This is a genomic window from Legionella sp. PATHC039, from assembly GCF_026191275.1.
GTDB lineage: Bacteria > Pseudomonadota > Gammaproteobacteria > Legionellales > Legionellaceae > Legionella > Legionella pneumophila.
Window position 1 is genome coordinate 3,293,529 of record NZ_JAPHOP010000001.1, and the last position, 48,422, is coordinate 3,341,950.

Sequence of the window (48,422 nt, forward strand, 5' to 3'; positions counted from 1 at the left end):
CATTGACAGGGATGAAAAAAGAAGCTTCGGACAACCTCCAGTTAGGGACAGGCTTTCTTATTTACAACATTCCCTAACCTCCATTGCGAATTATTATCACTATCATTGTGATGAGAAGAATTCAACGAATGAGTCAGTTAAAAATTTGCTGTTAGAACGTGTCAAAGAGTCAAGGTCAAAACCGGATAGCGAAGCAATCAAGCATTTAGAACAGACCATGGACGAGGTAAGACAGACACTTGAGTCCAAAAATGAAAAAGGTTTCCTCTGGCAACAGATTAATCATATTTCCCCCAATGCTCGACAATATTGTGACCAAGTGAAAGCAGCACTCCGGGAACACCTTGAGCATAATCAGGTACTATCAGATACTCAAAAAGAGGAAATTCGTAAGGCTATGGATAGAATGGATAGCATAGTCAATGATAGTAGCAAAGACAGTCAACAGAAATATAGGGAAATAAGAAGAGAGGTGATTGAGTTAAATGCCAAAGCCACCACACCGGAAGATGATAGTCAATTAACAAGAAGTCATTTCCAAAAAGCTTATTTTGAATTATCAGGGGATACACAAAAAACTCTGAATTTAGAATCTCTATCTCAAACATTGAATCAACTATCGAAAGCCCATTATGGTGAAACCAATTTGACGGACAAAATTACTCAGCGATTGGATGGGTATAAAAATCGAAATTGGTTTTGGAATTCAGTCAAGGAAGTTTTGAATTTTTTCAATATTCCTCTTCCCAAACTGCATTCGGAGGTTAAAGAGCAAATTGCTGACAAGCTCAAAGAAAGACTTGTTGATCTTAAGGAAAAGGGCATGGGTAATGATGTGAATGCAATCACCAGAGAGCTTGGTAAAGCTCGTGAAGATTTAATCGAACATTATAAGAAAACTTCAAAACTGGAAATGGGAGAATTGGATAAGATTATCAATAAATCAATGGAAGAACTCCTTGTGGCACGTAAAGTCACCAAAGGCTTGATCCACGAGGAAGTTAGTCAGGTTAAATTAAATTGAATTAAGCACTGTTCTGTTTTGCAAAGTTATCATAAGCAAGGTTTTGGGTTTAACAATAAATTGTGTGATTCATAGAGATCCTTTCAATTTTTTCATAATCAAATCAGTATGATAATTAGCTATTTGAATACGCTCATTGTCTATTTTATAGTTATTACTCACCTCTTCTTCAGCTACGACAGCCGAGGGAGGCTTTCCTTTAAGTGAACCATGAGGACGCTGCCAGTTATAAAAGAATTGCCATTGAACTAGCTCTTCTCGAAGAGTTCCAAAGTCAGATAAATCTGTAATAGCATAAAATTCTTCGAGGTCTGTTTTTTGCGATCGCTCTACCTTGCCATTTAAATGAGGGGAAGCTGGCTTATTGGGTCTAAATTTAATACCTAATTTCATCATTTTTAGCTGAAATTTTTCGGCAAAAAATTCTAATCCTCTATCCGTTTGAATACGCTGTATAGGAAAAGGAAATTGTTCCAGAACCAAGTCTAAAAAATGTAGTGTGTTAGTAGCTGTACGGCGTTTGTAAATCTCTAGTACACGCCAGCGAGAACAATCATCAACAGCAGTATATTGATAAATTCCTGGTGCTATTTTGCAGGTATCCATTTGGATACGCTCACCAGGAATAGGACGACTATAGCGCTTAAATTTCTTTTTCCGCTTAAGTTTTTTTATTGGTTGTGTTTGGTTGCTAGTTAACGCTTTATGGATACTCGCTAAAGAAAGCGGACAGTTGTGCAATCTAATCAATTCAGTTTGGATACGTCTGGCGCCCAGATTACGACTTATACGCAAATCAAGAATTAGTTTAATCAGCTCTGAATTTAACTTCTTACTTGGTGACAAATGAGGCTTTTTGATTTGATCATTTAATCCATCCATACCCGCTTCTAAATAACGCCTGTACCACTTTCTCAGGGTAGGACGAGAAATACCACATTTACGGCAAACATATCCTGCATCTTTAGTTTCAAGATATAGATTTACCCAAGTTAACCTGGCTTTAATTTGCTGCTTCATAAGGCGGGTAAATCTATCAACTTACAGGACTTACGAAAAACCCCAAGGCCAAGGCAAAAAAATTTTAATGAGGGAGTTTAGATAAACTAAATGACCAAATTAAAAACATTTTTTAACGATAAGACTGGGTTTTTCATAAGTCCTGGTAGTTTTAGGTTTTTAGCTGCCTTTCTACTCTGACAGAATTCATTATTTCCTCAATTGCAGGGTTGGTGCTTAAAGCAGCTCGGATTTTTTGGAAATCGCAACAGCTTGGTTTGGCAAATCCATTGATGACGTCATGAGCATTTTTGTTGTAATTATTGTCTTTGTTTTCAGCTATTTTTCTTTTGATTTCAATAATGGCATTGGCTATATTTTCTTCTTTTGAAGGGTCAATCTTGCCTACCATATCTCGTATTTCCTTGATAATGGTTGGAACTGAACCATCTTGATTTCTAAGTAATTCATCATTCTTTAATACCGTGTAGACCGCCAAAATATTTTCTTCTCTTTCATTGACAGGTATCTTCATGATACTAATATGTATTTTTGTTTTATCCGGTAGAGTAGGGATTTCTTGCCTGGTATCTGTGTCATGTTTAATTAAAATATTTTCAAACTTAGGTAGGACTATTCTTTCTGGTTTCTCTTGTTCTGTTTTAGCAATTTGTTTTGCAGCATTCTCCCAAGTAGCAATCATTTTTTCGTCAATATTCTCTGCATTTTCAAGTGCAGTAGTCTTGATGAAGTCTAACGCGTTATTAATAATTTGTTTTCTATCCATAATATTAGTGCAACTAATGAAATTATCCCGACAAATTTGTTTTGCTATATCTAATTGTAAATTTTTATTTTTAGAAAACTGTAATATAGTCAAAACAAGAAGAATTTTTTGTTCGGGGTTGTCCGCTTTATTAAAGAGAGAAAAATAATAGTTTGATGTTTTTGCTAAGAGCGTTTTCTCTGGATTCAAAAGACTAAATTCGAGTGGTTTATTTGTTGTTGCATGGTTTTTTAGTATGTTAGCAATTGAGAGCTCATCGAGTTCAAAGCCAGGATTATTTGGTTTTTGTCGCTGGAATTGAGTGAATAAATGCTGTATTTGTTGCGAGATAGGGAGATTTTCCATCTCAGGGGTATTAGTAAATGACCTTAAGTGTTTGGGAACAGTTGATGGTTCAAAAAAATAGGGGAAAATATTCTTATAGGTCTCTAGAGGAAATGTAATATTTAGTACATCCAGTTGTGGAAAATCATTTTTGAGAATAGGAGGATTTAAACCATGATGAACATGCATCAAGGCTACTACAGTTTCAGCAAAGCTTCCAGTGCCACGCTCTAGGGGCTGAGTATTGCCAATTAACCACGATAACTCGGCTAGTTTCTCATAAAAGACCGTAAGCTTGTCTCGATAGTCAGAATATTTTCCCGCAAAGGATAAATCCATAGACCAGATTTCTGCAAATAAATTTTCAATATTAGGCCAGGTGGCATTTAATGTTGCCAGGCCATGTGTCCATACTAAGTTAGGTGCAGCATGAGTCTCGTCGCTAGGCCCACCCCAAATCTGTTTAGTTTCCTTAATACTATTGACTTGAAGGTCATTATAAAACAGACCATAACTGACAGAATAGCCATGTTTGTTTACTTTTACGTCATCGGAAAAATAAAACACATTTCTAATAAGAGGTAATGCAAATGAATACTGAGCTTTAACAGGCGTGCCAAAATCTTCAGCCTCTCGTAATCGACCAACTTCCTCACTTCATCCGGTCTGTAGCAGAAATTCAGATACTTTTTCAAGAACAAAAGCAGCTAATTGCGTCTTACTGCTTGAGGGTAAAAGGGAATTAAAAGGTGGTTTGCTTGGGGTGACATGATGTGTTGAATTAGATAATAACTTATTGAGCTCGTAAACTAATTCCATTCGTTTAGCGCCAAATTGGATATCATCATTGATTTTTCCAGCTTTGTTTCCATAAAACCCTTTAAGTTTATCTATATGTTGCGGTTTTACATATCGTGAAAAACAAGGTGCTGCTTCACAATATTCAGTTTTAACTTTCAAATAAACTTCATTAATAATTTGTAGATGAGCATGATCTTTAGGAAGAGCAGTAACTAGTTTATTAATTTTATCGAAAGGAGTGGATGCAAATAAATTTAAAAATAAATCCCTAACTTTTTCTTTTACCTCTTTTTCATCAGCCGAGTTGAATCTAGCTGGATCAAACACCTCAATTGCTGCAAGACGATAATTGTTTTTAAACAGAGCAAGTATCAGTTTGCCATTATCTCTATTTTTGAGTTTTCTGAAATCCCCACTCATATAAGCAGTTAACGTATCTTTTGAAGTAACTGTTCTTAAATTCCTAGTACGCTTTATTACCTCGTCATTGAGATCTAAGTTTTCCACAATGACAGCAATACATTTGTGGGCTTGTTTATTATAAAGTGAACCAATTTTAGAGAAAATTTCATCCAAACTCATATTTTTCACATTTGCTAACCAAATTTTACTAAATATTGCAGGACTGTCCTCATCTGCAGCTTTTGATTCCAACAATTCTATTGATTGAGAGACAAAAGGCCATTCTCGGAGTGATTGAAAAGACATAACGCAATCATTTTGCACTAGAGTTTGCATTAAATGCCAAAAAGAAGAGCTATCATACCCTTCCATAAATTCAAATCCAGGTGTTTTTGTATAATCGACTTGATTTTGTCCTAAAAACTTAAAAATAAGATCGAAACTTTTTTTAAAAGCAGGGCCATTTTCATCACGGAAACCTAATACAGAATAGCTGTATAGCATCGCATGAAGATTTTTTTTCAAAAACTCAACATAGTTAGGGAATGAATCTTTATTGATTTTTTTTTGAAAATCATCAATAACCTTATAGGTTGTCTCAGGATATTCCATCAACAAACGATGAAAAATATTCTCAGGTAATTTGTAAACATCAAGAGATAAACCTTGGTCCAAAAAAACATCTAAAATCTGAACTGCCTTGTCGAAGGAACTACGATGTTCATTAATTTTAGGAGCAATCAGAATATCCCTAATTAATTCTGCAAATTCGTTTATATCGCTAATTTTGTTGTTTTTTAAAAGATCTTTACAGTTTTCAACATCAAGATTCAGAATAGCAGAGTTAAGCAAGGGATTGGATGTGCTCAACATTATTTTTTCCAAGATTGTTTTTTAAAATAGTATAGTATAAAAATTTGAACAAAATGGTTTTGGACTTGTATTAAGTTTAGCCCGCTTTAAGTAGTTTTACAATTATATCTGATGAGTAATGCCTAGGTAAACGTTTATAAACATAGCCATAACGGTTGAGTGATATGACAATTTTATTGTCGCAAGCATCAACTCCTTTGATTGTTCTTAATTGACTTAAGCTACGGCACGCAAGTAAAGTCTACCACCAGCCTCATCGATATAATAATAGTTTGCTCTAGTCAATGCCAGTACGTCTGGAATAGATAAGAGTAACTCACAAGCGCCTTGATTACCTAGCCTCAGAGCCAGGCGAAGTAACTCATTCTCCTCTCCTGGATTAACTCCAATAGATGCTAGGACTTTTAAGCTTGGAATACTTAACAAAAAACGCATATCTTCAAGTAATGTTTCATCATTGCGACGGATTAAGTTACGTAACATATAAAAGCCTTGCAGGCACTCCGACTTTGTGACTAAATCAAAGAGATCTTCTGGGTTACTTTGTTTAAAGGCATCATGCATTTCTTTTAACCTGTTCACATGCCTCGCAATAAACGGATTGACGTACTTCTCTCCATATTCAAATTCATGCATTTCCGCATACCCGAGCATAGCTGGGCAATTGAGCAAAAAATTAATGACATTATGATGGCCTCTTCCAACTGCTGCCCAGCGAAAAGCATAGTAATTTTCTGACTGAATCATTGCTGTGGCTTCAGTTGGCGCCAATTCACATAAACAATTCAGCACATGCAGGTGTCCATTTTCTGCAGCCAGACGAAAGGCATGGTAATTTTCTGCCTGAATCATCGCCATGACTTCAGTTGGCGCCAACTCAAATAAACGATTTAGCACATGCAGATGGCCGTTTTCTGCGGCCAGACGAAAAGCATAGTAATTTTCTGCCTGAATCATTTTCACAATCTCATCAGGCATTAAAGAAAGAGATATTGTATCTAAGGCACTTGAGCAACCGGTTATTGCAGCAGCACAACAAATAACCTCGCTTTTTATTCCTTTCTTGTGAACATCACACCAGAATTGTTTGTCATTCCTGTCAAAATGGGCATAGTATAGACACAACAATTGCCGCATCTGTTCCATATTTTTTGTTCCCGGCAAAAAAACATGGATTGCTTCTCTATAAGATAAAGTCATCAGAGATAATTCGTACACACTGATATAATGCTGAAATAAATTTTCCCATAGGGTCCATGGTATTAATCGTAACAGCGGATCTTTTTCATAGTTTTCTACATTATGAATTATTAGATTAGACATAGAGCTAAACAGATAAAAAACAAACTAAATAATTATAAATTAATCACAATTCGGCTTTATGGTCGAAAGCGGACAATCTATGGTTAAAAGAGGACAATATGAAATATTTTAAACCTGAATCAATTAAACAGTTTATTTCCTTCGTGTTGTAATGTGTTGTTGTTTGTGTTTCTTTGTTTTGGATAAATAGTCTACAATTTTAATATGATGATTATAAATAAGTATTTCAGGTTGTTTCGTTTTTATAAGTGAGATGATCACAAAAAGGGGAGCTTGATTTTACTCCGGTAAAAACAATTCAGGAAGAACGGATTATTCTGAAAACAGGGGTTTATTATGTTATTTGGGCCTTAATTTTTCTTATTGTTGCAATTGTCGCAGGTTTATTTGGATATAGGGGCGTCGCATCAACCGAAACAGGGATAGCCAAAGTTCTGTTTTTCCTCTTTATAGTAATGTTTATTGTGCTTTTGGTCTTTAGTCTTTTAGACGGCACACCAGAGCCTGTTGTTATTGTAAAACCATAACTACATCATAAATGGTGTATTTTGTTGTTTTAATTGATAATCATGCTGGTTTTATGGAAAGAATTGAAACTGTCGTTGAAGTAGCTTGAGATAGACTCTATAATCCGGCTTGATCACACACTGACAGGATAAAAAATGAATGTGAATAGTGAAAACGCTCAACCAGGCGAAGCTGTAACCGCTGAAGATTATTCCAGGGCAATGAATTTTATAGGTCAGAATTTATTGTCATCATTAACTCAATCTGTGGAAAAGTTACCGCCACCGTTTCGTAATCGCAGGTTGGTTTGTCAGGCTTTGTCTGCATTTTTGACTAATGTTATTTATAAACAGTTTCCAGAGCAACCTGAGTCATGCCAACAAATGCTCGATGATATTACCAAGCATGTCAGTATGCAACTGGATAAAATTCCTCAACCATCAAAGTAAAACGTTAGTAATCTGTATCAGCTAATTTGGCCTTAGTTGAAATCAAATAAATCATGTGTTTCAGCTTGAATACCCTAATTACCAGGTAGCTTGGTTTAGCTTTGGCTTTGATTGCAGGATTTCTGTCGATCTCCCTAGCAAATCAATTCCAGAAAGAGTTGCTAGGAGACGAAGAAGACAGTCAGGCATTTTAATCCAGTTAACTTTGGTTAACTTTTTAGACCAACTGGAAAAATGATATTGATTGAATTCCCTGACTGCCATTGGACAGAACCGCCCCTGCCATTGGTTAAGGTATATGCCACAGCAAAGCGAGGTTCTGTTGGGTTATTGCCTATGTAACTGCAAGTGACTTGGCCTGTTGTGCTGTTGTAGCTGGTCGTTTCATTGTAATAATTTCCAAGTTGGGCTGGAACATCGTGGGCTAGTGAAATGGATTTAAAATAAATGGGATTGTTTTGTGATAAAATATTTTCCATCCCATAACCAGCAATGTAATCTCCAAAATTAGTGATGACATTTGGTCCTCCCTGGGTAGTAGGGCAATAGATATCTACAAACAGACCTACAGGGCTTGCCTTGATAACAGGTGAAAAAGTAATAGCGGTAAGCAATAACAATGAGTGTACATGATTGGATTTTTTCATCGAAACTCCCTTTTTCGGTTATTTTAAGTTGCTGTTTTGACCTGTTGTTCTGTTAGCCATTGCTTCAGATTAAAATCATCATATCCATGCTGTAAGCAAAGCCATACAGAGAAAAGGTACAAAGGTAATCATGTTGCACGACATTTTGATTGTCAATGCTCGTGAATCTATTCTTAACAAACAAATAGCCTTTAAGTGTTGTGTGACTTGCTTATGAAAGACAGTATTAACTTTTGCGCCAATGTAGGAATTATAAATCAAGAAGGCTATTAAGCATTTGGTTGCCTAATGCAGTTGCCTTGCCCCTTGCTTGGTTGATTAATATGACTACTCCCAGTTTTTTTGCAGGAGAAAAACCAATAAAGGTGCTAAATCCCTGATTTGCTCCATTTTTAGTGATCACAATGTGCCTCCCTCTTTTCACTCTTTGCCAACCTAATCCCATAACAAAATTTGGGATGACTTCAAAAAATGGTTGTTGGGCATACTGCATCGCAGAAAGTAATTCTGGTGGTGCGGTGCCAGGTTGAATTCCTAAATTTGCTTTTAAAAATACTAACATGTCAGCTGCAGAAGAGCGTAAAGCTCCTCCGCCTAGAAAATTGGCAGGTGTATAATAAGGTGCTGGCTTGTTTTTAGGCCGATAACCTTGAGCTTCATAGTTAGCCAGACTTTCTGGTACATTGAAAAAAGTATGGGACATTCCCAATGGCTTGGTAATATTCGATTTTAACAGATTAGGTAAAGTCTCGTTTGAGGCGTTTTCCAATACGTATCCCAAATACCCAAAACCAATATTGGAATATTTATAATGAGTTCCTATTTTTACTGGAGGACGCCATGTTTTAAGGCGGGCAAAGAAAGCCTGTATATTACCTTTATTAACACCAAATTGCTCCATTTGTTTGGGAAAGCTTGGTGTGTGCGTCGCCAGATGCACAATTTGAACCCTGTCAATTGGTAGTCCATTGGTTTTTGAAAATTCAGGCGTATATTGAACGGCATAATCTGTTACATTCAATTTTCCTTTCTGAACTTCCAAGGCTACAAGAGTGCTAATGAATACTTTGGTAATCGATGCCAATTCAAAAATAGTGTTTTTAGTGACTGGCTTCTTACTTTTCCGGTCAGCAAACCCAAAATTATAATAATAATCCTTTCCATTATAATAAATGGCAATAGCTAACCCGGGAGTCTGATGTGCATAAATAAATGGTTGAACCAGTTGATTAATTAGATTATCCGGCCTGGATGGTTGTGCCAAAAGAATTGGACTGCCAAACCATAAAATGGATGAAAAAAAGCATAAGCTAATGTATTTTGATTTCATGATTAATGTCTTTTTGGGAAAATATAATAATTATCTTTTCTTTATTTTGCATCATTAGGTCATGTTGCAGCGATTCTATCCTGGCTATGTAAGAGCTCCAGAGCAAAAACCGTATTTTAGTGCTGCAAATTGGTAACCACACTACTCTTGATTAATTATCGTTCTTTTTTAGAAAAGAGCCAAATAATTGCTTTGTAAATCAATACTGTTTTTTAAGCCTTGTAAGTATGTTTCTCTCTAGTGTTTTTTGTCTTTAACTATTTCCAAAAAACCGAATACAGATACTTTTCCTATAACTTACAATGAGTTACTATTAGACACCATGGCTATTCCTACTGTTTTTTGAACATTTATTTATAATTCTTGGCAGTTATCAATGGATTACCAATACATCAGACAAGGAAATCATGTGTTTGCTGTCATTACAATATTGACTATCGCCCGTAATAGAAAAGGAAGACGTTATTGTTCTTGATAATCAGCGACAATTTTTGCAAATACTTTCTGGATCACTAATTAAAGAGGTAGATAATGTGGATTTTTAAAGATATTACCGACCGCTATTATAAAAAAATTTTGGATAGCTACCAATTGCAGGCAGATGAAAAAACATATAAAGGCAAAGAAGCGGAATTATTAATTCAACGAAATGAGCTTGCCAGATGTTTGATTAAAACTATTTCATTAATGGAAGTTAAAACACAAGAGGATTATGCTAATTATTTTAAACGAGTCTCTGATGAGATTAACTCGGCATTACAAGCAGCCAAAAATGCTGTCAAAGAATATAATGAAGAACATAATACTGATTTCACAACAGATTTGTATGAAAGTTTTTTTACATACAGTTTAAGCAATTTTATTGAAGTCGTATCTGACCTGTTTCAAAAAAGTCCTTCTATTATTACTAATATCATGGATGAGTCATTGTTTTGCAATAGTAGAAGTGTACCCTGGGTGTATCAGTTTTCCTTTGTATTCTATGACTATATCCTTGATAAGGAATTTGAGTTTATAACCAATAAAAGCAGCAGAGATATTTTTGATGCAAAGAAACAGTTGGTTCTTAAATACATCCAAAAGGCAGCTGATCTTTATCCTCGCTATGAAAAAGAAGATTTCTCTGATTGCCATGAGATGGTGAATATCCTGTTACTCAGCATGCGTTCTGAAGAAAATAATTTACAAAAGCGTAGAAATCAGGATAGTAGTACAAGTTATATGTACTCTTATTTTACACAAACACTTTATAATGCTTCCGGGAAATTAATAGGGAAGGGGCAATTAGGGCAAAAAATAGATTTATTGATAGAAGAATTTAATGAAAGAGCAATCGATAAAACACCCTTGTATACTTAATTCTTTATTTTCCAAAGCAAGACAGAAAGTCACTGGATTAATAGTAAAAACACCAATTCAAGTTGATTTGTTAACTCAGTGACGCATTGGATTTAAACCTGTTAATTCGGTTTACTATTGGGAAGCGCCTTTTTATCTTCTAAAATAGTCATTAATCCTGAAATATCATCGCTTTTAATGAATTCGAGGATTCTTTTGGGATCATGCCCTTCAAAACTCCACTGCCCATAAAATCGGTCGTCAGAATGAAACGGCTTATTTCTGATTAGCTCTATAGAATGATGAAGATGCTTCAGGTTTTTCAATAGTAATATGAAGTCATGTTTATCGTAATTTTTTAAAGCTGCTTTAAAAACAAATATCAAAAAATGTCCGATTTCAATTTCGTTCAGTTTATCAATTAATGTTTTTATACAGGTATCTGTTGAACTGATTTCAACGAATGACATGCGGATAGAATTTAATATACCACTAATGCCGGAAACAGGGCATAAATTTTGCCAGTTTTGAATTAGTATAGGATATAAACCTGTAAATAGTTTAATTTTTAATTCGGGGCTATCCTGATTTAATGTTTTGACTAAAGGGGATGGAACCCCAAAAAATGCCATTGAAAATGTCAGCCCACTATTATTATTCTTTTCGCAAATGATGGTATCTTTTTCTAACTTGATTTCAGGTTGTTCTGTTCCTGAACCTTCGTTGGGGCATTTCAGTTGAGGTGGGAGCAAGTTGTCACACAACTCACATAAATAATGTTTATACCCTTTTTCTAAATATTGTGAGCAGGAAATGGCTTGCTTTATTTTTTTTAAAAGTTCAAAGTGGCTGTGTAGGACACAATAATCCAATAACTCTTCGGGTTTTTGAAATTTTTCATGCAAGCATTCATTATGTCTGATATTTCCATAATCATCCATACAAAACTCATGGAGATCCAGATAGGTCTTGGCAGCTGTTCGTCCTGATTCGACCAGGGCTTTTTTTGTATCTTGACTAATTGCGAGATTGGTCAAAGCAATAGTTGGCGTTTTAATTAAAATACTTTGATGGGCATGTCGCCTCAGTATTTGAAGATCCTCATGCCAGTTTTCAGTAACCTTTGGATGTCCTGTAATTAATGAGTAGAATGTGTTGCTTAGCCATGACCATTTAGGTATTGGGTTCTGGCTATATAGAGCGTTCTCTTCAAGCCCATTATCAAACTGCAGAGCAAGTACACTGAAGTCAACATCATCCTTGTGTTTCAAAAAGGTTGTTTTATGCCCTTTTTCTGAAAAACAATGGGCAGGTAAATTATTGCTGATTCCTCCATCGCTGTATACGTTTCCTTGATAGCAGATACGCTCAAAGGCAATAGGTAAATTTGCGGAAATAATAATGGCATCGGCGAGTGCCATAGATGGTGTTGTATCAATGGAAAACACTTCATGTTTTTGGGTACTCAAATTTGTTCCAGTAATAAATAGTTTTTCTCCTAATTCACATTCAGGGCATATTTCTTTTATTCTGGCTAAGGTTTGAAATGTTATATTCTCGGGGCAGCTGTATATATTTTCTTCTAAAAAATTTTGAAATTGTGCAAATCGTGTTTTGAATTTTTCATCGGATATAATATCCATTACTTTTTTTAAAATAACATAATTTGCTGCTTGACGCATTAATTTTGCCGAGCTAAGCCCCCCCTTATTAAATATTTGTTTTATGTTATTGAAATTAAAAATGAGTGGGCTATCAAGGAGTTTATCTTCATTAAACCAGGAAATAATTTGTTTTATTTCGGAGCAATTATAACCAAGATAAGCAAAGGCAGCGACCATTGCACCGGCTGAGCTTCCGGAAAATTCAGTGAACTGTAATCCATGCCCGGTTAACTCATCCAGGGCACTTATATGTGCCAATATTCTTGAGCCGCCGCCACTGAAAACAATACGATATGGGATGGGAGCTTGTTCAGTGACAGAGATACTAAAATCATAGGAGTCAAAAGTAATATTAAAGGTGTCAGAGATGAACCATGTTTCTTTTGTCTGTAGTGGTGTAGACGATTTGGAATCTTTTAATTTCTCCTGCTGAGAAACTTCTTGCTTTGTTTTCATACCGATAATCCCTTATATAAAACAAATTCTAAGTTATTTTTTACGATTCTTTTGCTACAGCCATCACAATCTATCGAGTATTTAAAACGATTTTGTCACAAGGTTTTTGTATTGAGAGTTCTCTCCTTTTTTAAATTATTGATGTTTCAGTTATTGGGTATTTTAAATCAAATTGAGTAGGTTAAGATCTTATGGATCAATAATTAACATAAATGGTCTTTGAGCAGACGTCAACTTGTTTCAACAATTATTCGAAATGAAAATTTGAGTTACTGGACAACTTATATATAGGAGTGATCTAAAGGGCTTTTTTTTAAAAAACACTCATTTAGTATTGTAATTACAAAGAGACAAGGATGATAGCAAAGAGCAAAACGGACATGAATAGAATACATATGGGAACAAATAAAGAGTTCCCAGGCAAATTACACCTCAAACCGTCAAAATCATGTGAAACTGATGATTCCAATTTTCAGGTTGAGTTTTTATTGGATGTCATACAAAAACTTTCTCTTGCAAAAGATCTGGAAACAATCATGATCATTGTACGTAAGGCCGTCCGTACATTGATTGAAGCTGACGGTTCGACCTTTGTATTGCGTGATGGCAATCAAAACATATTAGCTTCGTATCTTATTCAATCTATTCAGGCTATGCGGTTATTTATCTAATGAATTTGCAATAGTAACTCTTATCAAAATTTATTCGCCTCATTTTCAATATTTGTTGTGTAGAGATTCTTCCTTTTCCTCATATTGGATTTGTGTGTCTCTAAACAGGCCTAAATGAACAAGAGAGTTGATACCTTCGGGTGTTATAGACGCAGTTGATCTTTGAAGCTGGCGGTTATTTACTTGTTCACCACTTTTTTTCTATTATGTTTTTTGATATGCAAATGTGACTTCCAGATGACTATAATGCTTTCTTTTTATTAAGAGAATATTAATAGTTAACAATAGATGAATTAATTTTTCTTACTGGATGATTTTGGGATTATTTTGTAAAAGAGGGCATCAGAGATCCTGGCTTTTCCTTGCTCGCACAATGTGTGTTTTTTCTATTGGCCAGATTTTAAGCAATAGCGCCAGGACAATTTAATGATTCGTTATAACAAAAGGTAGAAATTGGTACGCATGGTAGTCATTGCACTTTGGCACTGGACTGCTTTAAGCAATAAGCATGGGTGTAGCACTATTTAATTGTGAATGTTCGTAATTTTCTTTTTTGAAGAAAGATAGGGATGATGCTTTCGAGGCAGGCTCTATTCTGTGGTGACTGATTAATTCGCCTGCTAAATAAGGCTTTGGATTTTTACCATTAGCATAACATATCTCGGGATAGCGAATATCATTCTCAGGACTTTGCATTGCTCTAAATTCAGAAAGAGGATAGGCTTTCTCAGCCCAGGGATCGCAAATTACAGCATCCTCTCCCCAGGTCGAAATATCATTGGGATCAGAACCACTAACGCGCCCAATCACTATCAGGCAGTGCTCTCCTATTGATGTTTGACAATAATCAATCGGTGCAACTCCTCGAGATTGCAGGTAACAAAATGCTGTTTGTGCTTGCTCACCGCAGTTGCCGAATCCGTATTTTAAGAGTGCCGCATGGGTTAATTTGGAGATGATGTCAAATCCTGCTTTGCCATTATGTGAATGAGCATAGACGACTGCTAGTGCATGAACTTCCTTCCTTAAGAGAATAATTCTTCCTGGCTCCCAATTTAGCTTCTTTGAATCTTCCTCGGTATTGGAACCATAAACTAGTTTGGATTTTACATATTTTATTGCGCTTAAGGCTTCATTCAGATTTTTGGTGAGCATTAAAAAATCTCATAGGGTAAAACAAGATAATTATATTATCAAATAATTATCAATTTGTTAATATTTCGATTAAATAGGTTTCTTTTTTCATTGGTGAGATTTTATTTTTTGGAAATTCAAGCGATTGCGAAGGTCATGTAACGGAAAGCGTTTTGCTGGTTAAAAAACAGTGAGATTTATTATTAGCAAATTTTTTGTTTAACAGATGAATATAACTCCACATATTATATTGGAGTTTAATCTATCTATTATTTTTCACACTCGATCATTGTTGATCTGGTTATTTTATTAAAGTCATAGTTGTAAAAAATTTGTAACAAATTGTTTTTGAAGAGTTAATTTTGTCTTAATATTATTCATTTATAATGTCGTCAGTTTTAACAATAAAGGTGTTGAGCGCATGAAACCAACAAGTGAAAAAAGCAAAGAAATTCGTAAAAAATATAAAGCTCCTGGTGCTTCTGATGAGCAACTGGCTAATTCTATCAAGGTAGCTTCTGAGTTCGAGTATAAAAACAGCAGCACTTTCGGTTGGGGTGGTGTATATATGGTTGATCGCTTTCAATCAATCATCACAGGTCGTGCAATCACTAACAACACACAAAGGTTATTGGATGCTCAAGCACTTGAAGAAGAAGCTTCTAAAGCAAACTTAAAACAATAACGCTTTTATCTTGGGGCAAGTCTTTCATTTTTCTTGTGTCTTATAGTCAAAAGCACATTTATCAGGGGTCAGGTCTTTCATTTTTCTTCAATCTATGAATATGAATAGCCCAAAAACAAGATCTGAGCCCATATCTTCCCTACTCATCCCATAGTTTAGTAGTTATACTCCAAGAGGAGTACTCTCTTTAATCTATTCAATATAGTTCTATAATTCTTTTCTATAGTATATAGTTCATTTTAAGTGGTAACATAGGCTATGCTTTAGTAGGCTGCTTATGTGATTTTTTTAAAAAACTAAAGGAATAGTGATTAAATGTATCGGGCCAAATTGAGTGCAAGATTTTTTATTGGGTTACTGGTATTGTTGATGTTCAATACAGGGAATGCCCAATCTTTATGGTTAACTTTGCCACCAACTCCCACTTTACCCAATTCAGAAAGGAGTGGTTATGCGTCTGTTAATGGGATAAAAATTTGGTATGCTGTATTTGGTCAGGGGCAACCCCTAATTCTCCTTCATGGCGGGCTTGCTAATTCTGACTACTGGGGAAAACAAGTTCCAGTTCTGGCCAAAAAATTTCAAGTTATTGTGATGGATAGTCGCGGCCATGGTCGTAGTACACATGATTCTAAACCATACAGTTATGATTTAATGGCCTCGGATGTTATTTCGTTAATGGATTTTCTGAAAATTAAAAAAGCTGCAATTGTCGGCTGGAGTGATGGGGCAATAGTAGGACTGAATATAGCAATAAATCACCCGGAACGATTAATAAAGCTGTTTGCTTTTGGTTCAAATTCAAATCCTCAGGGAGTCAAATCTTCTGCAGGCGCTGTTTTCAATGAGTTTGCATTAGTTCGCAGCAAGAAGGAATATCAAAAGCTCTCGCCTACACCAACAAAATATGAGGAATTTTTATCTCAAATTAAAAAAATGTGGGAAACACAGCCGAATTTTACGAAAACCCAGCTTAATTCAATCAAAATCCCTACATGGATAGTAGATGGTGACCATGATGAAGTAATAAAGCGTGAAAATACGGAATTCATAGCAGCTCAAATACCGAATGCTGGTTTACTCATTCTGCCAACAGTTAGTCATTTTGCATTTCTTCAAGATCCTACTCTTTTTAATAGTGTTGTTATGCATTTTCTTAAGCAGAAATCGGAATGAATTTGCTCAAGTTGCATAGATACCTGTAATAAAGAGGAGAAAAGGTTCTGCCCTTTTGCTGCACAGGGTAGTTTGCTCAATTTAGTTTAATGTTCCAAAGAAGAAACATTTTTTAATTGGCTATATGCAAAGGCTTTCTCGGAAAACCAATAAGCATAATCCTGAATTTCAGGCGTCAGAAACGCTTTAAAATCCCACCCAATTTTTTCATCAGGGTTGAATGGTCCTAATTCGATGTTTTTGATTTGGGCAAGGCCTCTAATCATCCATTCAACAATCGCAGAATTACCACGTCCAACAGGTTGCATACGAGCCAGTATATAAGCAATTCTTCCTGCATTTTCTAAAAACTGATCGATCCCATTAGAAGTTTCCCAGGCCTGGCATGCTTGAAAGTAAGGCTCAATCAATTCAAATTGCACTTTGAAATAGCTGGATTCGCTCGTATAGTTTTCAGCAAAAGGAGTGGGGCAGTGATCAATGACAATTGAGGTTCTGTTGTCATTTTTCCCATAATCATTGAAGGTTATCGTCAATACCATGTCATTTTCAATAAATGGTTTGTTTGAATCCAAATTTTTTTTGTGCACTTGTTCTATTTCATCAGGCTTCATCTTGAATGTTATGGTGTAAATAGAAAAACCTTCTGCTTCTCTATGGTTTTTCTTAACCTCAATAAAAGGATTAGGTTGACTAATTAACAAGGAGAGGTGCTCATAAATTTTATCCTTTTGAGAAGGGATATCTTTACTGAGATTGAAATCATCGATTGAGGCAAACCCTGGCTTATTAAATAAACCAAATTGATGTCTTAGAGGTCCATGTTTTAAAAGCTTGGCTACCTCGCGTCTTTTACTGGCTAAAAAGGCATAGGCACAACCTACTTGGGTTAATAATGCCTCTTCCGGGCAGCGAATGTCTTCGCGTACTTTGGGTTTTTTCTTGGGAAACTCAGGTAATAAAGCACAGAATTCGTTGATGATTTCTTCACTGTATTTTAACCAAAGGCATTGTTTTGAGCTGTCAAAATCTTTTAAGCGGTCAATAGATGAAGCCATGTGATTTGCAGTATCGGCATTAATACCAGGTGGTTTTGAAAATAACAAATGGGTATTGGTACTGACAGTATTTTGTTCATTCGCCTTGCCTTTGGTAAGGTTATTTTGCTCATCTTTTCTTTTCATAATACCCGTAGAAGTTGTTGTGTACTATTAAGTATAGCAAGCATAATTTCGGAATGTGATATGCTAGATAAGTATTAATAAGCAACAGTATTTTTAAATTTTACCAACCTTAATTTGGTATTTAGTTCCTATTATTTGATCACGCAATGAAATATATGCAGTCTCCCAACTCTATTTTTAATATCATATTAGAACAAGATTATTGATTATATCAAAAATGAATGCATTGGCTTTACCTGCATCATTTTTAGCCAAATATGGTGCCGAGCTGATTCCCCTAGATCAGTCATTTACCCTGGATACTGTTGATAAGTCGTCAAAGGTTGGGTTTTTTTAAAGAGTCATCTCCAAAGGTAACTACTGAAGTTCGGCGTTGTTCAGATGCTGAGCAGGATGTTCATGAATTCGGATTAGTGCCTTATTTAACTAAATAGCATCATTTTATCCTCATCTCATAAAGGTTCGGACTGTAATCCCTGGTCTGAACCAAAAGTTGCTGTGAATGTTTGGGAATGGTTTATTTAAAGAAATCAGGAATAATCTGTTTGCCTAATATGGATCCAAAACGATAGCCACTTTGATGATAATCATGCCCAAGCCATACCAGTTGATCAATCTCATTAGTAGGTTTAGGGGCATTGCCGAGAGTGACAATGTAAGTACGCATCACCAGCCATTTTTCCTCATAGATGGCCTTGTCTTCAAATTGCTTATAAAACTGAAATGATATGATATCGGAGTCAAGTTCTTCTTTGATTTCTCGACGCAGAGTCTCTTCATCGCTTTCATTTTCCTCCATAACACCACCTGGAACAATGAGTTCCATAGGTGGTTTTCCTTTTTTATGTACAGCAAGTAACTGATTTTTTTCATTAAAAATAAGTGCGCCAATTTTAAATATAGTCTTTAATGTGCTCATTGAGAGATCACTCCAGAAACATGGGTTAGTACGTCAAAAGCAGGGTTACTGATCACGTCTTGGGATATAAAAGTTTGTTTACATAGTAAGCAAACCCTGTGATTATGCGCAGAAACAGCCAAAATCCCCCGATCAAACTGTTCCGCACCACAATGAGGACAATACACGGTTGTCAGTACTAATGCCAAATTTGGCAATGCCAATTGGATTTGCAGAACTCTAATCATTTCAATATCCAGTTTGTGACCATCTAAAGAAACACTTCCATAAGTATTATCTATAATCCTTTTGCCATTTTCATTGTAAGCATGAATATGGATAGCGCTTTCTTCCAGTCTTTTAGCAGTCCAAATAATTGATGGATTAGAGCCCCAAATTTGAATGCCACCACTGTATTTATCAGGATCAATTGCAATGCTACGATTGGGGATAACTGCAGGTCTTTTAACTTGGTCATCTCCTATCAATTCTTTAAGTAACATAATTGGATTGCTGATGCAGTCTAAAGTTGTAGTCGTGATTTCGCCACAATGATTACATTGATGCTGGCGTGATGGCCTGACCGCAGCGTAGCCAACGGAAGTAATCAACTGAGAGCAGTGCTGACATGTTAATGATGTAATTTTGATATCAAAAATGGCGGACATGCTGAAATGAACAGCAGCTTCCTCTGTAATTGTAAAAATACGATATCCGGAAATAACTGTGACATGGTCATAGGTTGCGTCTATCACTTTTTTAGATGAATCAGCAAGACGCGCGTGAACATGGATGCCTCGATCAAACCCCTGGTTTGAAGTATCAAAAAGAGCGGGTAAAGCACCCCAAATTGCAACCCCTCCCGGGTAGTCATCAAGGTTGAGAGTTAGATTTTCAGTATAAGAGGGTGTTTGAATTAATGTCGTCGCCATAGGATACCTCGTATTAAAAACGAAAGTATCCCTCGACCAAAATTATGTCTTTATACCCAGCACCGGAGGAATCGAGACTTGCTGAAGACCATAACTTTTTAGGCAAAGTCATTGTATCGCTCCTGCTAATTCATGACAAGTATCGGTGTCGGAATCATTTCTTGGTATTTGAAAGGGGTGAATAATAAGCATCATATAATCAACCTACATGAAATAAAAAAACTCCTGGGTGTGTTCAATATTTTCTAAATGTATTACTATATTCCAATTTCTTTTGCCTATTGTTTGGGATGATTTATGTTTGGTGAATTATTTGCAAGTTCAATCGTGTTGGGTGTTCGTTATTATTCCAATCAGGCTTATCAGGCGGTGGCAGGTCTTTTGGGGCAAATAGAACGATTTGGTATTGGCTATACCAGAGAATTTATTCGTGATCCTAAATCGATGATCCAGTCATTAACCTCTAAAGCACGAAGCAGTGAAACAGGATATAGCGTTGTCAGTTTGGGATATTTGGGGGGAAACTACGCCGTCATTACACCAAAGTCTCAATCTCAACTGACTGAATTATTGAATCAATTTGACCAGGAGAAATCTGGTCGAAGAGGGCATGCTTCGTTTAAATTTTTTTCTGGTAATGATTTTTTTATTATTTCAGATACTGGACATGCTGCTCTTTCATCGCGGAAGAACCTGTCCCGTTTTCTTGTGCCCTCAAGGCTGGTTAATCCCACTATTACAGAAGTAGAAAAACGTGTCGATTGTGATGCAGATATCCAACTTCGACATACAATCTGTGGAATTGTTCGCGCAGTGATGGTGGAAAATATGCTGGGCATCAAGCAATTACCAGACAATACTTACGATGTGATGGCATCTTATAGAAATGATGTCAAGCGATGGGGGGCATTTCCTTTTCCAGAGTTACTCAATTTTATGCCGAGTTTGAGACAAAAACGGGATGTTTATCGAGCTTTTTCAAAAAGTATTCTAGAGCAAGAGTTTGAAAAACTGGTTGAAGTTCTTCACGCTGATCCTAATCCAGGAAACACTAATTTAATTGCAGCTTCTGTGGTTAGTTTATTTAAAGATGAAAACCCGACTCTTTCCAATGAAGAATTGCTCTCTGCCTTAAGGTCTTTATCCATTGAAGACATTAGAAAATATTTTGAAAATCCTATAGTGCAATCACTTCCGATGATACTAAAAGCAGCAGACAATCTCACTGACGCAATTGTTCTTTGTCTGGAGCAAATCGCATCAGATCCTGATAAATTTGCGATGCTTCGCGATGAAATGGACAGATCGCATTTGGTCATAGAAGAAGGGATAGATGTAAGGGCTCTTAAAACTTTACCTGTATTAGATGCCTTTTATAAGGAATCAGTGCGATTTGATGCGCCCGTTGCAGTGCCAAGATATACTCAAAATGGCTATTCATCGAATTCAATGACCATACCACCCAATACCATGATGATATTTGATTTGCATGCTTTAGCTAAAGGTGAACAATACTGGACTAATCCTGAAGATTTTGACCCTACCCGTTTCTTACAGCAGGAGAAAGAACAAATTACTGAAGAAGGGGGGATGAACAGTAACCATAAAAATCATACCGTAGGTCAGTTCCCCTTTATTCCCTTTTCAGTAGGACTGCGCAATTGCCCGGCATTTGCAGTGACCGAATCCTTATTTAAAGTAACGATTGCCAAGTTTGTTTCAGATTACCAACTTCAATTGGTTAAAAAAGATGAGGAGGATTCAACATTACACATTACTTCCAGAGATAAATCTTTTGGACTAATGCAATAACACTGGAAAGAACAGTAGGTTGATACCAGGTAATGAGGTCTATTTGACAGCGTTACCTGGTTCGGTAAGTGGCATTGTAACCCCTCTCAAAATACACCCTGTCTTGATAATTAATTATCCATATTGTATATTTTTAAATTTCTTATACTAATATAAGAAGAGAACAATTGCCGAGAGGATCGAATGGCGATTCCCTTTAAACGTATTAATTTAAATCTCATACTACATCTGGATGCTTTACTAAGCGAGAAAAGTGTCAGTGCCGCTGCAGAGAAAGTGTTTGTCAGTCAACCGGCAATGAGTTCTTCTTTAAAACAACTGAGAGAACTGTTTAAAGACCCACTATTAATTCCTGGTAAAGGGGAATATTTTCTCTCTCCAAAAGCCAAAGAGTTACAGCCACAATTAGAACAAGTAATGTTTTTCATAAGAAATATTCTGCAACCGAATGAGCGATTTGATCCCTTTCAAACCAAAAGAGCATTTAAAATCGCTTTACCTGATTACGTTGAATTAATTTTGTTGCCATCCCTGATGGCGGCGCTTGAAAAACTGCCTCATATTGTTATTGAAACAACGATTCAGTCAATGGCTGATGATCCACATCTGTTTATCGATGAGAATGTAGACCTGGCCATAGGAGCTATTAATGAAAATTCTCTATCCGCGCAACTCAAAGTTGAAAAACTGTATGAGGAGGAAATTATTTGTTTTGCAAGCAAAAACAATCCACTCATAAACAGGCCATTGTCTTTGGAAGATTACATAAGCAATAAACATATCGCATTTAGTTTTAATCAGGAGCGATATAGCCACTCGGCTGAATATTTATATAAAAGAAAGCTAGTACGTAATGACATGCTTTTTGTAAAAAATATCTTGCCCGCAATTTTTGCTGTAGCCAATTCCGATGCGGTGATTTCCACAGCTCCAAGTTTTTTGATAAATATGTTTGCCAGTCAGTTTAATCTGGGAATGCAACCTTTACCTTTCAATCTGGAACCAACTCCTATTTATCTGGTGACCCATAGCAAGAGTCAGTACGATGAGGGAGTTTCCTGGTTAGCCAAACTGGTCAGTTCAAGCATTAAAAGTCCATCCTGAAGTATAGGTCTCGATTGAGGAAATATCTGATTTTTCTGTCTCCTTCTTTATCTCAACCGGCTCATCCTGAATAGAAGTATCAGGAGAGCTATCCGAGCTACCTGAGGATGATTTAATACCCAGTCGAGTAGTTTTTCCGCCTAATTCAGCGAGGTTTCTGGCAAAACCCCATTTTGAAAAAAAGTAATTGGCAGCCTGTTCCATTTGCATGGTCTTCGGAATAATTTGTTCAGCGAGAATATGTCCATTATGGGAGTTAGCGAAAAATACCACGGCATTTTTCTTATCCTTATCCTGTAAATCGATCACTACCCACGCTCTGTAATCATTCATATCGCCTGAATGATAGGCTGTGATAACTCTTCCTTCATCATTGGTTTGTAGTCCCCAGCCTAAGCCCCATGCAACATGTTGCAGAATAGTATCAGGTATATTGCCCTTGGTTATTCCGATTGCTCCTGCCTGTCCCTTGTCTTTTGTCATGTAAGCGTGTGGAACAAAGGGATTCTCAATCGTGCTGTCATGGATTAAATGCTTGACGAAATTGGCATAATCACATGCTGTAGTGCGTAGAGAATTGGCTGCGCAGGCCTTGAGCCCATAAGTGCTATGAATCATACCGCATGGTTCAAACACATGTTTTTGGGCCAGCGTTTCAAGATCTGAGCCAGTCAGTTTTTCAATTACTTGTTGTAAATAAATAATTCCAACGTTCGAATACCCATGTTCCTTTTCTTCAGAATTGGGCAGGAATTGAAATTTCATTTCCCCATGAGCCAGTCCAGTCGTATGCGATAACACCATCCTGGTAGTTAGTATTTTGGAATGAGCAACGATAGATTCATCAGACAGGTCAAATTTTATTCCGTCAATATTGAATTCTTCCAGGGGGATAATATGGAAAAGTGGGGTATCCAAATCAAAATGCTTTAATTTTTCAGGTAAAATGGATTGATCAAAACCTGCTTCAGATTGATTTTTTGCATTGGGTTGTATCAATTTTTGTACTAAATAAGCAAATACCGGTTTGCTTAGGGACGCTGCGCCAAAAACGGTTTCAGGCTTCACTTCGGTTGGTGGCATGCGACCTGTTAGAGTTGCAATGAATTCATGTTCATTGCTATCGGCTAATTGATAAGTTTCGGTGCATTTTGCATGCAACATTTCATAGGCTATTTTATTTGCCTCTGTTAACGCAATTTTCTGAACCATTTTTGCTGCCTGGTCAACATAATAAAGTTCCTTGTTAAATGCAATGACTGTGTTTTTAGTTCCGATACCTAATTCATTTTTAGATCCAAGAATCAACTCTTGAAATGGGCACTGGGCGGGATCTGTTGACATTTTGACAAGGCCACATCCATCTGTAAACCCTATCTCCTGGGTGGAAATGATTCCTTGATTATTGATATAAGCAATGGATACACCCGGGATCTGGGCTTTTTTCATGGTATCTTTTAAAAGAAGTTCTTCTATTTTCATATAAGACATAAGTTCGCTCAAAAAAATAATTTAACCAAAATTATACTTTGGGTATTAACTTGTTCGATTTACTCAAAAATTTTTTTCGCAAAAATATCGTAAAAACTCGTTAATACCCCAGTTTTTTCTGCATTCCTACAACATAATGCAGACGATTAATTAACTCTTACTTCATCGCTTTTTTAACTTATTCACAAAAGCAATAGAAGGAAGCTTCAATATCATCAATCAGAGGGGTTTGCAGGTTTGAATGCTTTCCTTTAACTCTTGAGGGATATTCAAATCTTCAATGTTTGTTTGATGTTTTTGGGTGAAAAGAATACATTGGTTTAATAAGGATGGAGCATCTGCTTTTCCAGACAGTTCTCTGATGAGGTTAGCGATTGTGATGGACTGTGATGGGTGAATTTCTTTGCCATTCTTATCAATCAAGATAATTTTTTGTACATTGGGGAATACAGAACCTAGTGCCTGACGTTTTTCTTTGGACATGCTCTTGACAGTATCATAGCATAAATAAACAGTTTGCAGATACTTTAATGAGTTCTTAAGGAGTACCAAATTTTCAAGGGATAGTCTTTGCAAGTAATTAAGGTACAAATTAAGTGAAACCACATGATTAGGGATAGAAGAAAAGACATGTGTTAATTCGGTACAGCTTTTTAGGCCTAAGAGATTCGCTTTTAAATCCAGTGAGGTCACCCTGACAGGAATGGCAGCGAAGGCTTGTGCTAATCCCGAACTACTTATACTGTTTAAACCATTCCAACTTAAATCCAACGAAGTGACGCTGGCAGGGATGGCAGCAAAAGCTTGCGCTAACTCTGCATCGCTTTTACTATTTAAACCATTCCAACTTAAACTCAATGAAGTCACACTGGCAGGAATGGCAGCAAGGAGTTGTGCCAACTCCGCACCGCTTTTGCTGCCTAAGTAATTTGCACGCAAATTCAATAAAGTGATGTTGATAGGGATAGTTGCCAGGATTTGTACTAATTCATCATTGCTTTTATGGCCTAAATAATTTCCTCTCAAATTCAGCGAAGTGACGCTGGCAGGTATATTAGCAAAGGCTTGCATTAATTCAGCCGTGCTTATACTTTTTAGGTTATTCCAACTCAAATCAAGGGAAGTGATGCCAGGAGGGATGGAGGTGAATTCTTGTACCAGGTTGCTGCCTTTGGGTAATATTAGCTTGTAATGCATTATGAAAATCTCCAAAATGATAGATTTTGTATTAATCATAATGTTCATAGTACAAACTGAATGGTTGCTATTAAAATCGATTGTTTGTATATTGTGTATACAAATTTCTTATAGGCTTGGGATTAAATTGCATTTGTATTATTGAAACAACAGGTTAGAAATGGATGGTTTATAAATCGATATTTCCTGTTTGACACAATGCGCCAAACAGGCTTCAATGCCTTTCATTCATTTACAAGACGAATAGAATATGATGCCCCCAAGGCTATCAATCAGAGAGGATTGAAAGATAGAATGCTTTCCTTTAACTCTTGAGGGATATTCAAATCTTCAATGTTTGTTTGATGTTTTTCGGTGAAAAGAATACATTGGTTTAACAAGGATGGAGCATCTGCCTTTCCAGACGGTCCTCTAATTAGGCTAGCGATTGTGATGGACTGTGATGGGTGAATTTCTTTGCCACAGGACTTACAAAAAACTCATCAAAACCGATGTATTTTGTAGCTCATTGATTAGATAATTTTTAAGTAGATTCTTTTTAATTTGGTAGACAGTTTCATCTCTAGATGTTCAGGCATCCCTTTAAGTCTAATGAATTTACCTTGGCTTAACTCCACCTCGCGCGATTCCAAGTTGCGTAGTGGTTAGTAAGCATCGTCAAAGCCCTTAAGCTTGGCTAATCAATTTTTTCTCATAGGGCAATAAAATATTTTTTTATGGTCGTTGATAAGTTACATCAGCATGCTGGTGGCATACCAGGTATCCATTAAAGACTTGCATTAATTCAACACTGTTTATCCTGTTGAAAATCCAGTTAGAGATTGAAAGAGCACGAAGGAAGACTTGAGCAGCCGACCCGCTCAAGTATTAAAGGTTATTTCAGATAGATAGTTCTATTTTACAAGCAGCCTTTTCTAGTCTAAATATTAATTACCAAGGATTAATATTGAACAGCCATGAGAAAATGGATTATCAGTTTGCTGCTGTTAATAATCATCGTCTTATGCTCATACCCTATCATTGGCATGATGGCCTTAAGCACGGTGAAAAAAAACGTCGATAACATACCGAAGAGTCTCTTCCTGACTTGGCAATTAAAAGATAATCAAAGTGGATGGTTCTGCTCGACTGCAGTTTTGAATTTACTTGTTGATTTGCCAGCCCAGGAAAATAAAGACGTTCAGGGTAATATTAAAATTCAGCCAGCACTTCATTTGAGCATGGATTTTCCTATGATTGTGCGCCATGGTCCTTTCATCATGACCAATAATGGCTTGCGTTTTGGACTAGCATGGGTCACCACGAAACCGGAAACTCATTATGGAGCTTTGATTAATTACTTAAATCAAACTGCTGTCAATTATAGTTTGCCCTCGATTAATATGAAGGGTACGAATAACGGTGATCAAGGCAAATTCGTTTTTGTCTGGCAAGGCTTAAGTGCAAGCCTCAAAGTCAATCCCAGGATTGATAAGGCCTCTGGCCATGTGACTATGTACGGCATGAGTACTCAGGTTCAAGAAACCGATGTAAGGATTGGGAAAGTCAAGGTCAATTTTGCATTGAATCGCTACATGGACGATTTATGGCTTGGTGATTCATCTATCATGCTGTCTTCTATTTCAACTGTCACTAATTCACAGCCAGTGTTTGACTTGCAAAATCTGGGTATGGATGCATGGGCTGGAGTCAACAACAATTTACTGGATTTTAATTTGCAATTATCCCTGAATAAATTTGTTATGAACAATAACAGCTATGGTCCTGGCCAGTTAAAAATAGAGGTTAAGAATTTGGATCCTCAAGCGATGGCGAAGCTTAATCAATTGAACTATGACTATCCTTCCAATCAAATCGCGATCCTGGCTGAAATGTTTAACCTGCTTTCCAAAGGCGCGACCCTCAATCTGAATCAGGAGCTGGATACGCCACAGGGGCATTTGTCCAGTTCGTTGAACCTGGCTCTAACCAAGAGTTCATTCAGCAATCCTGAGGATCTTTTGCAAAATCTGAAAGGCAATGGTCAGTTTAAAGCGCCAATCAAACTGGTCAAGCAGCTGTTATTTGAATCAATCAAATCAAAAACAGCCACACCAGCAGCGGATATGTCTCAATCTCAGGCTACAGAGCCGCTGGTTGATGTGGATGCCGAAGCCCATAAACAAACGGAAGAACTCTTGCAAAAATTGGTGAGTAAAGGCATTTTAAAGGTTGAAGGCGATTACTATCAGGCATCTTTTACTCTGGAAAACACCAAATTTACAGTGAATGGGCAGCCATTTGATCCAGCGTTATTGAATTAGATTAGCGGTTGGGCAGTTTGCTCAACCTGCACTGATGAGATGATCTTCTATGTCAATCACAAGCAAATCCAGGCGATGAAAACTGTGGTAGAATACCCACTCAGTTTTTGACTACAGCATAGTGAATCATGATTATCCGCAAACCTGACTTATGGAAATCAATTTGGCATACCTCCGATGTGAGTCGTCATGGCATTGATAAGGGATTCAAAGAGCCAAGTCATGAGTGTTTTTAAATTTCAACCTCTGGGCATCAAGGATTTAAATCAACTGTATCAATGGTTTCAGGAGCCAATTATTAATCATTGGTATGCGAGAGACAAAAGCTGGTCACTGGATGAAATCACAGAAAAATACGAACCAAGAATTGCAGGTATGGAGCATGTTCCAAGTTTCATTGTGCATAAAGATGGCTTGCCTTTCGGGTTCGTCCAGTTTTATTTGCTCACAGACTCTTTACCCGATGGAATTGATGGTTATGAGAGCCTTCTTTTTGAAAAATATAATCCCAGGGATTTAGCTGGAATCGATTTGTTTATTGCTGAAAGCGAGGGACGAGGTAGAGGATTAGGGGTGAAACTCATTAATCGCTTTATTGATAAGTTTCTTACACGTTTCAAAGCTGTTGTTGTTGACCCCGATGTTAACAATCAACAAGCCATTCGTTGCTACAAAAAAGCGGGCTTTCAGCAAACAGGTTTCAGCCAGGATCCCAATCATCTCATCATGATAAAACCCTTGTCATTGATTACAGGGAATTGATTATGAGCCTATTGAAAATAGAACGTTGTTTTGGCAATTTACCAAGGGTTTTAAATGATAAAATCATTTCGTGTCACAATTTTTTTATTTCTTGTAAGTGGTTTGATTCTCGCACGAGACATTCATGCTTTTCCCTCTAGATTGGAATCCAATCAGGATAAATTGGTTTATTTTCAGTTAGAAGCCGAAACGTTTTATTCTCCAAAACCCGTGGCTATTGAAGGACAATTTTATCTCACCTATGAGGTTTTTCTTGCCAATGTGGGTGATTATCTCTTCTCTTTAGAAAACGTTGAAGTATTAAATGGCAGAAAACCTTATAAAGTTCTTTTTTCCTATAACCAGGAAGAGCTGCAAAAGATGATATATTCTTTTAGTGGTCATTCTAATCATTTAACATCAGATTTGACATTAAGACCAGGTGAGCGTGGTTTGTTATTTTTTATGGTGAAATTCGATAGTCTTGATGAAATCCCTGAAAAAATAATGCATCGGTTTCATCTTTATTCATCGAAAACCAAAATATCCGAAGAGGGTGTCAGGTATTCCTTTCTGGCTGCTCCCGCTTATGTAAAAATTACTAAGCCCCTGGTGATTGCCTACCCTTTGGATGGAAAGCATTGGATGGCAATTAATGGCCCATCCAATCATTCCATACACCGCCGCGCAAGGGTTGCCGCCCATGGCATTGTGTATTACCCCGAACGATACGCCATTGATTTCATGCAGTTTGGAGCTGATGGTCATATCTATAAAGAAAATCCCAACAAAAAAGAAAACTATTACAGTTATGGGGCCAATGTTTACTCGGTTGCGGATGGTGAGGTAGTCGCAGTTTACGATGGTGTTCCTGATAATACTCCGCCTGGACGTGATTATCCTGTTACGCTGAGTAATATGGCTGGCAATCACGTGATTATTAAAATAGGAAAACACCAATATGCTCTCTATGCACACTTAATTCCCTATAGTATTAAGGTCACTAAGGGGGAGTTGGTTCGTAAGAATCAATTGCTTGCAAAATTGGGTAATTCAGGCAATTCTGACGCACCGCATTTGCATTTTCATGTTATTGATAAACCATCTCCTTTAATTGGCCAAGGGATACCCTATGCATTTGAACATTTTTTTACAGAAGAATATCAATTTGCCGGCGATGAGTGGGAATCTCCTATTGTCTATGAGGGGAGATTAACAGAACATCATCATGAGCTGGTTCATGAAAATGCTTTAATGAATTTTGAAGAAAAATAATCGAATATTAGACGATAAAAATAGAGTATTTTAGGAAGACGCTTCTATACATGAAGTATTAAATGGGTCCTTGGCAAATTGATGCTCATAACTTGGAGTGTCCCATAGTCTATAATATGAGTTAACGTGAGTTGTGGATAAGGATTATATAAGAGCAGTCGATATCCAAGGCCCGTTTGGGCTGAGGAGATGCGTAAGCATCGTCTCGAAGCCTTGGCACGAAACATTAAGTTCTATACAAGGCTTCGAGACGGCATAAATGCCTTCTCAGCCCGAACGATTCAAGATAACGACCGATTTTATCCGTAACTAACGTTAGATAAATTATTTTCTCTATGGGATTCTGAAGATTACCTTTTTAGGGAGCGCAAGATGAAAACAGGACGTTTTGATCAAGCCCGAGCTGATGCGTTTGCTGAGCGTTTTTTGTCTGTTCTCAATGATGCCGCATTAACTTTGATGATATCCATTGGGCATCGTACTGGCTTGTTTGATGTCATGGACGAGCTTGATTTTGCAAGCAGTGAAGTGATAGCTGAGGCGGCAGGTTGTAATGAACGTTATGTCAGGGAATGGCTCAATGCTCTCGTGGTGGGAGGCATTGTGGATTATGATGCGCATGCAAAAACCTATCAATTACCCGCTGAACATGCTTCTTTTCTTACGAGGAAATCTTCGCCGCAGAACATGGCAGTGGTAGCGCAGTTTATTCCAGTTTTGGCCTATGTGGAAAATGGCGTAGTGGATGCTTTTAAACACGGCGGCGGTGTTCCTTATGAGGCTTATCATCGTTTTCATGAAGTGATGGCGGAAGAGAGTGGACAAACGATTTTATCTTCCTTGACTGACAAAATTTTACCTATGGTTCACGGCTTGGTTGACAAACTTAACCAGGGAATTCAGGTACTCGATATTGGTTGTGGTTATGGCCGTGCCTTGATATTAATGGCTAAAACCTATCCTCAAAGCCAATTTACCGGTTATGATCTGTGTGATGAAACGATTGCTCATGCTGTACATTCAGCCAAGAAAAATAAAATACAAAATATCCATTTTGAAAAAATGGATTTGTCGGTCTGGGATGAGCAGGAGAAATATGATCTTATCACCAGCTTTGACGTGATTCATGACCAGGCTAAGCCAGCGCAGGTACTGAGCAACGTATTTAAGGCATTGAAGCCTCGAGGTATTTTCCTGATGCAGGATATCAATGCCTCCAGTGATGTGGCAGGGAATATTCATCATCCGCTGGGGGCGCTTATTTACACAATCTCCTGTATGCATTGTATGACTGTATCTCTCTCACAAAATGGCTTAGGTCTTGGCGCGGCCTGGGGAGAGGAGCTTGCAGAAAAAATGCTGGTTGAAGCTGGTTTTGGAAAAATTGAAAAGCATTACCTGGAACATGACATTATGAATACCTACTATGCGATGCGTAAATAAAATAAATAGATTATGAAAGAGGTCTAATAAAATTACAGTATTTTCTTTTAAGGTAACATTTACTCTGTTTGGTGGAAAAACCAATTAACAGTGATCTGTTAATTGGTTAAGAAGGATGTCCTGTCCATCAGGCATACATAGTTTGCCGGATTTCATTAAACCGGGCGTCATCTTTCTTTTTCATTGTCTCAATAGCTTGCAATTCCTCTTGCTCCTGCTCCTGTTGAGCTTTGAGTTTCATGAGTTCAATCATATTTTGCGTTTTTAATTCTTGCAAAATAGCGGCTAATAAAATGTCTGTGGTTGTCTCAAGGCTGATTTCTTGCGTGGGTTGTTTTCCTTCCTGTGTCTTTTTTGTTTCCAATGTTCCCGATGAGGGGGTTATTTGCTTTTGACTAAAAAAAAGTGGTGAAGCCTGATTGGTATAAGCTTGTTTGGTTTGACTATCTCCATTTTTGAGGTGAGTGTTTTTCGCTTTGTTACTCATGGTGATCTCCTTTTCCTTGTGAGTCTCATTCAGATTAATGCAAATCTTGAGTTAAATGCAAATGTTTTTTTCAATATTTATAAATTTTATGTTTTTGTCGTTAATATAGATCATTAAGATCAGGTTATGCCCCATGTTTTCTATTAATCCTTAAGTAGTAAATAAAAAGAACATAATTTTCTTCTATCAAGCCGCCTTGAATGATGGAAGTGGCAATATATTGGTAAAATTGAATAATAATTTTGTGTAGCCAGTTTTATATTTATGAGGCAACAGGGGTGGCTAGCAAATGCTTGGTCCAGTTAGCTATTGCAATTTTAAGGATAGTCCGGTTAGCAAGATTATATAGAGAATTATATAGGGGCCAGAAACATTGGTCTGGTAAAAAAAATACAGTCTGAAGACTTCATGGTGCTTATTAATCCCAATCCATAAATGATTCTATGTTTAAACCCGTTTCCTCTCCGGCAGGCTTTTTTGCAAGGATTTGGGTTTTATGGCAATGATAGTTTTCTTTGAATGTTTTTAAGGCATTTTTCAGACTTACAAACGTGTAACCATTTTGTTTGTATAAATTAATAATATCAGGCAGGACATAGGCATTAAGTAAGTTAGCATGGATTAACAGGATTTGTGCTTGATCTGGATTATGGTGATATTGCGTATGCTCTTCAGCTTTTAACGTTTGCTGCCAGATAAAATCCAGATAAAATGGTTTCAACTCATCCAGGTAAGCTCTCCTTTCTAATTCAGGCACAGATAATAAGCGTTGATTAAAGACAAAATCTTTGCTGTCAATGGTAATCGGGGCAACTTGATAGTGATGTTTTTCAAGGTAGCAGAGGATTTTATTTTTTTTATTTCCAGAACTCATTGCCAAATAGGGATAACGAAAATACTTAGGTTCAGTGAGGACGGGCATTAAAAGTGAATCTGCTTCTTTAATTTCCTGTATATATTCTTTCGCTTTGAGTTTGTTTAAATTGGCATGAGAAAAAGTATGGTTACCCAAGCCGAAACCTGCGTCACGAAATTTATGAAGTATTTCCCAATTATCAGGCCTGACTTCTTTGGCAATGATAAAACCTGTTGCCGGGATTTTTTCGTCTTTCATTGTATTCATCATCATATTCAGATGAAAGTTTCGGTATTCACCAACAAAGGGCAAATCATCAATAGTGATTGCTATGGCTTTTTTTTGAGCAAATACGTTGTTAAATCCTATCAGGAAAAATATTGAGAAAAGTAGTAAGTATCTCGTAACAGTCTTGATTTTCATTCGAAATTTAATATGTGTAAGGTCAATTGAGAAAAATATTGTCACTATTGTAACAAAAATTACGATGAATAGCTTATATTTAAGAGCTTATTAAAATAAGAAATACGAAACAAACAGTCTTATTTTGAAAATAAGACTGTTTATGAATGAAAATCGACGTTAATTGTTCAAATTAATTATACATTCGGTTTACTGGTCTCTTCTGCTGTGTTTTGATCTTTTAAGTCCTCTTCTTCGTCTTCTTCAGATATGCTTGGTGCTTTTTTAAACCAGCTACCTACATATCCAGTGACTGAGCTCGCAATGGAATAACCCTCTTTTTTGGGTTTTAATGCTTCGAGTTCTTCCTTACGCTTGGTGACGCAAGCTTCAATGGCATCAGTACGACATGTTTTGATCATGTTTTGTATTAACGTCAAGACAGAGATCAATTGGAAGCCAGCGATGTCGGAAAACATGTTGTTTTCTCGAATGGATTCCTTAGTGATTTTTTTATTTGATTGTTCAGGACGTTCAATAACCATATGACGAATAAATTTATTCGCAGCAGCAATTAGTACTTCCTTGTCTTCACAGCAATCGGCATTGGCATGAAGTATTGTGCTTAAACCAGTATGAATCACAGTAGCGCCGATTTTATCGTTGCTTAATGGATCTTTTCCATACTCCTGGGCTATTTGGCCACGAACGATATACATTGCTCCAGCAAGAATGGCCATTTTCTCAGACGGTTCAAGAGATTGGTTAGGGATCTTGTCTAGCTGTTCTGCCATCGTTTGTAAAAATTTCAGTTGTGCTGAGCGGGCTTGACTTAAAGCTGAAATTTTAGCAACGTTCTTATCAGAAAGTTCATCGAGAATTAATTGATGAAGAGCGCCTTTCATTTCATCCCAGGATTTGAATTGCTCAACAATGGATGAATCGATTGGTTTTTCCACATGGAAGCTGTTCGCATTGGCTTTGGTTTTTCCATCAGCAGTTAATTTTGCCAAAGCATTATTTTCAGCTGCCTCTTCCTGTTCATAACTTAATTTGGCTAAAGAATATATCTTTTTTAACGAAAGGACTTGCAGGAAATGCTCCTTTTTTAAGCCTTTACGAGAGTCATTGCTTTCATAAATGAAATTTAAGAATTTGTTTAATCCTCTGTAAAACATGATGTTCTGCTCGGATGTTGGTATATTTTCATCAGAAATACCCATACCATCCATTAAGCGAGTAAACAGTAAGCTGTTTTCTTTCTTTTCCATCACCCGCAGATTATTTTCAACGTCTTTACAGACAAGCAGCATAGCGCCATAAAACACATGGACATAGCTTGCCAATGAACGTGGTTTCAGTTCATCTATTTTTGCTTCCAATTGATTGAGAACGGCAGTCAGAAATTGAAGCTCTTCTTTTCTGGGGTTGGGAAGGTCTTCAATTTTGTCTTTTTTTTCGCGTTGCAGGATGATTTTAACGGTGTCATTAAAATGACTTTTTAGTACATCAAATTCCTTTAAAACAAACGTCATGTTAGTCTCCAAAAATCCAAGTAAGATTAATGTAAGAAATACTTACAGTGGCCAGTGTAAACTAAACTTAAGCTGACGTCATGTATTTTCATTATACAATTTAAAAATATATAATAATCATTTTAAAATTAAGAAGCCGCGCTTAGACGTGAAGGTCTATCAAAAAACAGGAAACGCAATTTAGGGAATAATTGGCTTTATGGACTTTATTCCCGGGAACACTTTGTCCGTGGTAACCACAGGCACACTCCAATACTCCACTGGATGGTACCCGGATTTAGTGGTTTAAATAGCAGAGGTATATTTTGAGTTTTCAAATAGATAAAGAGATCCAGCAAAAATTCTTTAGTTACACCTTGTTTGTGTTGGTTGTTCTGCTGATATGTCGATTGGTTGCCAATTATTTTTTTCCTTTGTTTGATACGACCGAATCCCGTTACGCTGAAATTGCACGCAAAATGCTGGAAACAGGTAACTGGATGATTTTGCAGCAGGATTATGGCGTTCCTTTTTGGGCTAAACCACCTTTATCCACCTGGTTGTCTGCTTTTTTTATGCAACTATTGGGTGTCAATGAATTTGCAGTCCGCTTGCCGGGACTTTTGCTGTCTATTGGTGTTTTATGGTTGATTTGGGGACTGGCAAAAAAACAGAGCGGCTCAATGGCTGCGCTTTTTTCCTTATTAATACTGGCAGGATCGCTTTATTTTTTCCTTGATGCAGGAACAGTGATGACTGACCCCGCATTACTTTTTTGTATCACGCTCGCAAGTGTCTCATTTTGGCATGCCATGGTTTATGAAAGCAAAATATGGTCTTATGCGTTTTTCACAGGATTGGGCCTAGGTTTATTAGCAAAAGGCCCAATTGCTGTGGTACTGGTCGGAATGACTGTATTTTTCTGGGTTCTCTTACGTAATGAATGGCTTCATCTATGGAAAAGATTGCCGTGGTTTAAAGGCACATTTCTTCTTTTGGTAATTGCTATGCCTTGGTATGCTCTGGCTGAATTACGAACTCCTGGATTTTTAAATTATTTTATCCTGGGAGAGCATTTCCATCGATTTTTAACCCCGGGCTGGTCTGGTGATAAATACGGGATAGTACATCATGTACCTAAAGGAACGGTATGGTTATATGCTTTGGCAGGCATCTTTCCGTGGAATATTATAGCAGGCGGCTGGCTGGTGAAGCATAGAAAAGTGCTGCCTTCTCTATGCCGAAGTGAAGACGGATGGTTAAGTTATTTGACTCTTTGGATGATCACGCCACTTCTTTTTTTCACTTTTGCCAGCAACATCATATATCCCTATGTGTTTCCTTCTCTACCCGCATTTGCTTTGCTTTTTACTGAAGTTTTGAATCGCTTGAATTTAGGGCTGAAACATTTGAAGTGGATCTCTATCTCGTCGTTACTCTGTGGAGTTTTATTTTTGGCAGTAGCTTTTGTACTTGGTGTAAAACCAGACCTTGTGCCTAATACACATAAGCCGATTATTGCTGCATGGCTGAATCAGAAACCAACTACAGGCAGTTACCTTGTATATTGGGGATACAAGACAGATTTCTCCGCCGAGTTTTACTCAGGTGGTCAAGTGAAATCTGTTAAAAACCCAAGCGAATTATGTAAATTATTCTCTAACCATTTGGAAAACTATTTGGTTATCAATAGCAAAGAAACTCAGCAGATTCCCGGAGAAGTACTTGCAAAATTGACACCCATCAACACATTCAGAGTTCATCGGGATACCTTGATATTGTTCCATTCTCCTGTGCTGACTTGTTGAGCAGTGGTTTCTAATCCCATCTCATAGTAAAGTAAAGCAAACGAAGCTGAAAATAATAAATCTATGGCAAAATTATATTTCTACTATGCCGCTATGAACGCAGGTAAAAGTACCGTCTTACTACAGTCTAGTTATAACTACAGAGAGCGAGGTATGCAAACTCTGCTATTTACCCCAGCCATTGATACACGTTACCAATATGGAACTATCAGTTCACGAATAGGTTTATCTGAGCAGGCTTATGCGTTTAACAATACGGATAATCTCTATGTTTTGACTCAGGAATTGCAACTACAAGCCCCAAAATACTCGTGTGTCCTGATTGATGAGGCTCAATTTTTGACTCGAGAGCAAGTATATCAATTAACTGAAATAACCGATCAAATGTCTATCCCCGTATTGGCTTATGGCTTGCGTACTGACTTTAGAGGTGAATTATTTCCAGGGAGCCAATTTTTACTCGCATGGGCGGACGAGTTAATTGAATTAAAGACAATCTGTCATTGTGGCCGTAAAGCAATTATGAACATGAGAATTGATGAAAAGGGGGAGGCTGTTGTTGAGGGTGAGCAGGTATTAATAGGTGGCAATGAATCCTATGTTGCTACCTGTCGGTTGCATTATAAACGAAGTGAAGCAGGGATGAAGTTTCCACGAAATAAATTGTTCAATAAAGATACCAATGTTTTTTAAGTTTTGTTATAATTTGTCGCAATTTTTAGACCTTAAATAAAGGAGAGATGGTGTCGCATTCTGTCGCAGTGGAATCGAGAGCTTTTGTTCCTCGTGGTGACTTTATGGCTTGGGTGGTTTGTCTTTCTGCGGGTCTTTTCTTTTTATACGAGTTTTTTCAACTCAATATTTTTGATGTCATTAATCAGTCGCTTCGAGAAGATTTCCATATAGATGCTACTCAATTAAGCTGGATGTCCAGCACTTATTTATGGGCTGATATCCTTTTTCTTTTACCAGCAGGTCTTATTCTCGATAGGTTTTCAACCAGAAAAGTTATTCTGACAGCGATGTTTGTTTGTGTTGTTGGAACCATAGGATTTGCAATCACAGAATCATTTTTTCTCGCCTCGTTTTTCCATTTCCTCTCAGGAATAGGTAATGCCTTCTGTTTTTTATCTTGTGTCGTTCTGGTCTCTCATTGGTTTCCTCCCAGAAGGCAGGCGTTAGTCATTGGTTCATTAGTGACTATGGCCTTTATTGGTGGCATGATGGCACACACACCTTTTGCGTACTTGAATGATTTGTTTGGCTGGCGGCGCGCATTGTTAATTGATGGGATTGTAGGGGCTTTCTTAATAGTATGGATATACATGATTGTACGAGACAGACCTGAAGAGTCGCCAGCACATAAGTTAACCAATGAAGGACAAATACTATCGAGTTTCATGAAAGCTTTGTCCAATAAACAAAATTGGCTGGCAGGCTTGTATACATCTTTACTTAATTTACCTATTATGGTCTTGTGTGCCCTATGGGGTGCGAGCTACCTGCAAGTGGCTCATCATTTGTCTGATATTGCGGCAAGTAATGTTGTCAGTCTTATCTTCATGGGTAGCGTTGTCGGTTGCCCATTGGTTGGTTGGTTATCTGATACCCAAGGGCGTCGTAAACCTTTAATGATTTTCGGAGCGGTAGCTACTTTAATTACTACTATTCCTCTATTTATCGATGTGGTTCTGACTCAAATGAGTCTCAGTATCCTCTTTTTTGCTTTGGGATTGTTTACCAGTACCCAAGTGATTTCTTACCCCTTGGTTGCTGAAAGCAATCAGGCAGAAAATACTGGTGCTGCAACTGGAATTGCCTCTGTCATTATCATGGGTGGGGGCGGCGTTGCGCAAGTTCTGTTTGGTTGGCTTATGACACATCACGCGGGAACCAATGTTACAGCGTATACGGTCAGCGATTTTCAATTTGCCATGTGGATGTTCCCTGTTGCCACAATCGCAGGACTAGTTGCTGTGCTCATGACTCGTGAAACATACTGCAAGCGATAGAGAGGGGAGAAATAATGCAGGTAGTTGATGAATTTAAAGGATACGATATCAAAGCATCGTTAATGCCTTGGCTAGTTTGTTTTGCAGCAACCATGTTCTTCTTTTACGAGTTTATTCAAGGAAACATGTTTGCGTCCATTGCAGCAAATATCATGCAGGATTTTCACATTCAAGCCGATAAAATGGCTTACTTATCCAGCATTTATTACTTGGCAAATGTCATTTTTTTGTTTATTGCTGGAATGGTTTTGGATAGGTTTTCAATTAAAAATACCATTTTAATTGCTATGTTTCTGTGTGTGATCAGTACCTTCATCCTCTCTTATTCAGATTCTTTTTATGTGGCTTTGTTTTGCAGGTTTGTGACTGGTATAGGAAGCGCATTTTGCTTTTTAGGCCCTGTGCGTTTAGCATCCCACTGGTTTCCTCCTCAGCGTATGGCATTAGTGACTGGCGCCATTGTAACCGTTGCAATGACAGGTGGAATGCTGGCGCAATATCCTTTAACCAAACTCGTTTTATATGTTGGGTGGCGTCAAGCAGTTCAGGACGTAGGGATATTGGGCTTGGCGATGTTGGTTCTTATGTTTTTTTGGATAAAAGAAAGGCCTCGAGTTGCAGTCAAGAAAGAAGGAAAACCTATCAATGTATTTATGGCCGCAAGAAAAGCCTACTTAAATACTCAAAATTTGCGTGCTGCTTTGTACACTAGTTTAATGAATATGGCCATTGCTGTATTTGGTGCCATGATGGGGACTTTATATCTTGAACAGAGACTGGTTATTAGCCCTGATCAGGCAGCAATGATTAATGGTATGTTGTTTTTTGGGGCGATTATAGGTTCACCTTTGATGGGGTGGATATCTGATAAGGTAGGGTTGCGTGTGCTGCCTATGAAAGGAGGAGTTCTTGCCTCTTTACTTATTTTGCTGGGAGTACTTTATTTACCTGTTTCAGTGACAATGATGGCCATATTGTTCTTTTTATTAGGATTATTTACTTCGGCTCAAGTCATTAGCTATGCCTTGGTTGCTGAAAGCAGCCCTCCCATGATGACTGCAACTGCTGTCAGTGTCGTGTCCATATTAACTCAAGGTGGGTATCTTATTTATCAAAACCTGTTTAGTGCTTTATTAACGAATTATGGCGATGTTCGTTTGATTAATGGTGTGCCAGTTTATTTACTCGAAGCGTATCAGCATGCAGCAATCATTTTACCCATAGGATTATTGATCGCATTACTTTTGTTGTTCGGATTAAAAGAAACTCGTTGCCAACAAGTTGAGCATACAGTATGACCGGACGAGTTTGCGTATTAGTAATGGATTCTTTTGGCATCGGAGCCAGCCTTGATGCCGCTCGGTATGGAGATGCGGGTGCTAACACCTTGGTTCACATTTATGAAGCGTGTAAACGAGGTGAGTGCGATATAGAAGGGGTTCGCAAAGGTCCTTTAATGCTTCCAAATCTTGCGGGCAAGGGGCTTTACCATGCTGCGATGGCCAGTTCAGGGTTATCTTTTATCGATTTGGCTACTTTAGCTATTCCTTCTGGATATTATGGATATGCAGTGGAACAAAGCTTGGGCAAAGATACCCCCAGTGGTCATTGGGAAATGGCTGGGGTGCCTGTGACTTTCGAGTGGGGATATTTCCCTGATAAACCTTACTGTTTCCCTGGAGAATTAATTTCAGAATTCATTAAGCAGTCTAATTTGCCAGGAGTTTTGGGAGAAAAGCATGCTTCGGGAACCATCATTATAGACGAGTTGGGTGAGGAGCATATTCGTACCGGTAAGCCGATCGTATACACTTCTGCCGATAGCGTATTTCAAATTGCCGCACATGAAGAGGCATTTGGTTTACAACGTCTCTATGATATCTGCAAAATTGCTCGAAATTTGGTAGATAAATATCAAATTGGTCGAGTGATTGCTCGTCCTTTTACAGGTAATCCGGTCTCATTTAAGAGGACAGGTAATAGAAAAGATTACGCTACACCTCCTCCAGAAAAAACATTGCTTGATTTTCTAAAGGAAGATGGTCGGGAAGTGATTGCTATAGGTAAGATTGCAGACATCTATGCTCATCAAGGGGTTACACAAGAAATCAAAGCCGATGGCAATATGGCTTTGTTTGATGCCACTTTATCCGCAATGAAAACAGCCCCACAAGGTAGCTTGGTATTTACCAATTTTGTTGATTTCGATTCTTCTTATGGGCATAGGCGTAATGTAGCTGGTTATGCACATGCACTAGAAGAATTCGATGCGCGACTGCCAGAATTGGATGCTCTCTTACAACCTGATGATATGGTTTTTATCGCAGCAGATCACGGATGTGATCCTACATTCCCTGGTTCTGATCATACCCGTGAGCATATTCCAGTATTGATGTTTGGCCCTCAGGTAAATAGCAAATTTATTGGACGGAGAGATTGTTTCGCAGATATTGGTCAGAGTATTGCGGAGCATTTGCAATTATCCTCGCCACTCACTCATGGTGTTTCTTTTTTATAATTTTATATCCACTCCCTTATGGTCGTGGCTCGATTTGAACGATAATCCGAGCCACGACAATCCGAGCCACGACCGTAAGGGAGTGGACATGACGATTAATATTTTGAGATATTAAGAACACTTAATTTTTCTCTCAATCCCTATTGATTTTTTACCAATGATCCCCATTTAGCCATTTCTGCAATGTAATTGAGGATTTTATTTTGGAACAATTTCATGGGACAACAATACTTTCAGTACGACGCGGTAATCAGGTTGTCATTGGCGGTGATGGACAAGTTACTCTTGGTAATACCGTGATGAAAGGCAATGCACGTAAAGTTCGGAGATTGTATAAAGATAAAGTGATTGCTGGTTTTGCAGGTGGAACAGCAGATGCTTTTACTCTTTTCGAACGGTTTGAAGCAAAACTGGAAATGCATCAGGGGCATTTGATTAGAGCAGCTGTTGAATTGGCTAAAGATTGGCGAACCGATAGAATTCTTCGTCGATTAGAGGCGGTGCTTGCAGTAGCGGATAGCAAGGCTTCTTTAATTATTACCGGTAATGGCGATGTCATTGAGCCCGAAGAAAGTTTAATTGCAATCGGCTCTGGCGGCCCCTTTGCTCAAGCTGCAGCCAGAGCTCTTATGGAAAACACACAGTTATCTGCCAAGGAGATTGTCCAGAAAGCTTTAACAATCGCTGGCGACATTTGTATTTATACTAACAATAATTTAACCATAGAAGAATTAAATGATGAAGGCAAATAATATGGTCATGACCCCTCGAGAGATAGTTCAAGAATTAGATAAGCACATTATTGGTCAAGATGATGCAAAACGTGCCGTAGCCATTGCATTACGAAATCGCTGGCGTCGAATGAAAATTAAAGATCCAGTATTACGCAACGAGATAATGCCTAAAAATATTTTAATGATAGGCCCTACCGGTGTTGGTAAGACCGAGATTGCAAGACGTTTGGCTAATTTGGCTAAAGCTCCATTTATTAAAGTAGAAGCAACCAAATTCACGGAAGTGGGATATGTGGGGCGTGATGTTGATTCGATCATTCGTGACTTAACAGATATGGCAATCAAGCAAGAGCGTGAATTTGCCATGAAAAAAGTGGAGCACCTGGCAGAAGATGCGGCTGAAGAACGAATCCTGGATGTTTTACTGCCTCCTGCTCGAGGAACATTAACTCCTGGTGAGAAAAATACGACAGCTCGTCAAGTGTTTCGTAAGCAATTGCGCGAAGGTGAGCTTAATGATAATGAAATTGAAATTGAAGTAGCGGCAACGCCTGTTGGCATTGAAATTATGGCTCCTCCAGGTATGGAAGAGATGACTAGCCAATTGCAGTCAATGTTTCAACAAGTTGGAAGCTACAGAACGAAAACTCGAAAAATGACCGTTTCCAAGGCAATGAAAATTTTGAGAGAGGAAGAAGCGACAAAATTAATTAACGAAGAAGATATCAAGTTAAAAGCGATTGAAAGTGTTGAGCAAAATGGAATAGTCTTCATTGATGAGTTGGATAAAATTGCCAAGCGCTCTGATACTGTAGGTGGGGGAGATGTATCACGTGAGGGAGTTCAGCGAGATTTATTGCCATTAGTCGAAGGGACTACCGTTTCAACAAAATACGGCATGGTAAAGTCTGATCATATTTTATTCATTGCTTCAGGTGCTTTTCATGTAGCTAAACCTTCTGACTTGATTGCTGAATTGCAAGGGCGTCTGCCTATACGTGTCGAGTTGTCAGCCCTCTCTGTGGAAGATTTTGTACGAATCCTTACTGAGCCAAGCGCCTCTTTAACTTTACAGTATTCCGCTTTGATGGAAACTGAAGGATTGACTCTTACCTTTGATGAAACAGGAATTCGACGTATTGCTGAAGTAGCCTGGCAAGTGAATGAGCGTACGGAAAACATTGGAGCAAGAAGATTATATACCGTTATGGAACGCTTACTGGAAGTGGTTTCATTTGAAGCGACTGATAAAGCTGGCGAAACTGTGCATGTTGATAAAGCTTATGTAGATAAGAATTTAGGCCAACTAATCGCTGATGAGGATTTGGCTCGATATATTTTGTAAACCAGAATAGTTAAACTGAAATCAAGAATGAAATCTTTTTAACATATCAATTTTTTGTGGGGGATATTTCTCAAAAAAGAGATATCCCTCATGTGATTGTGATAGGCCAACCTTGCAATTTACTTTTACAAAGAGCAAGGCAATACCAATTATATTCTGATATCATTATGTACATAATGGTTGTTTATATCAGAAATAAATGAAAACTCAGAGAATTATCCATCCCAATATTGATATTAGAAAGTTTCCTGAAGTAAATGCAGATTTTTCCATGACCGATATTAGCATGGGAGATTTGCATGCTAATGCCTTGCTTTTTCTCAATATCCTTGTTCGCCAGGGAATAATTGCTATTTCTCCCGAAAATTATGCCAAATTTGCTGAAATTTATACTTTGCCAGAGCTGCAGGCAGATTACTGGGGGACCGAAGCACCTGTTTTTAGCGCTGAAAATAAACAGGAGCGTTTGGAAGAAATCAAGAAACAATACAATGCATTAATAGCGCAAATCAAAATTATTAATACTAAAAAATTGATTCGCTTGATAGGCGATGAATTAGTAGATCGCGGTGTTATTGATTATTTCATTTTAAAATTATTACAAGCTTTGCACGATCAAGGTGCTGATTTTGAAATATTACTTTCAAATCATGGGATTGAGTTTGTCGAAGCCTGTGAGCTATTCAAGGAAAATGGAAATAAATTAGTAGCAAAAAGATTAGGAAATATTCAGCATGGTAATTCATTTCATGCTTTGCAAGAAGCAATAGCTGCTGGTGCGATTTCAAATGAAGAAGTATTAAATATTTACCATCAAGTTTACAAAAAGCACTTGAAAATTATTTCTTACTCATTGGATCCAGATGCAAATGAAATTAAAGTATTTAGTCATGCTGGTATTGGTTTAAATCATATTCGAGGACTTGCCAGAAAGTTTAAAGTACCTTATTCAGAGGAGTCGGCTGTTGATTTGGCTAGAACAATTGATGCAATTAACAAAAAATTCGCAGAAAAAGCATCTGCGGGACAAATTCACACGCTTTATACCCATGACATGATGTATAGAGGTTATGCAGGTGAATATTTGAATTCAACAGACGAAGTGGTTGCCGCAACGGTCTGGGGGCGTGAATATGGCGATTTGATTCGAACGTCTAAAAAATTTAAAGTCACCTTTATTCATGGCCACGATAGTTACGATCCTGAAAGGGTAGAACATGTCACTTTAAATAATCAACTAGGGCAATTCCAAAATAATGTAGGTGATTTATACCTGTATGCCACCAATGGCATGAGAGCGGTTCCAACACAATGTTTGAATCCAGATAAAAAAGTTCAGAGCCTAAGGAAAAAAAATCGACCAGATAAGCCCAATGATTATGTTGTAAAAATCTATCATACAAAACCATCATTTTTTAAAACGGCTCATCCCAAGATGACATTCCCTGACAGCTACAAACGAATATGGGATAGCACATCAGGACATTCCAATATAACCAAAATTAAGGCATTACTTAAAGATTATACCAAGGAAGACAGTATTTTGGGTTCTTTCTGGGGATTAATATTTACATTGCACTGGGGAAGACATCACGCTAAATCCGTGCATCAGATTGCGCAAACCCAATATACATCAGTAGAGGCTATTCTTTCGGATTTGAAAGCACTGAAGCCAAGAGAGGGCGGTTCACTGGATAAACGCATTAAGTTTATTGAGTCACAAATTATAACCCAGAGGGGTGATAATCCAGATTTACAATTCAATTTGAAATAGTCTGTTTGTGTTGCCTTTTTCTCTTAAGTTTATAGTATTTTGATTTTTAAATGACAAGATCACTGAGGTTTTAGGGACTTTATTCTTGTTATCCATTCGATTGCAGGGGTTATCTTGGCCCCGGAATAAACCTGAAATCATTACATGTGGTTATTTGAGTACTGTTCCTGTTTTCTTGAATAATTCTTCCAAATTAATATCCAGGGATTTTTTCAATTCTTCATTATGCTTTTTAAAGGCGGCTCTCCATTGTTCCGCCAGAGAGGCTTTGGAGTATTGCAGCTCCAGATGAGTTGGCAAGCGATAAGGTAATAATTGAGTTAAATCATAGAGAGTAATGTGACTGAGATCACGACTTAACATGTAGTGCCCATCAGCGGTAGCATGGATCAGTTCATGATAAATCAGAGCATTGATCATTTCATCCACATCCACAGCGAAAGGTTGTTTGCTGGCATCCACCAGATCATTAAAGCTTAATCCTTTTCCATGCTGTTGCGCTATCCATAACTGGTGCAACCAGAGCAACGCATGTGAAAAGCCATCGAGGGACTTCCCTCTACGACGCTGATGATGCACTGAAAAGGCATAACTGATTTCAGCGCCCAACAAAGTAATAATCCATACCCAATAAACCCAAATGAAAAATATAGGTACTGTGGCAAATGCCCCATACAACAACTCATAGGTATTGTAGCGTATCAGGTAATAAGCAAATGCATGCTTAGCTGATTCAAACAAGATAGCGGCAACCAAGCCACCCCAAAAAGCATGACGGATTTTGACAGGACAATGGGGAACCACCACGTACAAAAAGGTAAAACCAATTAGTGAAAGAAAAAAAGGGGAATAGTGAAGAATAGTGTAAGGAGCTCGATGAGCTGCCAGTATTGGCATGGAGAATAAGTAGGAGCTTGCTGCCAGGCTTAAACCTAATAAAACCGGGGCAAGAGAAATGATAGCCCAATAGAGTAAAAAGGCCGAGACACCATGCCGAGATGAACTCACTCTCCAGATTTTATTCATTGCCCGTTCAATAGTGAACATGACCAATAACGCAGTAAAAATTAGAAAGACTATACCCCAAATTGAGAGTTTTGATACTTGAGAGGTAAACTGTTGTAAATAGCTTTGCACAATTTTACCTGTGGCCGGAACGAAATTGTCAAAAATAAAATTCTGTACCGGCTCTGCCAAACCTTGGAATACTGGAAATGAAGAAAATATTGCCAAACCTACAGACATTAATGGTACGACTGCTAACAGACTGGTAAAGGCCAATGCTGAAGCAATATAAGTGCAATCGTCTTGAATGAAATGTTGGATAACAAACCGAACAAAGCGATCACAGGCATAGAATTTAGTTTTTATTTTATCTTTCCAATTCATGTATTAAACACAAGATTTTTTATTGTATAACTATATCGTTTTATATCTATTTTTGTATAGCCAGGATTTCTAAATCACTTCAATCTTAAAACCAATGAGTTGCATTGCAGTGATTTAGAAGTTTTATAGTCCCTATATTCATTTACGACTAGTTCAAGGTAGAGATAAAAATTATTTATCTACTCATCTAGTTTATCAATAATACAATACTACTTTACAATTTTGTGATCATGAAATAGCTCTAACAGACTAATGGACGACAATCTGAAACTGTATTCAATTACTCTATCCAATCCAAGCTAATCTAGGCGATTCAGCGATATATATCAAAACCGTTAAAGCAAAAAAACCTATAAAAACAAATTACAATTACAACAACATGATTCAAATATTAACATTTTTGTTACATTTGTATCACTCGACAGCATAATCTTTGAACTATTATTAATATGAATAATAGTCAATTTTTGAGGACGTAACATGTTGGTAGAATCTGTTATCGGTATAGTGAGAGCCGTCAATGGACTGCTTGAAAAAGTAAACGCACAGGGACAGGCAAGCATAGTGAAGTCAGGTGCTCGATTACAGGAAGGGGATGTACTTACTTTATTAAGTGGTGAGGCTTATATACAGTTTATTCATGGGTTCCCTGAAGCACTGGCCTTGGGAAAACCAGTTAAGTTAGATGGTGTTTCACCGACATTGCAGTATGGCATGGAAGATTTAAATGAGCAACTAGTCCAGGAAGCGCTAGCTAAAGGCATTGACCCTTCAGTCATACTTGATATTCTTGGTTCAGCTGCAGCAGGTGCAGAAGCTGTGGGCTCAGGAGGCGATGCATTTATCATGGATCCTTTGTTTGGCTTCGGACATGTCACAGCAGGATATCCGACCGGACCTATTTCCTTTGCTTATGAGGCAGACACTCAGCAATTATTTTGGTTTGTGCCAGAAGAGACGGGAGTGATTGCAGAATCCGAATTGACTCAAGAGCCTGAATCTATCCCGCAAATTCCTCAATTCACCACAAATCAAGCAGTGCTAACAGTTTTTGAGGATGCTTTGCCAAGTGGTATTCCTGATTCAGCAGGACAAGCAAGAATAGCAAGTTCTTCTTTAAGTTCTTTGCTCACCTCTTCACCAGACGTTGCTGCATCCTTTGCTTTCAATAATAATTCAAGTGCTCTTCCTACATTAAAATCAGGTGGTCTAGATCTTAGTTATGAGTTATCCGCTGATAAACGTACCTTAACCTTAAGAGAATCAAGCAATCAAGGACAAGGGGAAGAGATCATGAAATTTGAGTTGACAGCAGATGGACAGTTAACTCAAACATTAATGAATTCAATTGATCACCCAACAGCTGATAGCGATGACGGTGAATGGATGAGATTAGACCTGTCACCTGTAATCGATGTTACTTTCAGAAGAATAAGTGATGGCACGGTTTTAGAGTCAAGAACACTGCCTGCTAATGCAGTCGTAGCGGGAATTCAAGACGATGTTCCAATAGCAAGGGCTCAATTGACTAATAATGAAATTCTGTTGGATGAAACAGTAGGAGTGAAAGTCGGGGATGCTGATGCAGCTAATGATGATTTTAATCCAACAACCACCGCGGATCCTTTTAATAATACTTATGGTAGACCCATTGGTCTGGTGCAAAATGCGAATCTCCTTGATACCAGTACTTCTGAAATGGGGGGGGATTATAAAAAAGCAACAATGACCCATTTGTTAAAAATTACCGATGCTGTTTCAGGATTACAGACAACCAACGGTACTCCTATCAATCTTTTTTTGGAATCTAATGGTGATATTACCGGAAGAGCAGGCGACACTGTTGCTCCTGCACTTTTTGCAATTCGCATGAATCCAAATACTGGTGCAATTAGCGTTGCACAGTATGGCCCAATTAAACAATTTGATACCAACAGCCATGATGAAGCAGTTGATTTAACAGGACGCATTTCAGCTGTCGTTACCGCCAAAGACAGTGATGGTGACGTATCTAATGTAGAAATACCGATAGGACAACTGATTATTTTTGAAGACGACGGTCCGAAAGCGGACGCCAAAGCCGGCGCGGTGGCTGGTGCGGTTCTGGATGAAAGCCCTGCGGAAGGCGGCTTGAACAATCCGGTGACGATAGCGGCTTCTGCGATAGCAGGCTTTTTTGAAACACCCGATTACGGGGCTGATGGTCTGGGATCTGTGGCGTACAGTTTGTCTGGAGCAGACGGTGCGGGCACGGGCTTGTGGCTGACTGGCCAATCCGGAGCGGCGAATGAAATCCGGCTGGTGAAAGTATCGGATACGGAATACGAAGGGCGTGTGGGCGGTGGAGCCGGCACCCTGGCCTTTGAAGTGACGATTAACAGCGGCACGGGCGAAGTGACGGTGACCCAGTTTGCAACGTTAGAACACACGATAGACGGCAGCAGCGCAGCAGCCCATGATGACGCTTTAAGTTTGGGCGGTGCTGCGGGCATTCGCGTGGTGCAAACGGTGACGGACGCCGACGGAGATACGGATGCGGCCACCAGCGCCAATGCCTTGAACATTACCTTTGAAGACGACGGCCCTGTGGTTAATATGGCGTTGAAGGCAGGG

At 37.9% G+C, this 48,422-nt stretch carries 39 protein-coding genes and 1 pseudogene (1 of these 40 only partly in view); 22 read left to right on the plus strand and 18 right to left on the minus strand.

Annotation, left to right across the window (positions count from 1 at the left end; genetic code table 11):
* Positions 1–1,024, plus strand: partial view of a Dot/Icm T4SS effector Lem25 gene (gene lem25, locus OQI99_RS15015; protein ID WP_265732297.1) — the 3' end only. The gene continues 1,238 nt to the left of window position 1, outside the view; the window shows 1,024 of its 2,262 coding nt (coding positions 1,239–2,262); the start codon falls outside the window, past its left edge; its stop codon occupies positions 1,022–1,024.
* 69 nt (positions 1,025–1,093) lie between these two features.
* Here the strand turns inward: lem25 and OQI99_RS15020 are convergent, their stop codons facing one another.
* The 4 genes from OQI99_RS15020 to OQI99_RS15035 all read right to left on the minus strand — a co-directional run bounded on the left by OQI99_RS15020 (position 1,094) and on the right by OQI99_RS15035 (position 6,533).
* Entirely contained in the window at positions 1,094–2,044 is a 951-nt protein-coding gene (locus OQI99_RS15020; RefSeq protein ID WP_265732298.1) for an IS481 family transposase, read from the minus strand.
* Between the two features lie 151 nt (positions 2,045–2,195).
* Positions 2,196–3,701: a hypothetical protein gene (locus OQI99_RS15025; RefSeq protein WP_265732299.1), complete on the minus strand. Its 1,506-nt coding sequence runs from the start codon at positions 3,699–3,701 to the stop codon at positions 2,196–2,198.
* A 90-nt stretch (positions 3,702–3,791) separates the two neighbouring features.
* On the minus strand, positions 3,792–5,222 hold the full coding sequence (locus tag OQI99_RS15030) for a hypothetical protein (RefSeq protein WP_265732300.1): 1,431 nt from the start codon (positions 5,220–5,222) through the stop codon (positions 3,792–3,794).
* 204 nt (positions 5,223–5,426) lie between these two features.
* Positions 5,427–6,533, minus strand: a complete 1,107-nt coding sequence (locus OQI99_RS15035) for a hypothetical protein (protein WP_265732301.1) — start codon at positions 6,531–6,533, stop codon at positions 5,427–5,429.
* Positions 6,534–6,874: 341 nt separating this feature from the next.
* Between OQI99_RS15035 and OQI99_RS15040 the strand changes: the two genes are divergently transcribed.
* Positions 6,875–7,060, plus strand: coding sequence for a DUF1328 domain-containing protein (locus OQI99_RS15040; RefSeq protein ID WP_265732382.1), 186 nt, complete (start codon positions 6,875–6,877; stop codon positions 7,058–7,060).
* Positions 7,061–7,195: 135 nt separating this feature from the next.
* Positions 7,196–7,489: a hypothetical protein gene (locus OQI99_RS15045; protein ID WP_265732302.1), complete on the plus strand. Its 294-nt coding sequence runs from the start codon at positions 7,196–7,198 to the stop codon at positions 7,487–7,489.
* 209 nt (positions 7,490–7,698) lie between these two features.
* Here OQI99_RS15045 and OQI99_RS15050 read toward each other — a convergent pair whose 3' ends face one another.
* Positions 7,699–8,136, minus strand: coding sequence for a hypothetical protein (locus OQI99_RS15050; RefSeq protein ID WP_265732303.1), 438 nt, complete (start codon positions 8,134–8,136; stop codon positions 7,699–7,701).
* Between the two features lie 250 nt (positions 8,137–8,386).
* Complete coding sequence (locus OQI99_RS15055) at positions 8,387–9,466, minus strand: beta-lactamase (RefSeq protein ID WP_265732304.1); 1,080 nt, start codon at positions 9,464–9,466, stop codon at positions 8,387–8,389.
* A 531-nt stretch (positions 9,467–9,997) separates the two neighbouring features.
* Here OQI99_RS15055 and lem24 point away from each other — a divergent pair.
* Positions 9,998–10,825 carry a Dot/Icm T4SS effector Lem24 gene (gene lem24 / locus OQI99_RS15060; RefSeq protein ID WP_265732305.1) on the plus strand — a complete coding sequence of 276 codons (828 nt, stop codon included), beginning with the start codon at positions 9,998–10,000 and terminating at the stop codon, positions 10,823–10,825.
* A 101-nt stretch (positions 10,826–10,926) separates the two neighbouring features.
* On the opposite strand, the gene vpdA is transcribed toward lem24, so the two are convergent.
* Positions 10,927–12,924: a Dot/Icm type IV secretion system effector VdpA gene (gene vpdA, locus OQI99_RS15065; RefSeq protein WP_265732306.1), complete on the minus strand. Its 1,998-nt coding sequence runs from the start codon at positions 12,922–12,924 to the stop codon at positions 10,927–10,929.
* Positions 12,925–13,304: 380 nt separating this feature from the next.
* Here vpdA and OQI99_RS15070 point away from each other — a divergent pair, with 380 nt between their 5' ends.
* On the plus strand, positions 13,305–13,595 hold the full coding sequence (locus tag OQI99_RS15070; protein ID WP_265732307.1) for a hypothetical protein: 291 nt from the start codon (positions 13,305–13,307) through the stop codon (positions 13,593–13,595).
* A gap of 45 nt (positions 13,596–13,640) precedes the next feature.
* On the opposite strand, the pseudogene OQI99_RS15075 reads toward OQI99_RS15070, so the two are convergent.
* Both OQI99_RS15075 and OQI99_RS15080 read right to left on the minus strand, forming a co-directional pair.
* Positions 13,641–13,796: pseudogene (locus OQI99_RS15075) on the minus strand (type IV secretion protein Dot); the annotation flags it as partial.
* 294 nt (positions 13,797–14,090) lie between these two features.
* On the minus strand, positions 14,091–14,750 hold the full coding sequence (locus OQI99_RS15080) for a hypothetical protein (RefSeq protein ID WP_061513268.1): 660 nt from the start codon (positions 14,748–14,750) through the stop codon (positions 14,091–14,093).
* A gap of 358 nt (positions 14,751–15,108) precedes the next feature.
* Here OQI99_RS15080 and OQI99_RS15085 point away from each other — a divergent pair, with 358 nt between their 5' ends.
* Complete coding sequence (locus OQI99_RS15085) at positions 15,109–15,414, plus strand: lpg2407 family Dot/Icm T4SS effector (RefSeq protein WP_265732383.1); 306 nt, start codon at positions 15,109–15,111, stop codon at positions 15,412–15,414.
* Positions 15,415–15,729: 315 nt separating this feature from the next.
* Positions 15,730–16,590 (plus strand): alpha/beta fold hydrolase, encoded by an 861-nt coding sequence (locus tag OQI99_RS15090; protein WP_265732308.1) that lies wholly within the window; start codon positions 15,730–15,732, stop codon positions 16,588–16,590.
* A gap of 86 nt (positions 16,591–16,676) precedes the next feature.
* Here the strand turns inward: OQI99_RS15090 and lem23 are convergent, their stop codons facing one another.
* The 3 genes from lem23 to OQI99_RS15105 form a co-directional block, all read right to left on the minus strand.
* Entirely contained in the window at positions 16,677–17,774 is a 1,098-nt protein-coding gene (lem23, locus tag OQI99_RS15095; RefSeq protein ID WP_265732309.1) for a Dot/Icm T4SS effector Lem23, read from the minus strand.
* Positions 17,775–18,291: 517 nt separating this feature from the next.
* Positions 18,292–18,693 carry an NUDIX domain-containing protein gene (locus tag OQI99_RS15100; protein WP_265732310.1) on the minus strand — a complete coding sequence of 134 codons (402 nt, stop codon included), beginning with the start codon at positions 18,691–18,693 and terminating at the stop codon, positions 18,292–18,294.
* Positions 18,690–19,604: a hypothetical protein gene (locus tag OQI99_RS15105; protein ID WP_265732311.1), complete on the minus strand. Its 915-nt coding sequence runs from the start codon at positions 19,602–19,604 to the stop codon at positions 18,690–18,692. Before OQI99_RS15105 ends, OQI99_RS15100 begins: the two co-directional genes overlap by 4 nt.
* A gap of 297 nt (positions 19,605–19,901) precedes the next feature.
* Between OQI99_RS15105 and OQI99_RS15110 the strand changes: the two genes are divergently transcribed.
* Together OQI99_RS15110 and lelA are read left to right on the plus strand one after the other, a co-directional pair.
* Entirely contained in the window at positions 19,902–21,416 is a 1,515-nt protein-coding gene (locus OQI99_RS15110) for a cytochrome P450 (RefSeq protein ID WP_061513950.1), read from the plus strand.
* 183 nt (positions 21,417–21,599) lie between these two features.
* Positions 21,600–22,520: a LysR family transcriptional regulator LelA gene (gene lelA / locus OQI99_RS15115; RefSeq protein WP_061513949.1), complete on the plus strand. Its 921-nt coding sequence runs from the start codon at positions 21,600–21,602 to the stop codon at positions 22,518–22,520.
* On the opposite strand, the gene OQI99_RS15120 is transcribed toward lelA, so the two are convergent.
* Positions 22,497–24,011: a serine hydrolase domain-containing protein gene (locus OQI99_RS15120; RefSeq protein ID WP_265732312.1), complete on the minus strand. Its 1,515-nt coding sequence runs from the start codon at positions 24,009–24,011 to the stop codon at positions 22,497–22,499. The genes lelA and OQI99_RS15120 overlap by 24 nt on opposite strands.
* A gap of 219 nt (positions 24,012–24,230) precedes the next feature.
* A complete protein-coding gene (locus OQI99_RS15125) occupies positions 24,231–25,208 on the minus strand; it encodes a hypothetical protein (RefSeq protein WP_265732313.1) in 978 nt (325 codons plus the stop codon).
* 956 nt (positions 25,209–26,164) lie between these two features.
* Here OQI99_RS15125 and OQI99_RS15135 point away from each other — a divergent pair.
* The 4 genes from OQI99_RS15135 to OQI99_RS15150 all read left to right on the plus strand — a co-directional run bounded on the left by OQI99_RS15135 (position 26,165) and on the right by OQI99_RS15150 (position 30,970).
* Entirely contained in the window at positions 26,165–27,511 is a 1,347-nt protein-coding gene (locus OQI99_RS15135) for a YdgA family protein (protein ID WP_265732314.1), read from the plus strand.
* Positions 27,512–27,700: 189 nt separating this feature from the next.
* A complete protein-coding gene (locus OQI99_RS15140; protein WP_322783706.1) occupies positions 27,701–28,273 on the plus strand; it encodes a GNAT family N-acetyltransferase in 573 nt (190 codons plus the stop codon).
* 54 nt (positions 28,274–28,327) lie between these two features.
* Positions 28,328–29,527, plus strand: a complete 1,200-nt coding sequence (locus OQI99_RS15145) for a M23 family metallopeptidase (protein WP_265732316.1) — start codon at positions 28,328–28,330, stop codon at positions 29,525–29,527.
* A 372-nt stretch (positions 29,528–29,899) separates the two neighbouring features.
* Positions 29,900–30,970, plus strand: coding sequence for a class I SAM-dependent methyltransferase (locus OQI99_RS15150; RefSeq protein WP_265732317.1), 1,071 nt, complete (start codon positions 29,900–29,902; stop codon positions 30,968–30,970).
* 127 nt (positions 30,971–31,097) lie between these two features.
* Here OQI99_RS15150 and OQI99_RS15155 read toward each other — a convergent pair whose 3' ends face one another.
* The 3 genes from OQI99_RS15155 to OQI99_RS15165 all read right to left on the minus strand — a co-directional run bounded on the left by OQI99_RS15155 (position 31,098) and on the right by OQI99_RS15165 (position 34,262).
* On the minus strand, positions 31,098–31,457 hold the full coding sequence (locus OQI99_RS15155) for a hypothetical protein (protein ID WP_265732318.1): 360 nt from the start codon (positions 31,455–31,457) through the stop codon (positions 31,098–31,100).
* Between the two features lie 418 nt (positions 31,458–31,875).
* Positions 31,876–32,736 carry a polysaccharide deacetylase family protein gene (locus OQI99_RS15160; RefSeq protein ID WP_265732319.1) on the minus strand — a complete coding sequence of 287 codons (861 nt, stop codon included), beginning with the start codon at positions 32,734–32,736 and terminating at the stop codon, positions 31,876–31,878.
* 176 nt (positions 32,737–32,912) lie between these two features.
* Positions 32,913–34,262 carry a lpg0634 family Dot/Icm T4SS effector gene (locus OQI99_RS15165; RefSeq protein WP_265732320.1) on the minus strand — a complete coding sequence of 450 codons (1,350 nt, stop codon included), beginning with the start codon at positions 34,260–34,262 and terminating at the stop codon, positions 32,913–32,915.
* A gap of 293 nt (positions 34,263–34,555) precedes the next feature.
* Between OQI99_RS15165 and OQI99_RS15170 the strand changes: the two genes are divergently transcribed.
* From OQI99_RS15170 to wipB, 8 genes are all read left to right on the plus strand, one after another.
* The gene (locus tag OQI99_RS15170; RefSeq protein ID WP_265732321.1) at positions 34,556–36,037 is read left to right on the plus strand and encodes an ArnT family glycosyltransferase; all 1,482 of its coding nucleotides are present in this window, start codon (positions 34,556–34,558) and stop codon (positions 36,035–36,037) included.
* Between the two features lie 63 nt (positions 36,038–36,100).
* A complete protein-coding gene (locus tag OQI99_RS15175) occupies positions 36,101–36,730 on the plus strand; it encodes a thymidine kinase (protein ID WP_061513939.1) in 630 nt (209 codons plus the stop codon).
* A gap of 47 nt (positions 36,731–36,777) precedes the next feature.
* Positions 36,778–38,049 carry an MFS transporter gene (locus OQI99_RS15180; protein WP_265732322.1) on the plus strand — a complete coding sequence of 424 codons (1,272 nt, stop codon included), beginning with the start codon at positions 36,778–36,780 and terminating at the stop codon, positions 38,047–38,049.
* Between the two features lie 14 nt (positions 38,050–38,063).
* Positions 38,064–39,347 (plus strand): MFS transporter, encoded by a 1,284-nt coding sequence (locus OQI99_RS15185; protein ID WP_265732323.1) that lies wholly within the window; start codon positions 38,064–38,066, stop codon positions 39,345–39,347.
* The gene (locus tag OQI99_RS15190; RefSeq protein WP_265732324.1) at positions 39,344–40,567 is read left to right on the plus strand and encodes a phosphopentomutase; all 1,224 of its coding nucleotides are present in this window, start codon (positions 39,344–39,346) and stop codon (positions 40,565–40,567) included. The genes OQI99_RS15185 and OQI99_RS15190 overlap by 4 nt, the downstream gene beginning before the upstream one ends.
* A gap of 203 nt (positions 40,568–40,770) precedes the next feature.
* A complete protein-coding gene (hslV, locus tag OQI99_RS15195) occupies positions 40,771–41,319 on the plus strand; it encodes an ATP-dependent protease subunit HslV (protein WP_010946377.1) in 549 nt (182 codons plus the stop codon).
* Position 41,320: 1 nt separating this feature from the next.
* Positions 41,321–42,646: an ATP-dependent protease ATPase subunit HslU gene (gene hslU / locus OQI99_RS15200; RefSeq protein WP_195911925.1), complete on the plus strand. Its 1,326-nt coding sequence runs from the start codon at positions 41,321–41,323 to the stop codon at positions 42,644–42,646.
* A 199-nt stretch (positions 42,647–42,845) separates the two neighbouring features.
* The gene (gene wipB, locus OQI99_RS15205; protein ID WP_265732325.1) at positions 42,846–44,420 is read left to right on the plus strand and encodes a Dot/Icm T4SS effector WipB; all 1,575 of its coding nucleotides are present in this window, start codon (positions 42,846–42,848) and stop codon (positions 44,418–44,420) included.
* 150 nt (positions 44,421–44,570) lie between these two features.
* Here the strand turns inward: wipB and OQI99_RS15210 are convergent, their stop codons facing one another.
* Positions 44,571–45,809 (minus strand): YihY family inner membrane protein, encoded by a 1,239-nt coding sequence (locus OQI99_RS15210; protein ID WP_265732326.1) that lies wholly within the window; start codon positions 45,807–45,809, stop codon positions 44,571–44,573.
* 480 nt (positions 45,810–46,289) lie between these two features.
* Here OQI99_RS15210 and rtxA point away from each other — a divergent pair.
* Positions 46,290–48,422, plus strand: a 2,133-nt coding sequence (gene rtxA / locus OQI99_RS15215; RefSeq protein WP_265732327.1) for an enhanced entry virulence factor RtxA, incomplete at its 3' end; no start/stop codon positions are given.

What these genes read in the sequence shown, in the direction of transcription:
- wipB (WP_265732325.1), top strand. Translation starts at nt 42,846, where the DNA reads ATGAAAACTCAGAGAATTATCCATCCCAATATTGATATTAGAAAGTTT.
- OQI99_RS15110 (WP_061513950.1), top strand. Translation starts at nt 19,902, where the DNA reads ATGTTTGGTGAATTATTTGCAAGTTCAATCGTGTTGGGTGTTCGTTAT.
- OQI99_RS15190 (WP_265732324.1), top strand. Translation starts at nt 39,344, where the DNA reads ATGACCGGACGAGTTTGCGTATTAGTAATGGATTCTTTTGGCATCGGA.
- OQI99_RS15080 (WP_061513268.1), bottom strand. Translation starts at nt 14,750, where the DNA reads ATGCTCACCAAAAATCTGAATGAAGCCTTAAGCGCAATAAAATATGTA.
- OQI99_RS15120 (WP_265732312.1), bottom strand. Translation starts at nt 24,011, where the DNA reads ATGTCTTATATGAAAATAGAAGAACTTCTTTTAAAAGATACCATGAAA.
- hslU (WP_195911925.1), top strand. Translation starts at nt 41,321, where the DNA reads ATGGTCATGACCCCTCGAGAGATAGTTCAAGAATTAGATAAGCACATT.
- OQI99_RS15090 (WP_265732308.1), top strand. Translation starts at nt 15,730, where the DNA reads ATGTATCGGGCCAAATTGAGTGCAAGATTTTTTATTGGGTTACTGGTA.
- OQI99_RS15160 (WP_265732319.1), bottom strand. Translation starts at nt 32,736, where the DNA reads ATGAAAATCAAGACTGTTACGAGATACTTACTACTTTTCTCAATATTT.
- OQI99_RS15145 (WP_265732316.1), top strand. Translation starts at nt 28,328, where the DNA reads ATGATAAAATCATTTCGTGTCACAATTTTTTTATTTCTTGTAAGTGGT.
- OQI99_RS15100 (WP_265732310.1), bottom strand. Translation starts at nt 18,693, where the DNA reads ATGAGCACATTAAAGACTATATTTAAAATTGGCGCACTTATTTTTAAT.
- OQI99_RS15050 (WP_265732303.1), bottom strand. Translation starts at nt 8,136, where the DNA reads ATGAAAAAATCCAATCATGTACACTCATTGTTATTGCTTACCGCTATT.
- lem23 (WP_265732309.1), bottom strand. Translation starts at nt 17,774, where the DNA reads ATGAAAAGAAAAGATGAGCAAAATAACCTTACCAAAGGCAAGGCGAAT.
- OQI99_RS15125 (WP_265732313.1), bottom strand. Translation starts at nt 25,208, where the DNA reads ATGCATTACAAGCTAATATTACCCAAAGGCAGCAACCTGGTACAAGAA.
- vpdA (WP_265732306.1), bottom strand. Translation starts at nt 12,924, where the DNA reads ATGAAAACAAAGCAAGAAGTTTCTCAGCAGGAGAAATTAAAAGATTCC.
- OQI99_RS15180 (WP_265732322.1), top strand. Translation starts at nt 36,778, where the DNA reads ATGGTGTCGCATTCTGTCGCAGTGGAATCGAGAGCTTTTGTTCCTCGT.
- OQI99_RS15020 (WP_265732298.1), bottom strand. Translation starts at nt 2,044, where the DNA reads ATGAAGCAGCAAATTAAAGCCAGGTTAACTTGGGTAAATCTATATCTT.
- OQI99_RS15045 (WP_265732302.1), top strand. Translation starts at nt 7,196, where the DNA reads ATGAATGTGAATAGTGAAAACGCTCAACCAGGCGAAGCTGTAACCGCT.
- OQI99_RS15070 (WP_265732307.1), top strand. Translation starts at nt 13,305, where the DNA reads ATGAATAGAATACATATGGGAACAAATAAAGAGTTCCCAGGCAAATTA.
- OQI99_RS15055 (WP_265732304.1), bottom strand. Translation starts at nt 9,466, where the DNA reads ATGAAATCAAAATACATTAGCTTATGCTTTTTTTCATCCATTTTATGG.
- OQI99_RS15105 (WP_265732311.1), bottom strand. Translation starts at nt 19,604, where the DNA reads ATGGCGACGACATTAATTCAAACACCCTCTTATACTGAAAATCTAACT.
- OQI99_RS15035 (WP_265732301.1), bottom strand. Translation starts at nt 6,533, where the DNA reads ATGTCTAATCTAATAATTCATAATGTAGAAAACTATGAAAAAGATCCG.
- OQI99_RS15135 (WP_265732314.1), top strand. Translation starts at nt 26,165, where the DNA reads ATGAGAAAATGGATTATCAGTTTGCTGCTGTTAATAATCATCGTCTTA.
- lem24 (WP_265732305.1), top strand. Translation starts at nt 9,998, where the DNA reads ATGTGGATTTTTAAAGATATTACCGACCGCTATTATAAAAAAATTTTG.
- OQI99_RS15210 (WP_265732326.1), bottom strand. Translation starts at nt 45,809, where the DNA reads ATGAATTGGAAAGATAAAATAAAAACTAAATTCTATGCCTGTGATCGC.
- OQI99_RS15140 (WP_322783706.1), top strand. Translation starts at nt 27,701, where the DNA reads ATGGCATTGATAAGGGATTCAAAGAGCCAAGTCATGAGTGTTTTTAAA.
- OQI99_RS15175 (WP_061513939.1), top strand. Translation starts at nt 36,101, where the DNA reads ATGGCAAAATTATATTTCTACTATGCCGCTATGAACGCAGGTAAAAGT.
- lelA (WP_061513949.1), top strand. Translation starts at nt 21,600, where the DNA reads ATGGCGATTCCCTTTAAACGTATTAATTTAAATCTCATACTACATCTG.
- OQI99_RS15155 (WP_265732318.1), bottom strand. Translation starts at nt 31,457, where the DNA reads ATGAGTAACAAAGCGAAAAACACTCACCTCAAAAATGGAGATAGTCAA.
- OQI99_RS15150 (WP_265732317.1), top strand. Translation starts at nt 29,900, where the DNA reads ATGAAAACAGGACGTTTTGATCAAGCCCGAGCTGATGCGTTTGCTGAG.
- OQI99_RS15185 (WP_265732323.1), top strand. Translation starts at nt 38,064, where the DNA reads ATGCAGGTAGTTGATGAATTTAAAGGATACGATATCAAAGCATCGTTA.